60 protein-coding genes (2 of these 60 cut by a window edge) are annotated in these 55,639 nt (G+C 61.3%); 21 read left to right on the top strand and 39 right to left on the bottom strand.

Going from position 1 to position 55,639, the window contains the following annotated elements:
* The 12 genes from fliF to ABID16_RS11050 all read right to left on the bottom strand — a co-directional run.
* On the bottom strand, positions 1-219 hold the start of the coding sequence (gene fliF, locus ABID16_RS11105) for a flagellar basal-body MS-ring/collar protein FliF (RefSeq protein ID WP_354556390.1). It extends 1,503 nt beyond the left edge of the window; the window shows 219 of its 1,722 coding nt (coding positions 1-219); the start codon lies at positions 217-219; the stop codon falls past the left edge of the window.
* A 181-nt stretch (positions 220-400) separates the two neighbouring features.
* Positions 401-793 (bottom strand): chemotaxis protein CheT, encoded by a 393-nt coding sequence (gene cheT / locus ABID16_RS11100; protein ID WP_435532403.1) that lies wholly within the window; start codon positions 791-793, stop codon positions 401-403.
* 20 nt (positions 794-813) lie between these two features.
* Positions 814-1,374: a chemoreceptor glutamine deamidase CheD gene (cheD, locus tag ABID16_RS11095; protein WP_354556388.1), complete on the bottom strand. Its 561-nt coding sequence runs from the start codon at positions 1,372-1,374 to the stop codon at positions 814-816.
* Positions 1,371-1,760 (bottom strand): response regulator, encoded by a 390-nt coding sequence (locus ABID16_RS11090; RefSeq protein ID WP_109855767.1) that lies wholly within the window; start codon positions 1,758-1,760, stop codon positions 1,371-1,373. The genes cheD and ABID16_RS11090 overlap by 4 nt, the downstream gene beginning before the upstream one ends.
* Positions 1,760-2,818, bottom strand: coding sequence for a protein-glutamate O-methylesterase CheB (gene cheB, locus ABID16_RS11085; RefSeq protein ID WP_354556387.1), 1,059 nt, complete (start codon positions 2,816-2,818; stop codon positions 1,760-1,762). The genes ABID16_RS11090 and cheB overlap by 1 nt, the downstream gene beginning before the upstream one ends.
* Complete coding sequence (locus ABID16_RS11080) at positions 2,815-3,723, bottom strand: protein-glutamate O-methyltransferase (RefSeq protein WP_354556386.1); 909 nt, start codon at positions 3,721-3,723, stop codon at positions 2,815-2,817. The genes cheB and ABID16_RS11080 overlap by 4 nt, the downstream gene beginning before the upstream one ends.
* Positions 3,720-4,187, bottom strand: a complete 468-nt coding sequence (locus tag ABID16_RS11075; protein WP_354556385.1) for a chemotaxis protein CheW — start codon at positions 4,185-4,187, stop codon at positions 3,720-3,722. The genes ABID16_RS11080 and ABID16_RS11075 overlap by 4 nt, the downstream gene beginning before the upstream one ends.
* A 29-nt stretch (positions 4,188-4,216) precedes the next feature.
* Positions 4,217-6,526 (bottom strand): chemotaxis protein CheA, encoded by a 2,310-nt coding sequence (locus ABID16_RS11070; protein WP_354556384.1) that lies wholly within the window; start codon positions 6,524-6,526, stop codon positions 4,217-4,219.
* 21 nt (positions 6,527-6,547) lie between these two features.
* Complete coding sequence (gene cheY1, locus ABID16_RS11065) at positions 6,548-6,913, bottom strand: chemotaxis response regulator CheY1 (protein WP_354556383.1); 366 nt, start codon at positions 6,911-6,913, stop codon at positions 6,548-6,550.
* Positions 6,914-6,926: 13 nt separating this feature from the next.
* Entirely contained in the window at positions 6,927-7,214 is a 288-nt protein-coding gene (locus tag ABID16_RS11060) for an STAS domain-containing protein (RefSeq protein WP_354556382.1), read from the bottom strand.
* 72 nt (positions 7,215-7,286) lie between these two features.
* A complete protein-coding gene (locus ABID16_RS11055) occupies positions 7,287-8,900 on the bottom strand; it encodes a methyl-accepting chemotaxis protein (protein WP_354556381.1) in 1,614 nt (537 codons plus the stop codon).
* 418 nt (positions 8,901-9,318) lie between these two features.
* A complete protein-coding gene (locus ABID16_RS11050; protein WP_354556380.1) occupies positions 9,319-10,014 on the bottom strand; it encodes a FecR domain-containing protein in 696 nt (231 codons plus the stop codon).
* Between the two features lie 205 nt (positions 10,015-10,219).
* Between ABID16_RS11050 and spdA the strand changes: the two genes are divergently transcribed.
* A complete protein-coding gene (gene spdA / locus ABID16_RS11045) occupies positions 10,220-11,032 on the top strand; it encodes a 2', 3'cyclic nucleotide phosphodiesterase SpdA (protein WP_354556379.1) in 813 nt (270 codons plus the stop codon).
* An 88-nt stretch (positions 11,033-11,120) separates the two neighbouring features.
* A complete protein-coding gene (locus ABID16_RS11040) occupies positions 11,121-11,831 on the top strand; it encodes a sulfate transporter family protein (protein WP_354556378.1) in 711 nt (236 codons plus the stop codon).
* On the opposite strand, the gene nth is transcribed toward ABID16_RS11040, so the two are convergent.
* Positions 11,824-12,609 carry an endonuclease III gene (nth, locus tag ABID16_RS11035; protein WP_354556377.1) on the bottom strand — a complete coding sequence of 262 codons (786 nt, stop codon included), beginning with the start codon at positions 12,607-12,609 and terminating at the stop codon, positions 11,824-11,826. The genes ABID16_RS11040 and nth overlap by 8 nt on opposite strands.
* Between nth and ABID16_RS11030 the strand changes: the two genes are divergently transcribed.
* On the top strand, positions 12,608-13,120 hold the full coding sequence (locus tag ABID16_RS11030) for a DUF2244 domain-containing protein (protein ID WP_354556376.1): 513 nt from the start codon (positions 12,608-12,610) through the stop codon (positions 13,118-13,120). The two genes, nth and ABID16_RS11030, sit on opposite strands and share 2 nt — an antisense overlap.
* On the opposite strand, the gene ABID16_RS11025 is transcribed toward ABID16_RS11030, so the two are convergent.
* Both ABID16_RS11025 and ABID16_RS11020 read right to left on the bottom strand, forming a co-directional pair.
* On the bottom strand, positions 13,083-14,816 hold the full coding sequence (locus tag ABID16_RS11025; RefSeq protein WP_354556375.1) for a saccharopine dehydrogenase family protein: 1,734 nt from the start codon (positions 14,814-14,816) through the stop codon (positions 13,083-13,085). The genes ABID16_RS11030 and ABID16_RS11025 overlap by 38 nt on opposite strands.
* Positions 14,817-14,870: 54 nt before the next feature.
* Positions 14,871-15,293 (bottom strand): thiol-disulfide oxidoreductase DCC family protein, encoded by a 423-nt coding sequence (locus tag ABID16_RS11020; protein WP_354556374.1) that lies wholly within the window; start codon positions 15,291-15,293, stop codon positions 14,871-14,873.
* A 227-nt stretch (positions 15,294-15,520) separates the two neighbouring features.
* Between ABID16_RS11020 and ABID16_RS11015 the strand changes: the two genes are divergently transcribed.
* On the top strand, positions 15,521-16,402 hold the full coding sequence (locus ABID16_RS11015; protein ID WP_354556373.1) for a methylated-DNA--[protein]-cysteine S-methyltransferase: 882 nt from the start codon (positions 15,521-15,523) through the stop codon (positions 16,400-16,402).
* 65 nt (positions 16,403-16,467) lie between these two features.
* Here the strand turns inward: ABID16_RS11015 and ABID16_RS11010 are convergent, their stop codons facing one another.
* Positions 16,468-17,115: a TetR/AcrR family transcriptional regulator C-terminal domain-containing protein gene (locus ABID16_RS11010; protein ID WP_354556372.1), complete on the bottom strand. Its 648-nt coding sequence runs from the start codon at positions 17,113-17,115 to the stop codon at positions 16,468-16,470.
* Positions 17,116-17,197: 82 nt separating this feature from the next.
* Here ABID16_RS11010 and tet(30) point away from each other — a divergent pair, with 82 nt between their 5' ends.
* Positions 17,198-18,373, top strand: a complete 1,176-nt coding sequence (gene tet(30), locus ABID16_RS11005) for a tetracycline efflux MFS transporter Tet(30) (protein ID WP_354556371.1) — start codon at positions 17,198-17,200, stop codon at positions 18,371-18,373.
* Positions 18,374-18,497: 124 nt separating this feature from the next.
* Here the strand turns inward: tet(30) and ABID16_RS11000 are convergent, their stop codons facing one another.
* The 5 genes from ABID16_RS11000 to mepA form a co-directional block, all read right to left on the bottom strand.
* Positions 18,498-19,133, bottom strand: a complete 636-nt coding sequence (locus tag ABID16_RS11000) for a 2,3-bisphosphoglycerate-dependent phosphoglycerate mutase (RefSeq protein ID WP_230827940.1) — start codon at positions 19,131-19,133, stop codon at positions 18,498-18,500.
* A 52-nt stretch (positions 19,134-19,185) separates the two neighbouring features.
* Positions 19,186-19,995 (bottom strand): 4-hydroxy-tetrahydrodipicolinate reductase, encoded by an 810-nt coding sequence (gene dapB, locus ABID16_RS10995; RefSeq protein WP_354556526.1) that lies wholly within the window; start codon positions 19,993-19,995, stop codon positions 19,186-19,188.
* 92 nt (positions 19,996-20,087) lie between these two features.
* Positions 20,088-21,116, bottom strand: coding sequence for a glucokinase (locus ABID16_RS10990; protein WP_354556370.1), 1,029 nt, complete (start codon positions 21,114-21,116; stop codon positions 20,088-20,090).
* 33 nt (positions 21,117-21,149) lie between these two features.
* The gene (locus ABID16_RS10985; RefSeq protein WP_354556369.1) at positions 21,150-21,524 is read right to left on the bottom strand and encodes a methylglyoxal synthase; all 375 of its coding nucleotides are present in this window, start codon (positions 21,522-21,524) and stop codon (positions 21,150-21,152) included.
* Between the two features lie 88 nt (positions 21,525-21,612).
* Entirely contained in the window at positions 21,613-22,755 is a 1,143-nt protein-coding gene (gene mepA, locus ABID16_RS10980) for a penicillin-insensitive murein endopeptidase (RefSeq protein WP_435532402.1), read from the bottom strand.
* A gap of 195 nt (positions 22,756-22,950) precedes the next feature.
* Between mepA and ABID16_RS10975 the strand changes: the two genes are divergently transcribed.
* The 7 genes from ABID16_RS10975 (at position 22,951) to ABID16_RS10945 (ending at position 30,560) form a co-directional block, all read left to right on the top strand.
* The gene (locus ABID16_RS10975) at positions 22,951-24,801 is read left to right on the top strand and encodes an extracellular solute-binding protein (protein ID WP_354556368.1); all 1,851 of its coding nucleotides are present in this window, start codon (positions 22,951-22,953) and stop codon (positions 24,799-24,801) included.
* Between the two features lie 103 nt (positions 24,802-24,904).
* Positions 24,905-25,999, top strand: coding sequence for a microcin C ABC transporter permease YejB (locus tag ABID16_RS10970; protein ID WP_354556367.1), 1,095 nt, complete (start codon positions 24,905-24,907; stop codon positions 25,997-25,999).
* Positions 25,999-27,141, top strand: a complete 1,143-nt coding sequence (locus ABID16_RS10965; protein WP_354556366.1) for an ABC transporter permease — start codon at positions 25,999-26,001, stop codon at positions 27,139-27,141. The genes ABID16_RS10970 and ABID16_RS10965 overlap by 1 nt, the downstream gene beginning before the upstream one ends.
* Positions 27,142-27,206: 65 nt before the next feature.
* Positions 27,207-27,473 (top strand): hypothetical protein, encoded by a 267-nt coding sequence (locus ABID16_RS10960; protein ID WP_354556365.1) that lies wholly within the window; start codon positions 27,207-27,209, stop codon positions 27,471-27,473.
* A complete protein-coding gene (locus ABID16_RS10955) occupies positions 27,473-27,970 on the top strand; it encodes a type II toxin-antitoxin system VapC family toxin (protein WP_354556364.1) in 498 nt (165 codons plus the stop codon). The genes ABID16_RS10960 and ABID16_RS10955 overlap by 1 nt, the downstream gene beginning before the upstream one ends.
* Positions 27,967-29,595, top strand: a complete 1,629-nt coding sequence (locus tag ABID16_RS10950) for an ABC transporter ATP-binding protein (RefSeq protein WP_354556363.1) — start codon at positions 27,967-27,969, stop codon at positions 29,593-29,595. The genes ABID16_RS10955 and ABID16_RS10950 overlap by 4 nt, the downstream gene beginning before the upstream one ends.
* A gap of 8 nt (positions 29,596-29,603) precedes the next feature.
* Positions 29,604-30,560 (top strand): 2-hydroxyacid dehydrogenase, encoded by a 957-nt coding sequence (locus ABID16_RS10945; protein WP_354556362.1) that lies wholly within the window; start codon positions 29,604-29,606, stop codon positions 30,558-30,560.
* A gap of 7 nt (positions 30,561-30,567) precedes the next feature.
* Here the strand turns inward: ABID16_RS10945 and ABID16_RS10940 are convergent, their stop codons facing one another.
* Entirely contained in the window at positions 30,568-31,437 is an 870-nt protein-coding gene (locus tag ABID16_RS10940) for a C40 family peptidase (protein WP_354556361.1), read from the bottom strand.
* A gap of 14 nt (positions 31,438-31,451) precedes the next feature.
* Positions 31,452-31,802, bottom strand: a complete 351-nt coding sequence (locus ABID16_RS10935; protein WP_354556360.1) for a MarR family transcriptional regulator — start codon at positions 31,800-31,802, stop codon at positions 31,452-31,454.
* Positions 31,803-32,012: 210 nt separating this feature from the next.
* On the opposite strand from ABID16_RS10935, the gene ABID16_RS10930 reads away from it, so the two are divergent.
* Positions 32,013-32,627, top strand: a complete 615-nt coding sequence (locus tag ABID16_RS10930) for a cytochrome b (protein WP_354556359.1) — start codon at positions 32,013-32,015, stop codon at positions 32,625-32,627.
* Here ABID16_RS10930 and ABID16_RS10925 read toward each other — a convergent pair whose 3' ends face one another.
* Positions 32,628-34,019, bottom strand: coding sequence for a leucyl aminopeptidase family protein (locus tag ABID16_RS10925; RefSeq protein WP_354556358.1), 1,392 nt, complete (start codon positions 34,017-34,019; stop codon positions 32,628-32,630).
* A 309-nt stretch (positions 34,020-34,328) separates the two neighbouring features.
* Here ABID16_RS10925 and ABID16_RS10920 point away from each other — a divergent pair, with 309 nt between their 5' ends.
* The gene (locus ABID16_RS10920; protein ID WP_354556357.1) at positions 34,329-35,141 is read left to right on the top strand and encodes a tetratricopeptide repeat protein; all 813 of its coding nucleotides are present in this window, start codon (positions 34,329-34,331) and stop codon (positions 35,139-35,141) included.
* 135 nt (positions 35,142-35,276) lie between these two features.
* Here the strand turns inward: ABID16_RS10920 and ABID16_RS10915 are convergent, their stop codons facing one another.
* From ABID16_RS10915 to ABID16_RS10875, 9 genes are all read right to left on the bottom strand, one after another.
* Positions 35,277-36,290, bottom strand: coding sequence for a type II secretion system F family protein (locus ABID16_RS10915; RefSeq protein ID WP_354556356.1), 1,014 nt, complete (start codon positions 36,288-36,290; stop codon positions 35,277-35,279).
* Positions 36,291-36,385: 95 nt separating this feature from the next.
* Positions 36,386-37,441: a type II secretion system F family protein gene (locus tag ABID16_RS10910; protein ID WP_354556355.1), complete on the bottom strand. Its 1,056-nt coding sequence runs from the start codon at positions 37,439-37,441 to the stop codon at positions 36,386-36,388.
* Positions 37,442-37,498: 57 nt separating this feature from the next.
* On the bottom strand, positions 37,499-39,028 hold the full coding sequence (locus ABID16_RS10905) for a TadA family conjugal transfer-associated ATPase (protein WP_354556354.1): 1,530 nt from the start codon (positions 39,026-39,028) through the stop codon (positions 37,499-37,501).
* Positions 39,029-39,047: 19 nt separating this feature from the next.
* Complete coding sequence (locus tag ABID16_RS10900; RefSeq protein ID WP_354556353.1) at positions 39,048-40,349, bottom strand: CpaE/TadZ family protein; 1,302 nt, start codon at positions 40,347-40,349, stop codon at positions 39,048-39,050.
* 34 nt (positions 40,350-40,383) lie between these two features.
* Positions 40,384-41,130 (bottom strand): CpaD family pilus assembly protein, encoded by a 747-nt coding sequence (locus tag ABID16_RS10895; protein ID WP_354556352.1) that lies wholly within the window; start codon positions 41,128-41,130, stop codon positions 40,384-40,386.
* 11 nt (positions 41,131-41,141) lie between these two features.
* Positions 41,142-42,755, bottom strand: a complete 1,614-nt coding sequence (locus ABID16_RS10890; protein WP_354556351.1) for a type II and III secretion system protein family protein — start codon at positions 42,753-42,755, stop codon at positions 41,142-41,144.
* Between the two features lie 19 nt (positions 42,756-42,774).
* The gene (cpaB, locus tag ABID16_RS10885) at positions 42,775-43,572 is read right to left on the bottom strand and encodes a Flp pilus assembly protein CpaB (protein ID WP_354556350.1); all 798 of its coding nucleotides are present in this window, start codon (positions 43,570-43,572) and stop codon (positions 42,775-42,777) included.
* Between the two features lie 216 nt (positions 43,573-43,788).
* Positions 43,789-44,301, bottom strand: a complete 513-nt coding sequence (locus tag ABID16_RS10880) for an A24 family peptidase (protein WP_354556349.1) — start codon at positions 44,299-44,301, stop codon at positions 43,789-43,791.
* A 265-nt stretch (positions 44,302-44,566) separates the two neighbouring features.
* Complete coding sequence (locus ABID16_RS10875; RefSeq protein WP_354556348.1) at positions 44,567-44,740, bottom strand: Flp family type IVb pilin; 174 nt, start codon at positions 44,738-44,740, stop codon at positions 44,567-44,569.
* 467 nt (positions 44,741-45,207) lie between these two features.
* Between ABID16_RS10875 and ABID16_RS10870 the strand changes: the two genes are divergently transcribed.
* The 7 genes from ABID16_RS10870 to ABID16_RS10840 all read left to right on the top strand — a co-directional run bounded on the left by ABID16_RS10870 (position 45,208) and on the right by ABID16_RS10840 (position 50,793).
* Positions 45,208-45,642 (top strand): pilus assembly protein N-terminal domain-containing protein, encoded by a 435-nt coding sequence (locus ABID16_RS10870; RefSeq protein ID WP_435532401.1) that lies wholly within the window; start codon positions 45,208-45,210, stop codon positions 45,640-45,642.
* A 109-nt stretch (positions 45,643-45,751) separates the two neighbouring features.
* Positions 45,752-46,363 (top strand): TadE/TadG family type IV pilus assembly protein, encoded by a 612-nt coding sequence (locus tag ABID16_RS10865; protein ID WP_354556347.1) that lies wholly within the window; start codon positions 45,752-45,754, stop codon positions 46,361-46,363.
* Positions 46,360-46,953, top strand: a complete 594-nt coding sequence (locus ABID16_RS10860) for a TadE/TadG family type IV pilus assembly protein (RefSeq protein ID WP_354556346.1) — start codon at positions 46,360-46,362, stop codon at positions 46,951-46,953. The genes ABID16_RS10865 and ABID16_RS10860 overlap by 4 nt, the downstream gene beginning before the upstream one ends.
* Before the next feature lie 220 nt (positions 46,954-47,173).
* Positions 47,174-48,394, top strand: a complete 1,221-nt coding sequence (locus ABID16_RS10855; RefSeq protein ID WP_354556345.1) for a phosphopentomutase — start codon at positions 47,174-47,176, stop codon at positions 48,392-48,394.
* Positions 48,391-49,359: an adenosine deaminase gene (locus ABID16_RS10850; protein ID WP_354556344.1), complete on the top strand. Its 969-nt coding sequence runs from the start codon at positions 48,391-48,393 to the stop codon at positions 49,357-49,359. Before ABID16_RS10855 ends, ABID16_RS10850 begins: the two co-directional genes overlap by 4 nt.
* Positions 49,360-49,450: 91 nt before the next feature.
* Positions 49,451-50,080, top strand: a complete 630-nt coding sequence (gene upp / locus ABID16_RS10845; RefSeq protein WP_354556343.1) for a uracil phosphoribosyltransferase — start codon at positions 49,451-49,453, stop codon at positions 50,078-50,080.
* A 182-nt stretch (positions 50,081-50,262) separates the two neighbouring features.
* Positions 50,263-50,793: a TIGR02281 family clan AA aspartic protease gene (locus ABID16_RS10840; RefSeq protein ID WP_354556342.1), complete on the top strand. Its 531-nt coding sequence runs from the start codon at positions 50,263-50,265 to the stop codon at positions 50,791-50,793.
* A 51-nt stretch (positions 50,794-50,844) separates the two neighbouring features.
* On the opposite strand, the gene deoA is transcribed toward ABID16_RS10840, so the two are convergent.
* The 6 genes in view from deoA to ABID16_RS10810 are tightly spaced (at most 11 nt apart) and all read right to left on the bottom strand, a layout consistent with a single transcriptional unit that may run on beyond the window.
* Positions 50,845-52,152: a thymidine phosphorylase gene (gene deoA / locus ABID16_RS10835; protein WP_354556341.1), complete on the bottom strand. Its 1,308-nt coding sequence runs from the start codon at positions 52,150-52,152 to the stop codon at positions 50,845-50,847.
* Positions 52,153-52,163: 11 nt separating this feature from the next.
* Positions 52,164-52,937, bottom strand: a complete 774-nt coding sequence (deoC, locus tag ABID16_RS10830) for a deoxyribose-phosphate aldolase (RefSeq protein ID WP_354556340.1) — start codon at positions 52,935-52,937, stop codon at positions 52,164-52,166.
* Position 52,938: 1 nt separating this feature from the next.
* Positions 52,939-53,736 (bottom strand): purine-nucleoside phosphorylase, encoded by a 798-nt coding sequence (locus tag ABID16_RS10825; protein WP_354556339.1) that lies wholly within the window; start codon positions 53,734-53,736, stop codon positions 52,939-52,941.
* Positions 53,733-54,125: a cytidine deaminase gene (locus ABID16_RS10820; RefSeq protein ID WP_354556338.1), complete on the bottom strand. Its 393-nt coding sequence runs from the start codon at positions 54,123-54,125 to the stop codon at positions 53,733-53,735. Before ABID16_RS10820 ends, ABID16_RS10825 begins: the two co-directional genes overlap by 4 nt.
* Before the next feature lies 1 nt (position 54,126).
* The gene (locus ABID16_RS10815; RefSeq protein ID WP_354556337.1) at positions 54,127-55,095 is read right to left on the bottom strand and encodes an ABC transporter permease; all 969 of its coding nucleotides are present in this window, start codon (positions 55,093-55,095) and stop codon (positions 54,127-54,129) included.
* A gap of 3 nt (positions 55,096-55,098) precedes the next feature.
* A protein-coding gene (locus ABID16_RS10810; RefSeq protein WP_354556336.1) for an ABC transporter permease crosses the window boundary here: on the bottom strand, positions 55,099-55,639 show its 3' portion. The gene runs 587 nt beyond the window's last position; the window shows 541 of its 1,128 coding nt (coding positions 588-1,128); the start codon falls outside the window, past its right edge; it ends in the stop codon at positions 55,099-55,101.

Below are 55,639 nucleotides of genomic sequence, written 5' to 3'. Positions count from 1 at the left end.
GGCGATGCCGGCGCCGGCGAGTGCGAGACTGATATGGGTCACGTCGCTGGAGTCGAGGCCGACGTAGAGCGTCTCCATCGACGGCTTGTTGAGGTAATAGGTCGCGCCAAGGATGAGTGCGATTGTGAGAACGCCGACACCGGCGAGCGCTGCAAGCCTGCCAGGGCCCAGCCCCGCAAGGTTCTTGCCGATCGCCAAAAGCTGATTCAACAGATTCATTCTGTTCCGCACCGTCATCATGGACTACCGGCGGAAAATATTCGGCCCGCGGAGCGGACTTGAGTTTCCCTGCAAGGGCGCGAAAAAGGATTCGCACCGCAGCATTCTGCCGTGGTTCAAGATTAGGAATCGAAACTTGCGCGAACTTGTCGGGTGGCCGAGGGCATCCCCAAGACTAGGGTCAGAAGAATTCGAAGTCGCCGGATGCCTTGTTGATCGGCTGGGAATGACCGTGGCGCGCGGTTGCGTGGCTGAGCGCCTTCTGCATGTCTGCCAGCTTGACGAGACTGAGCGCAACCGTCGTATCGACAAGCCAGTTTTCGGGGATTCCAGACGTGATCGTGTCGATGAATTCGGCCAGACCACGGGTTTTCTGCACGGCAAGATCGATGCCCTGAAGAACCTTGATCCGGTCGGCCTCATTCAGCACGCCCGGATGTTCGGTGTTCGAAATCGTCGGCTCGATGCGTTCGATCAGATAGGCGACATCATGGAGTTCCGATACGATCCGCATCAGAACCTCCGGAAGGGCTTCGTCCACTTGCATCTGAGACATTTCCTTATCGAGACGCATCCGCCCCCCCAACATTAAACTTAGAAGAATTCGACCGATGTATCGACTGCCGGCTTCGGCGCCGGTGCAACCGGGCGAATTTCCATGGCTACGGTGCGCTGTGTTTCGACCCCCGTCAGCGCGTGCTGGCGCGCCCTGCCCGATACCGGCCAGAACTCCAGCTTGCGTCCGTGTTCGCCGCCCGTCGACGAACCGACAACACTGATACCTTCATCCCGGAGGAAGCGCGCCGCGAATTCGGCGTTCTGCGCCCCCACGTTGGAGAAGCTTGCGATGGTTTTTGCCCCGCCAAAAATCTTCGCTTCCATGCGATCCTTGCGTGCACCCTGCTTCAACAGCCCGTTGATCAGAAGCTCCATGAGGTGCACGCCATAGCGTGTGGCGTCGCCGCCTGCCGCCAGCGCTTCCGTGCTGCCCGGCAGAAGAAAATGATTCATACCCCCGACGCCCGCGGAAGGGTCGCGAATGCAGGCGGCCACACACGACCCGAGGATCGTCGTGATGACGACGTTCGGGTCATTGGAGACCTTGAATTCACCCTGGATGATGTTGATCCGGCGCGGCGGGAGCTCAAGATTCATTTCAGCGATCCAAATACGGCCTCAATGGCGGCCTTCATCTTTTCAATGGTGAACGGTTTGGCGAGGACGTTGTTCGCGCCAAGCTGCGCCGCCTTCTGCACGAGAGCGCGGTCGCCCTGTGCGGTCAGCATGATGAACGCCGCCTTCTTTGTTGCCGGATTGGTCCGCACGGCCTGGAGGAAGCCGAGGCCATCCATTTTCGGCATGTTGAAGTCGGAGATCACCAGGTGATGCGGAGCCGTGGACATGATCTTGTAGCCCTGCTCACCATCACCGGCGACAGTAATTTGCTTGAAGCCAAGCTGTGTGAGCGCATCGCTCAGCAGCAGACGGCTCGTCACCTGATCATCAACGATCAATACTTTGATCTTCTCAGCTATAGACATTATTCGCTTCCTTCTTTCCGGGCTGCTGTCATTTTCAGGATTTCTTCGCCGATATGCCCGAGCGGCAGTTGACGTTCGACCGCCCCTAATTCGTGGGCAACTCTTGGCATTCCGTAAACGACGCAGGATTTTTCGTCCTGGCCGATCGTTCTTGCCCCGGCATAGCGCATTTTGAGCAGGCCGGCCGCACCGTCGCGACCCATGCCCGTCAAAATCACACCTACGGCATTGCGCCCGGCCAGCTCGGCCACGGAGTCGAACAGGACATCGACGGAGGGACGATGACCATTGACGGGCGCTGTTTCCAGCAGCCGGCAAGCCGGCGCGCTGGCATTGACGACCTGCAGATGCCGCTCTCCGCCGGGTGCAAGATAGATCTTGCCGATCTCGAGGCGGGCGCCGTCACGGGCCTCCTCGACAACGGGGGCGCAGAGACGGTTCAGCCGGTCGGCAAAACTCTTGGTAAAAGTTGGCGGCATATGCTGCGTGATGACCGTCGGCGGGCAATTCACGGGGAAGCCCTGCAGAACGTTGATCAGCGCTTCGACGCCACCCGTGGACGAGCCGATCGCCACGATCTTGCGGCCGACGCGATAGGCATTTTCGCTGTTGATATTGGCGGGCTGCTGGCGCGCCTGGGCAGCAACCGGCCCGCCATGGCGAAATTTCGAACGCGCGGCAGCCTTCACCTTTTCAGCGAGGTCGTGGAACGGGCGCGGCTCGCCCGGCGCGGGCTTTCCAATACAGTCGAAGGCACCGATTTCGAGAGCAGCCAACGTCGCATCCGCGCCGCGATGGGTCAGCGACGAGACCATGATGACCGGCATGGGCCGCAGCGTCATGATCTTTTCGAGGAAATCGAGCCCGTTCATGTTGGGCATTTCGATATCCAGCGTCACGACATCCGGATTGAGCCGCTTGATCGCTTCGCGCGCTTCCATGGCATCGCCAGCCTGGCCGACGACATCGACATCGGGATCGGAACTCAGGATGGCCGAGATCAGCCCGCGCATGGTGGGGGAGTCGTCGACGACGAGGACGCGTGCGGGGGCGCTCATGCGGACCTCCTTGGCGCCGTGCCATGCAGCTTGTAGGTCGTGATTCCGATGTTGTCGAAGCGGTTCTTCGCGTCGCCGGTCACGCGCTCCGAATGGCCGATATAGAGATGACCGCCGGGCGGAAGCTGCTCCGCAAAGCGCGACCAGATGCGCATCTGGGTCGGCTCGTCGAAGTAGATCACGACATTGCGGCAGAAGATGACGTCGAACTTGCCCTTGAACGGCCATTCGGTCATCAGGTTCAGTTCGTTGAAGGTGATGAGCCGCTTGACGCGATCATCGATCTTCCATTTCTGGCGGGCGCCACTTTCGACCTGCTTGAACCATTGACGACGCATGTCGGCGCTCACGGTTTCCAGCGCATTCTGGTCGTAGGCGCCTTCGCGGGCGATCGCCAGGATCTTGGGGTCGATGTCGGTTGCGAGGATCTTGATGTCATAGTCCGCCGCGTTCGGCATCATCGACAGGATCGTCAGCGCAATCGAATAGGGCTCCTGGCCGTCCGAGCAGGCGGCCGACCAGATGCGCACGCGTCCACCAGACTTGGCGCGGGCGAAGAGATCGGGGAGCACCTCGTCGCGCAGGTGTTCGAAATGATGGTTTTCGCGGAAGAAGCGCGTGAAATTCGTCGTCAGATACGAGAGCATCTCGCGCCGTTCACCAGCGCCTTCCGGCGAGGCGACGAGATTGCAATATTCCCGGAAGCTGCGCAGGCCGAGCTTGCGGATATGTTTCGACAGCCGCGAATAGACAAGCGAGGCCTTTGTCTCGTTCAGGAAAATGCCGGCGTCGGCGTAGATCATCGCCGCAATATCGGCGAGATCCCGCCGTGTCAGCGGAAACTCACCGTTGGCGAGGAACTCGTCGCCCGGCAGTTTCGGATCTATCGCAAGGGGACTCGTCATGCAGCTTCACTTTCGTTGCCCTGAACAAGCCCATCGAGCTCGAGCAGGCATATCATGCGGCCTTCAACGGCTATGATCCCGCGTGCGAAGGCACGCACGAATTCCGCGGAGACCTCGGGTATCGGCTGTATTTTATCCTCGGAGACACCGAGGATGTCGGAGACGGCATCGACCAGCAAACCCACGACCTTGTCTCTGATCTGCACGACGATGATGACATGGCGGGGATTGGGTTCCGCCGGCTTCATGCCGAGGCGAAGCGAGAGATCGACAATCGGCAGCACAGCGCCCCGAAGGTTGATCACCCCCATCATGTAGTGCGGCGAATGCGGCATGGGCGTTGCTTTCGTCCAGCCGCGGATTTCGCGCACGATCATGATGTCCACGCAAAATTCCTGATCGCCAATGCGGAAAGCGATCAGCTCCCGGGCACCCTTGGTCAGATTTTTTGCAGCAATCGTCATGTCAGAAACCGTCTCTCACATACTCGAACTCAACTCGCGGCCGCCAAGGCGCCGTCACCGCCCAGCGCCTGTCCGCGCGAGGCTGCGACCACCGCATCCACATCCAGGATGAGCGCCACGCGGCCATCGCCCAGGATGGTTGCGGCAGCGATGCCCGGAACATGGGTGTAGTTGGCTTCAAGGCTCTTGATGACAACCTGACGCTGACCCTGGATCGCATCGACCATGAGCGCGCGCTGGCCGCCGCTTTCCGATTCCACCAGAAGCGCAACGCCGTCGGTCGGGTTTGCCTGTGCCGAGCGGAAGTTGAGGATACGGCCGACATCGACGAGCGGGCAGAAGCTGTCACGGATCGAGATAAGCCGCTGACTTGAACCGAAGGAGTGGATGGCGGAAGCCTCCGGCTGCAGCGTCTCGACGATGGCGGTCAGCGGAACCACCAGGGTCTGGCCGGCGACCGTGACTACCATGCCGTCGAGGACGGCGAGCGTCAGCGGCAGGCTCATGGTGAAGGTCGAACCCTGACCGGGGCGCGAGGAGATGTTGATGCGGCCGCCGAGCGCCTGGATCGAGCGCTTGACCACGTCCATGCCCACGCCGCGACCCGACACGTCGGTGATCTTGTCGGCAGTCGAGAAGCCCGGATGGAAGATCAGGTTGTCGATCTCCTCGTCCGAAAGGTTTGTTTCAGACGTGATGAGATCGTTGTCGATCGCCTTCTGGCGGACCTTCTCGCGGTTGATGCCGGCGCCGTCGTCGGACAGCTCGATGACGATGCGGCCCGAACGATGCTTGGCCGAGAGCTTGACCGTGCCTTCCGGGTTCTTGCCGAGTGCTGCGCGCTTTTCCGGCATTTCCAGACCGTGGTCGACGGCATTGCGGATCATGTGTGTCAAAGGCTCGGCGAGCTTGTCGATGACGGTCTTGTCCACTTCGGTATTTTCGCCCTCGGTGACGAGGCGGACCGACTTGCCGACCATGTCGGCGACTTCGCGGACAATACGCGACATGCGCTGGAAGACTGGCTTCACAGGCTGCGCGCGGATGGCCATCACGCTGTCCTGGATCTCACGGGTGAGCTGCTGCAGCTCTTCGAGACCCGTGTTGATCGTGCCGGCGCCGGAGGTCTCGTTGGCAATCACGCTCTGTGAAAGCATGGCCTGATTGATGACAAGCTCGCCGACGAGGTTGATCAGGCGGTCGACGCGGTCGAGATCGACGCGGATTGTCGGGTTGGCACCGCCCGAGCCAGAAGATTCGGCATTGCCTGCGGCCGGAGCGGCGGCGGCAGCAGCAGGCTTGGCGGCCGCGACATGCGCGACAGGCGCGGCCTGCTGGGTGGCCATGCTGACCACAGATGTGGCGATCTTCGCGGCCTCGATGGCTGCGGCAACCTCTTCATGGTGGTCGTCGACGTGGTCGTGTTCCTCTTCGGCATCGTCCAGAGCGGACAGGTCGAAGGGCACCGGCTGCATCGGCAGCTCTTCCTCGTCGCTGCCTTCGTCCGCGACTTCATGGACCTTGACTTCAAGGTCGCAATCCCATTCGGCGAATTCGAAGACGGAACGGACACCTTCTTCGCCCTTTTCGGTCCGGATGGAGATCTTCCAGAAGAAATAGGCACCTTCCGGGTCCATCTGGTCGAGCGGCGGCAGGGCTTCCATGTCGCAGTAGATGCTCATCTCACCGATGCGCGAGAGATCGCGCAGCAGGAGGGCTGCTTCATTGCCCTTGGAATAAAGCTCGGGACGCGGTTTGAAGACCACATCGCAGACCGGGACTTCCATTGCGGGCGCTTCGGCCTCTTCTCCGCCGAAATCGTCGAAGGAGAAGGGGATCGGCTGGAAGCCGCTTTCGTCGGTCGCAACCGCAGCAGCCGGCTTTGCGGGCGCAGGTGCAGATTTGGGCGCAGGCGGCGCGACGGGCACTGCAACTTCGGCGGTCGGGGCTGGCACCTGACCATTTGCCAAAGCTTCGAGTTCCTTCACGAGAACGCTGGTCCGGGAGGGATCCACCGTTCCGCCGTCGCGGGATGCTGCCGTCAAGTCGGCAAGCACATCGGCCGACTTCAGCATCGTCTTGAGCACTTCCGGCCCGGGATCGAGCTTGTTGGATCGAACGCAATCGAGCGTGGTCTCAAAGACATGCGCGAAGGCCACAAGGTCATCGAGACCAAATGCACCGGCGCCGCCCTTGATCGAGTGAACGGCGCGGAAAACAGCGTTGACTGTTTCCGGATCACGATCGCCGTCATTCATCTTAAGAAGACCAGATTCCAGTTCGGCGAGCTGTTCCTCGCACTCCTGGAAAAAGATCTCTTTGATTTCGTTCATATCCATTGGAGTATCCCGGGTAGGCGGTCAGGCCGTTACGCGCTCAATTGCATCAATCAGCTTGGTCGGGTCGAACGGTTTTACGATCCAGCCGGTGGCACCGGCCTGGCGTGCGCGGTTCTTCTTTTCCGCGTCGCTTTCGGTCGTCAGAACGAGGATCGGGATCGCCCGGAACTTGTCGTTCTTGCGCACACCTTCGATGAAGCCGAAGCCATCGAGGCGCGGCATGTTGATGTCCGTCACGATCACGTCCGGATTGCAGTCTTCAAGGACTTCGAGCCCTTCGATGCCGTCCTCTGCCTGGATCGTTTCAAATCCGGCATTGTTCAGCGTCACGAGAAGCATGTTCCGGATCGTTCTGGAATCATCGACCGTAAGAACTTTCTTTTTCATTTCAAGTACTCTCCTATGCCAGCAGGGGCTCGATATTGATGCCAATCAATTGCATCGTCTTACTGAAAGTGTCAGAGACTTTCGAGAATTTGAAAGTCAGCTTGTCTTCGTCCCAGTTCTTCTTTGCGGCCATGATGACCTGGACGCATTGCGCACCGACGCGCTCCACGCCGGACGCGTCGATCATCAGGTCGCTGCCGCGCAGCGCCATGAGCTTGCCATGCAGCGCCGTAGCCTCGTTGAGGTCGAGGACCGGGGCGAGGTTCAGACTTTTCGCGCCGGCCGGTTTCTTGCTAGCCATTCGGTTGTCCTTCGTTGCGCAACAAAATGTTGGTTGCCTGAGCCCGGAAAACGGGCCTCATCAGGGTGTCGTTCATCGCCCACCTCCCAGACCTGCAAGGTAGGAAGGCTGCGGCAGAAAAGCCCGATCGTCCTCGCGCTCACCCAGATCGATCATTGGGGCGCGTTTCGGCTGAGCACTCGAGCGATGTTCCGGTTCACGCGATGCGACGCGGAACGAGCGGATGGTGTCGCCGAGCTCGAGGATGACGGTGTGCAGATCGTCGGATTTGGCGCGCGAACTCAGCGCAATCTCCGCACCGCGCGAGGCCTCGCGCCGGATTTCGGAAAACGCGGCCATGGACTGATCAAGACCGCGGGCATGAGCGCCGGAATCGCGGGCAATCCCCGTCACCGCAGCGCTGATATCCTGGACCTGGCGCACGATGTCGCCGATCGCCGATTGGGTGCGGCCAACCATCTGAACGCCGGAGTCGACCTGTGACTTGGTTTCGCTGACCAGCGTCTTGATCTGGCGCGCGGCATCGGCCGAGCGTTGGGCAAGAGCACGGACTTCCTGCGCCACGACCGCGAACCCTCTGCCGGAATCCCCGGCACGCGCGGCCTCGATGCCGGCATTCAGTGCCAGGAGGTTGGTCTGAAAGGCGATGTCGTCGATGACACCGATGATTTCGCCGATCTTTTCCGCCGAGGCTTCGATGTCGGCCATGGCTGCGATGGCCTCGCCGACGATCTCGCCGCTGCGTTCCACTGCGGCGCGGGTCTCGCCGACATGGCGTTCGGCAGCCACGGAGCGTTCGGCATTGCGGCTGACGCCATCCGTCAAATCCTTGAGGCCGGTCACGCCGAGGTCGATGCGCTGGGCGCAATCAGCGGCGACTTCGGCGGCCTGCTTCGACAGCGCCGCGATATTGAGCGTCAGTTCGTCGCCCTCGCGGTTCCGCGCATTCGTGGCGTCGATCTCCTCGCGCAGACGGTCCAGCGCTTCGTTGAAGCGCTGCGTCAGGTCGGCGTAGTTTTCCGGAACATCGGCGCTCAGGCGCACCGTCAGGTCCTTGTTGGCGAGTGCCTCGACGGTGTCGGCGAAGAGGGCGACTGTCGACGTCTCGATCTCTTCGCGCTGCTCTTTCAGCGCCTGCTTGTGCCCGAGGCGCAATTCGTTGAAGCGTAGCGAGACGGCGATTTCCAGATCGACCATGACGAGACGGACGATGGACTTGACCAGTGCCTGTGCTTCTGCGGCGCTGGCATGCTTGCGGCCGAACCAGGTTTTCGGCCAGCGGGCGGCCAAAGCGCCGGCAATCAGATGTTCCAGAACGACCGAATGGCCGGCAATGTGCCAGCGTGGGTCGAGCCCCATGCGGCCTTCGGCATCGGAGAGAACCTTGACGCGTTCCGCATAGAGACTGTCGAAGCGGGCGTCGGAAAGGACGGCCCAATGCGACGACATCAGGCTGTGGAGCCGGTCGAGCTGGCGGTCGCTTTCGAATTGTGCGGAAGCCTCGGGCGAAGACTGGTAGCGCTCGAAGAGCGCCTTGAGACCCTTTTCGATCTCGGGGAGGAGATTGTCGCGGTTCTTGCGGAGAAAATCGGTCTGCTCGGCCTCAAGACCGGCAAAGCGCAGGCGCTCGAACAGGCTGCCTGCCTGCTGTCGCTGCGACCGATCGTTTTGAGCCCCGTTTTCCAAATCAAATCCCACTGAACACCAGGCTAGGCGATGGACGCTCGCAGTCCTTGCAAGACCTGTCCCGCCCACCAACCGATCGCGTCTTGAAGTGCCACGCGGCCTGCTGTCTGCGGGGCAAATTGCCCATCAACCCCAATCACATGCCGGACCAACCCCCGGCGCAGCGGAAAAGCATCATGCCCTGGAATTCCCATCCGCCTCGTCCTTCCAAGGCAGCGCTCCCGCATACCCCAAGAAATTCCAGGCTATCAGCCGCCGAGTTTTTCCTCGTTCGACCCAAACAGTTGTCCCACTCCGGCCCGTCTTAATCTTTATGGTTAATTCCTTGCCTGAAGGTTAATTTGCCCCCCCGGACTCTGAAATTGGCTGCCGGATGCAGTCCGTCTCGCTAGAACTAGTAGAGGGAAATTAACGGAGGTTAACGCAGGCCGACGCTGGCATAGGCGTCCTTGACCCTTGCCTGGGCCCAGCGCGAGGGCAAGGTCGGGACCGCCAGACGAGCCATGGCGGCAGCATCCCTGGCGTTGTCCCCCAGCGAACGGAAGCCGTCTTTTGCCGGCGGGATATCGAGGCCTTCGCCGGCTGTCACACGCCGTGAGACACCTGCGTTCGAGACATCGACGCGACCGTGTTCGACATAAACCGAGAATATACCCTTGAGCGGTCCGGCGAAGAACTTCGTTCCGCGCACGCCGATCATGCCGAATGTCGTCTTCACGCTGAGATCGATCTTGGGCAGCCCTTCCGGCCGGTCGAACAGCATCTGGCCGGACATGAGCTGCAATTCGCCGCCCTGGCCTGCCAGATAGCGGTCGATGAGGAGCTGGGTTTCGGGGCCCAGAAGGATATCGGTGTCGGCGCCGAGCTTCAGCCGCGCGAAGCTCTCCCGGCCCGTGGCAAGGAGATCGCTTTCCATCAGGCTTGCGCCGACTGCGAGCGCTTCGGCGCGCGCCGGGTTGTTGCGGGTGAGTTCGCCATCGATCGAGAGGACCTTGCCAAGTGCCACGTCGCCTGCGGCCGGACCGACCACGCCGATCACCACGCCGCCGGCAATCCCGCCGACGAAGGCGCGTCGCGACAGGCTTCCTCTCTCCGCCTGAAATTCAACCGGCATGGTGATCTTCCCTTCATCTCCCCGGCTCCCAGAATAGAGAAGCCGGCTGTTGCTGCAAGTCTGGCAGGGTCACATCCTCACTGCTGTTTCTCTGGTAACAGAAGACCCTTGCACGGCTTGACGAAGCGGCCGATGACGGCGACAGTCGGGACCGATCCCCGCAGGCTGGCGCCCCCAGCCGCAAAATCGCGAACGAGTGCATTTCATGACCAAACTGATTGTCTTTACCGACCTCCACATGGTGCCGGAGGGCAATACCATTATCGGGCTCGACCCCTTCAAGCGGCTGGAAACCGGCATCGAACACGTCAATACCTATCATCCGGACGCCGATGGCGTGATCGTGACCGGCGACCTCGTGCACCATGGAGACGTCGTCTCCTACCAGCGCCTGAAGGCGCTTCTAGACCGCCTGACGCCACCGCTTTACCTCGCCGTCGGCAATCACGACAGCCGCGAGAATTTCCTGTCCGTCTTCACCGAAACCGTCACGGATGAGAACGGCTTCGTGCAGCGCGCGCTCGACTTCGCCGATTGCCGTGCGCTGATCCTCGATTCCCTCTTCGCCCCGCCCTACGACTATCCAATGACGCATGCGGGTTTTCTCTGCGCCAAGCGCATGCGCTGGCTGGAGACCGAGCTGAAGTCGGCCAAGGACGCAGGCAAGCCGGTGCTGATCTTCCTGCATCATCCGCCGCACAAGACCGGCTTCACCGGCATGGATCTCATCAAGCTGATCAACGAGAGCGACTTCTACGATCTCGTGGAGACCTATGGCAACGTGCGCCACATCTTCGCCGGCCATGTCCACCGCACCATCAACGGCTCGCATCGCGGGATTCCCTATTCGATCTTCAAGAGCCCGGTGCACCAGCAGCCCATGCCCTTCGACATGCCGGATGCCTCGCTTTCGGTCGATGAACCGGCAGCCTACGGCATCGTCGTGACGACCGAGCACGGCCTGCAGGTGCATAACGAGGACTACGAGATCGCCAAGCGCGATCCGGCGCACGCTTGATTGCGGGTCTTATTGCACCGCAGCACTTGGCGAAGCCGGGTCCGATCCCTACATTTTTCCTGCCGGATTTCTCGGCAGGGAGACAGATATGGTGATGGACGCTGCGAGGCTGGCGCTCGCAAATCTCTTTGCGAAGGAGACGCGCGGCGTGTTCTGGAAGGTGCTGGGGCTGACGCTGCTGGCGCTCGCCGTTTTGTGGATCGTCATCCGCAACATCTTTATCTGGCTGGCTTTGCCGTGGATTGATCAGTTCCTGCCCGGCATTCCGGATTGGGCGGGATGGCTCGGCTTGGTCTTCGGCATTCTCGCCAGTATCGGCCTGGCATTGGGGTTGGCTCTGCTGATCTCACCCATCACGGCCGTGATCGCCGGCTTCTTTCTCGATGACGTCGCCGAGGTGGTCGAGAAACGCGATTATCCCAACGATGCACCCGGCGTTGCCATGCCGCTCGGGGAATCGCTGGTCTCCGCCGTGCGCTTCCTCGGCATCGTGATCGTCGGCAATATTTTCGCTCTCTTCCTGCTTCTGTTGCCGGGCGTAAACCTGATCGCCTTCTTCCTCGTCAACGGCTATCTACTGGGGCGAGAGTTCTTCGAGTTTGCGGCCATGCGCTTCCGATCGCCGCAGGCGGCGCGCGACTTTCGCTCTAAGCACTGGCAGACCGTGCTGCTGGGCGGCTTTGCCATCGCGCTGTTTCTCGCCATCCCGTTCCTCAACCTGTTGACGCCGCTTTTCGCGGCCGGGCTGATGGTGCATCTGCACAAGATGCTTTCGGCGCGGGATCCGGATTTCAGATAGCGGGTTCATCCGAGAACTGTGGCGGGAGTTCCTTCAGTTCCGCCGGCACCGCATTGGTCTTTTCCGCCGACTTGCAGATATCGGCGATCACGCAGGCCTGACATTCGGGCTTGCGGGCCTTGCAGGTGTAGCGCCCATGCAGGATCAGCCAGTGATGGGCGTGGAAGAGATAGTCGTCCGGGATGACCTTGAGCAGGTTTTCCTCAACCTCGTCCGGCGTCTTGCCGGGCGCGAGGCCCAATCGATTGGCGATGCGGAAGACATGGGTGTCGACCGCCATGGTCGGAATGCCGAAAGCCATAGACATGACGACATTGGCCGTCTTGCGGCCGACGCCGGGAAGCGTCACCAGCTCTTCGCGCGTCTTCGGCACCTCGCCGCCGAAATCGTCGATGAGCTTCTGCGACAGCGCAATGACGTTCTTCGCCTTGTTCCGGAATAGCCCGATCGTCTTGATGTAATCGCGGACCTTTTCCTCGCCGAGTTCGAGCATCTTCTGCGGCGTATCGGCCACCGCAAAGAGCGTCCGCGTCGCCTTGTTGACGCCTGCGTCCGTCGCCTGAGCAGAAAGCGCGACGGCAACGACCAGCGTGAACGGGTTCACATGCTCCAGCTCGCCTTTCGGCTCGGGCCGCTGAACGGAAAAGCGGCGGAAGATTTCGCGCAGTTCGTCCTCAGTATAAGCTGTCTTCACCCGCTTGGCGCGACCCTTTGTCCGGCTTGACGTTTGCGAATTTTTCTTTCCGTTTTTCATGCTTCCCCTATAATCACGCGCCATGAGCGATGGCAACGGCACGATGGGTCTCAACGAGCATCTGAGCGAGCGCCCGGTTTACGAAACCGAGCTTGTCCCGCATCGCTCGCTTGGGCGAAAAGGCTTCCGCATTCTCTTCGCCATCACCGGCATCTTGAGCCTCGTGCATGTGATCTTCTTCCTGACGGTGGGCGCCTGGCCGATCATGCTCTTCTTCGGCCTCGATTTCGTCCTGCTCTACGGCGCGTTCTGGCTGAACTACCGCGCTGCGCGGGCCCGCGAACAAATCCGCCTCTCCCGCCTCGACCTGACCATCCGCAAGATCGCGCCGAACGGGCTCGTGCGCGAGGCGCGCTACAATCCGTTCTGGACGAAGCTCAAGATCGCCCGCCACCCGGAAATCGGCATCACCTCGATGCGCGTTGCCGGACAGGGCCGCGAGACGCCGCTCGGCGACTTTCTGTATCCCGAGGCGCGCGAGCAATTGGCCAGCGACCTCACCCGAGCACTGGCGACGGTGAAGCAGCGGATTTAGAGCCGCCCACGACGACCGCAGGATGCGGCTTTTCCTGATGATCAGCCGGCATCAGCGTTCCGCGATAGGCCACGATTGTGCCGATCAGCGGCGCTGAAATTTCGACGTCGAAACAGAAACGGCCTTCGCTCTCCGTTTCAAAGCTCTTACCCGAAGGCAAAAGGAAAGCTGGCAAGGGCAGACCCGCCATGGACCATCGCCGGGGAACGAAATGAAGGCGGTCACCCTCCTTGACCAAGGCGAGCGCCACGGAGATCAAACCGAATCGCTCGATGAGCAGATATTGCTCCTTGCCGGTGCCCAGAGATTGGATGGACGAAAAGCGCCTGCCGCCAAAGCTGCGCGTCCAGTGCTCTATGCCCTTGGTGGCGACAGAGGACACGCTCACCGGAACCCGATCCGTCGCCTCGGGGAAACCGTAGATCGCTGCCAGGGCGCGGGCGAGCAACCCGCTGCCTCGACGCACAGAGGCAACACCCTCCCATGTCTGATCACGGTCTACATCGTGGATTTCCCTGAGGCGAGGCGGCAGCGCATCAAACGCAGATCCGAGCAATTGGCGATAGATTGGCACATCGGGCATCTCGTGTCGGATACCCATAAAGATGGTCCGGGTCTGAAACAGGCGTTCATAATCTTCGAGCTCCAGCGCCCGTGTCGCCGGGCGTGCTCCAACCTCCGGCAGCTTGCCGGCAAGCAGTCGGCGAATGAGCGCTTCGATGGCCATGGATGGGATAAACGGCCCATCGTCACCTTCGGCCAGAAGGTGCCAGCTCATTTGCCTCGGTTGACCTTCTGCCAGGCCTGTGGCGCTGACATACATTCCGCCGCGATGCTCGCCAAAGCGCAAGCGGTTCAGCACCGCATAAAAGAATGGCGACAGCGGTTCGAGCGACGGAAGCGACCATCGCGCGCGGGCCTTCGCCAGAAGATTGAGCATGCGGTGAAGGAATTCCGGAACGGGCCCAGCCCCCATCCAGATGTCCGTCATGGTCGGATGCTCGGGCGGCAGAACCTGCAGATCCGGCACATCGACCAGCGAGAAATGAATGTTGCGAAGCGGCATCCGGCCCGGAACGGCAACCGTGAAACGCCTGCTTTCCGCAAGGCCGATACCATGGCCCGGCTTGCCGTTTCGCCTGAGCTTCACCGGCGCACCGGCATAGCCGACCACCGCGCGCATGACGTTGAGACCTATTCCCGCATAGGGCGACGGCGCAATGCCGCCTTCGACGGTGCGAATGTCCATCGACTGCGCCATATGCCGCAACACCGCAGCCGTCAGCACGGGAAAACTGCTGACACCTGAAAGGACAAAGACGCCAGCTGCTCTCGCCGCATCATCGAACTGGTCGACGCCAAAAACAAAATCGGCCGCATCGGCAAAATCGAGATAGTTCACGCCCGCAGCGATGCAAGCCTCGATGACGCCATATCGATCCTCTCCGTAATCCTGGAACGGCCCCGAGGCATCGACGAGCAGATCGGGAGCATGGGCGCGCAAGACAGCGGCAATGTCGCGGCGATCGGCCGCCAGTGGAGACACCCGCGCCGACCCGCGATAGGCGGCGCAGAAGGCTTCAGCGCGCGGCAGGCTGCGCCCGCAGATCAAGAGTTCAAGCTGCGGCAGATCGGACAACAGCTGGGCCAGCCGCCCGCCAAAAACGCCATAACCACCCAAAATCGCGATCTTCATGATCGAACCGCTCCTTCATGGCCGGCAAGAGCGTAAACACTCTCGCCGCGCCGCTCACAATATCCGGTCCCGATAGGCTGGCGGCGCGATCCAGCATTCCGCGCGCTTGCCAAACAGACGATAGCGATTGCGCGCCACCCACCGATAGACGGGGTCGCGCAGGACCGCCGGCACGAGGCGAAATACGGCGAAGAGACGCCAGGGATAGCCGAGCCCCTCGTAAATGCTCAGAACCGCGTCGCTGTCCTGCCGGACCCTGTCGCCATCGACAACCAGGATGCTGACGGGATCGCTCGGGTCCATGCCATGCGCACGATAGAGCGCGTTGCCCACCTCACCTTGCATGGAGGCAAGCCGGAAATGCCCTGTTCTGTCGTGCTTGAGGACGAACTGGGCATTGGCCGAGCACAGGATACATTCCGCATCGAAGAGGATGATCGGGCCATCGGGCCGGGATTGAGACAAGTCTGCTGCCATCTGTTTTCCCAAGGCGGCGATCACCAGCACCAGAGGCTGGCTTCGATCAAGAAAGACACTGCCCAAAATTGCCCGCGTCTTCAACACAACTTACAGGACCTTACACCGGAACTCGATATGAAATGCCTGACAAAAAGCCGCAGAGCGCTTTTTCACCGCGCGCCGACGCAAGAAACGGGTGGAGGACCACCGCTGGCAGCGGTATCGATAGGGCAAGGAGACACGCTATGACCTTTGCTTCATTCGACACCGCCCTTGCCCGCGACATCACGCCGGAAGACACCGATTACGACACGGTGTGCCGCGTGATCGAGTTGCTGACGGAAGACTATCAGGCGCAGCCGTCGCTGGAGACGATTGCCGGCGAACTCGGCCAGTCGCCGACGCAATTGCAGAAGACCTTCACCCGCTGGGCGGGCTTGTCACCCAAGGCCTTTCTGCAGGCCGTGACGCTGGATCACGCCAAGCGGCTGCTCGGCCGCGAGGGTCTGCCGCTGCTCGACACATCGCTGGAAGTCGGCCTTTCCGGCCCGAGCCGGCTGCACGATCTCTTCGTCACGCATGAGGCGATGTCGCCGGGCGAATGGAAATCCAAGGGCGCGGGGCTCGAAATCCGCTACGGCTTCCACCCTTCCCCGTTCGGGATTGCGCTGGTCATGGTCACGCCGCGCGGCCTTTCCGGCCTTGCCTTTTCCGATGAAGGTGGCGAGCGCGCCGCCTTTGAAGACATGGCCCGACGCTGGCCGAATGCGCGCTACATTGAAGACAGCGCCGCAACCGCGCCCTTTGCCGCGCGCATCTTCGACGCCCGCCGCTGGCGGCAGGAAGAGCCGCTACGCGTCGTCCTCATCGGCACGGATTTCCAGATCCGCGTCTGGGAACAGCTCCTCAAGATCCCCATGGGCCGCGCCGTCACCTATTCGTCGATCGCTGGCCATATCGGCCAGCCGACCGCAAGCCGTGCGGTCGGGGCGGCGGTGGGGGCGAACCCGATCTCGTTCGTGGTGCCGTGTCATCGGGCGCTCGGCAAATCCGGGGCGCTGACGGGCTATCACTGGGGGCTCACGCGCAAGCGGGCGATGCTCGGCTGGGAGGCGGGGAAGGCTTGAGCGGGCTGTGGCGACCGCTCAGTCGCACAAAACCGGTCATCAATCGCGTTTGACGGGTTGTCGGGTCATCCAAACTGTTTCGCCCGCAATTTGTCTTCCATGCCGGCGACCAGGTAGCTCAACCCGCTTTCGAACACCGCCTCCGTGTTGACCGTTCCGACCTCATGGTAGGCCGCAAGAGCTTTTGCGAGCACGGGAAATGGCGCCAGTTCTTTCACGAAGTCGACCTTGGGCGCGTCCCGGTCGATGTTGTGCCGCTCGCGCTCTCCCTGTTCTTCCAGGACGTAGCCGACCACGTAACGGGTGACACAAATCGCGATCCCCATCGCCTCCTCAGCGGAAAATCCCGTATCGACATAGAGCTGCAACACCTTTTCCGCATCGGCAAATTCAGCAACGGACGGCCGTGTGCCTGCCGTCAAGCGCGCGCCATCTCGCACGCTGAGGAGCGTCTTGCGGATGCTACGGGCATTGGCCAGCGTGAACGCTACCCAGTCCTGACCGGGTTTTGGCAAGCGTTCGCTGTGATAGCGCAGCAGCATCTCGGAGTTGATGGCGTCGAGCAATTCCGACTTGTTGCGAAAGTGCCAATAGAGGGCTGGTTGCTGCACGCCAAGGCGCTCGGCAAGCTTGCGGGTCGACAACTTGTCGATACCAACCTCGTTGAGCAGCTGCAGCGCCTCGCTGACGATACGATCACGTCCAATAGCCATAAACACCTCTTGACTTATCAGCGATAAGGGAGCTTATCAGCGATAAAGTTATCGCTGATAAATTCTATCGGGACGCTCTGCTGTGAACAAGGCTCTGATTGTTATTCTCTCCACTATTGCTCTCGACGCCGTTGGCGCCGGACTGATCTTTCCCATCTTGCCGGCACTGCTCGCGGAAGTGACCGGCGGCAGCGACATTGGTCTGCTCTACGGTACCCTGCTCGCGGTATACGCCATCATGCAATTTGTATTCTCGCCAATCCTGGGTGCGCTCAGCGACCGGTTTGGGCGACGCCCGGTTCTACTGATTTCGTTGGCCGGCGCGCTGCTGGATTATCTTGTCATGGCTCTTTCTCCTCTTGGCCGGGTATTGGTGGCGGGGCGCGCCGTCGCGGGCATAACCAGCGCGAACATGGCGGTCGCAAACGCCTACATCACCGACATTACCCCAGCCGAGCAGCGGGCGCGCCGGTTTGGCATGGTTGGCGCGGTCATGAGTCTGGGCTTTATCATAGGACCCGCAGTCGGTGGCCTCTTGGGTACGTGGTGGCTGCGCGCGCCGTTTCTGGGGGCGGCCTTATTCAACGGGCTCAACCTACTTCTCGCACTGTTCGTTTTGCCAGAAAGCCGCAAAGCCAGCCCCGGGGTCCTTACGCTTAAGGAGTTCAATCCGCTGGCGCCACTTGTATGGCTCTGGAACTTCAAGCCACTCCTTCCGCTCGTCATCATCTTTGTTGTTTTCGGTCTGGTGGCGGCCATACCTGGAACAATCTGGGTGCTGTATGGCGCCGAACGCTTCGGCTGGGACACGGTACAGACCGGCTTGTCCCTATCGCTTTTCGGCGTGAGCGGCGCCCTCGTTCAAGCTTTTCTCGTGGGACCCTTGTCGCGCCGCTTCGGCGATGTGGGTACGTTGATGATCGGCGTTGCCTGCGACATGCTGGCCTATGTGCTAATGGCATTCGCCAGCCTCGGTTGGATGGGATATGCGTTGGCCCCTCTTTTTGCGTTGGGCGGTGTTGCGATGCCAGCGCTCCAATCGCTGGTGACCAGCCGCGTGAGCGACGATCAGCAGGGACAGTTACAGGGCGTTCTGGCGAGCCTGATGAGCCTTGCGGGTATCGTGGGGCCGGTGATGACCACGATCGCGTTCTTCACGACCAAGAGTATATGGATCGGCACAATCTGGCTGGTCGGGGCAGCCCTTTATCTGCTCGCCTCGCCGCTTCTCGCAACAGCAAAAACAAGAGGCTCTTAAATTGTCTGTATGCGGCGAAACGGGCCGACAGTTATCGACCCCGACTAGTTACACCCTCTAACGCGAAGCCCGCTCTTGGATAAAGAGCCAGGGCGGGCCTAGCAACAATTCAAGTCCCTTGGCCTCAATGCGCCCCGGACATATCGCCGAGCACTTCCTTCGAAGCCACCGTCGAGTCTGCGTTCAGCTTGTAGACCATCGGGACGCCGGTCGCGAGGTTGACGCCGAGGATCTTGGTGCTATCGAGGCGGTCGAGGACCATGAGGAGCGAGCGGAGCGAGTTGCCGTGGGCGGCGACGAGGACTTTTTCGCCGCGCAGAACGCGGGGGAGGATTTCGGTCATGTAATAGGGCCAGACGCGGGCGCCGGTGTCTTTCAGGCTTTCGCCGCCCGGCGGGGGCACGTCATAGGAGCGGCGCCAGATATGGACCTGCTCTTCGCCCCACTTGGCGCGGGCGTCGTCCTTGTTGAGGCCGGAGAGATCGCCGTAGTCGCGTTCGTTGAGCGCCTGATCCTTGATGACTTCAAGGTTCGGCTGGCCGACGCCGTCGAGGATGATCTTGCAGGTCTTCTGCGCGCGGGTGAGGTCCGAGGTGAAGGCGATGTCGAACTTGATGCCGTAATCGGCGAGCGCCTTGGCGCCAGCGGTGGCTTCCTGAACGCCGAGTTCGGTCAGGTCCGGGTCGCGCCAGCCGGTGAACAGGTTCTTCAGGTTCCATTCGCTCTGGCCGTGACGGACCAGTACAAGCGTTCCACTCATCGTCGTCTTCCTCACAAAAGATCGGCCCGCGAAAGCGAGCCGTTTTCAAAAATCAGTCTGCGGACAGCCCGAGCACGTCGAGCGTCGAATAAAGGCCGGGCTTCTTGTCGCGCGCCCAGAGCGCCGACTTCAGCGCGCCGGAGGCGAAGAGCGAGCGGTCGGTGGCGCGGTGCGACAGCGTGATCATCTCGCTTTCGCTGGCAAACATCACCGAATGGTCGCCGATCACGCCGCCGCCGCGCAGCGTGGCAAAGCCGATCGTGCCCTCTTCGCGCGGTCCGGTGACGCCGTCGCGCACCTTAACGGCCTTGTCCTTGAGGTCCACGCCCCTGCCCTTGGCAGCCTCGCGGCCGAGCAGATAGGCGGTGCCCGAGGGCGCATCAACCTTGTGCTTGTGGTGCATTTCCAGCACTTCGATATCCCAGCCGGCGGCGTCCAGCGCCTTCGCGGCCTGACGCACGAGAACGCCGAGCAGGTTGACGCCGAGGCTCATATTGCCGGACTTGACGATGCGGGCATGGCGGGCGGCGGCGGCGATCTTCTTTTCGTCCTCTTCCGAGAGACCCGTCGTCCCGATGACATGGACGATGCGCGCCTGCGCGGTCAGTTCGGCAAAATCCACGGTTGCGGCAGGCGAGGTGAAATCGATGACACCGTCGGCGGCGACGAAGGCCATGAGCGGATCATCGGTCACGGGAATGCCGAGCGTGCCGAGACCGGCAATCTCGCCGATATCCTTACCGAGCGCGAAGGAGCCGGGACGCTCGATGGCGCCGGACAGCGTGACGCCCGGCATGGCGTGAATGGCTTTGACCAGCGTCTGTCCCATGCGGCCAGCCGCACCGACAACCACCAGCCGCATATCCATTCCGTCATCCATGATAGGTCCGTCCCTTGATCGTTTCCTGTTCTATAACCAGCGAGGCTGGGGTTGACCAGCCGTTGAAAGGCGGTTCAGCCGCGCCAGCGACGGCCGTCCGATGCGAGGCCGAAACGGGCCGGCGTGCGTGCGTAATCGGCAAGGCCGGAAAGGGCGGCCTGCGGATGCGTGACGACATAGGTCGGGATCTGGCGCATCACGGCGCTGTGCGGGGCCTTGTCCTCGAAGCCTGCGCGGAAGGCCGGGCCTTTGAGCGCCGGGATGATCTTCTGCGAAATGCCGCCGGCGAGAAACACGCCGCCCTTGGCCATGAAAATCAGCGCAATATCGCCGGCGACTCGGCCGAGATAGGTGGAGAAAAGCGTCAGCGTTTCCGCTGCTGCCGGGTCAGGCGTCGCCGAGAGGGCTGCCGTCGAAACATCGGCGGGGGTTTTCAGCACCGGCTTGATGCCGTCCACCTTGCAGACCGCATGGTAGATATTGACGAGGCCGCGACCGCAGAGGAGTTGCTCAGCCGATATGCGGCCTTCAATCGGCTCGTAATGCGGGAAGAGCTGGTAATCGCGGTCGCTGCGCGGACCAACGTCGATATGGCCGCCCTCGCCCGGAACCGGGATCCAGGCATGCTGCGCATAAACGAGGCCGGCAACGCCGAGACCGGTGCCCGGGCCGAGAACCGCGCGCGATGCGGAGGCGAGATTTGCGCCGCCCCCGATCTGCTCGCGATCCGTTTCGTTCAGCGAGGCAATCGCCAGCGCCTGCGCCTCGAAATCGTTGATGACGAGAACGTCGCTGAAGCCGAGATCAGCAATCATCTCCTTCGGCTTCACCACCCAGGGGCAGTTGGTCAGCGGGATTTCATCACCCTGAATGGGACCGGCAATGGCGAGGATCGCGGAGCGTGGCTGGACTGAGGTCTTGTCGAGGACGCTCGCCTGGATCGCCGCGTTCATCGTCTCAAAATCCGCCGTGTGCACATTCGGGAAGAACTTCGGCTGATCATAGGCATCGACCAGCAGCGCAAAACGGGCATTGGTGCCGCCGATATCGCCAATCAGGATCGGGAACGGCAGGGAGGCGTCGTGGTCGTTCGGTCTGGCCATGGCTTAAAGTCTCATCACATCCCGGTATGCGGGTCAGATTTTATCGATCAGCAGTTCGGCGGTCGCGCGGTTCAGCGCCATCGGAACGTCATAGACGGTCGCAAGGCGCGTCAACGCCTTGACATCTACATCATGCGGCAAGGGCGTCAAAGGATCGGTGAAGAAAATCAGCATGGAAATCTCGCCCGTGGCGATCAACGCGCCGATCTGCTGGTCGCCGCCAAGCGGACCGCTTTTCAACCGCGTGAGGTTGAGATCGGGGCAGACTTCCAGAATACGGCCGCCGGTCGTGCCTGTCGCGACCAGCTTGTGACGCTGCAGGATTTCGACATGGCGGGCGGCGAAGTCCGCCATCTCGGCCTTTTTCTGATCATGCGCAATCAGCGCAATCGCCCGGTCGTCCGCCATGAAAACTCCTGCAGGATGCGGATTTAAATCGGTTTAGGCATTACAGGAAGGTGCGGCGCTTGAAAAGGCCCACCGCCTTTGGAAAGCGTCAATGGCCAGGTCGCTGACGCGGGAGCGGAACCTTGTCCGGCAACGAAACCCACGTGGCTGCGGCGGGGCTCTGCGGCGCGGGGTCGGCGGCGGTCGCAACCGCTGCAGGATCAGCGGGCATGGCGGCCGTTGCAGCGGAGGGCTGCGGCGTCAGCTTTTCCTGATAGGCGGCAAGTGTCGTGATCGGCGTACCGACACTGGAATCGGCAGAGGCCAGCGGCGCATAGGGCAGGCCCATATTGTCATCGCCGCGCTTCGAGGAAGAAGCCAGCACGGACTGGCAGGCGGGCGGCAGATCGCCCACCGTCATCACGCGTGGCTTTGGCGGCGGCTTCATCGGCGAGGTCGGCTTTCTCGCCGGCCGGGGCGCGAACCATGCGGCCAGATCCTTGCCACAGCCATCTCCCGGCTGGATTTCCGGCTGCGCCTTGCAGTTGGCAACGCCCGGCGGGCAATAGAGGCGGACGTGGAAATGGGAGTCGTGGCCACCGATGGGGCGGACCTTGCCCATGAACGACCTGTCGCCCGTCCAGGTTTCGCAGAGCTTCTTCTTGATCGCCGGATTGACGAAAACGCGCTGCACCTGCGGATAGCTCGCCGCGCGCATGATGAGCCGGGCCTGGCCTTCGCTCCAGTTGCGATTGTCGATGGTGAGATATTCGCCTTTCTTCAACATCGAGACGGCGGAGAGCTGTTCGCGCTGCTGGCCCGTGAGGCGCTGGCGCGGCATGGGCGACAGCCAGATATCGGCGTCGAGCCCGATCTGATGCGAGGCGTGGCCATTCACCATCGGCCCGCCGCGCGGTTGCGAGATGTCACCGATGAGAAGCCCCGGCCAGCCGTCCCTGGCGGCGGCATCCCGCGAAAACTGCTGGATGAAGGAGATCATCTGCGGCTGGCCCCAGCGGCGGTTGCGCTCCAGCCGCATGACCTGCCAGTTCGGCCCGTCATAGGGCAATTGCACTGCACCGGCCTGGCAGCCCTTGGCGTAGAAGCCGATAGGCTGAGACTCCTGCGAGGAACCGAGTGTCATCGCGCCGAATGTCGCCTTGGCCGGGCGGTTGTCGCTGGCGAGCGCCGCGTCGGGTGCGATCGTGGCGAGCGTGGCGGCAAGGAGGGCGACGGATCGGAATAGCTTCATGCACGAGGTCCTGCGGCGAGTTTCAAAGTGGCGTGGCCGCGACCCTGAAATTGATTTGCGGCAATTCTACCGGCAACGAAGCTTAAGGTGAATCCCTTGCGCCAAACGGTCCCCGGAGACGAATGGCGGCAGGCCTATATTTTGACCCGATTTGCTCTATGTTTGGCGAACATGACGATTCAGGGAGAAATGTGAATGCTCAATGGGGGCTTGAAGCTTGCAATCGTGGGGCTTGCCGGCCTGCTGGCCATCGCGGCGTTTTCGCCTCCTCCCGTGCAGGCGCAAGAGAAAGTCTGGCGCAATGCGCTCACCCTGTTCGGCACACCGAAATACGGGCCCGACTTCAAGCATTTCGACTATGTGAACGTGGATGCGCCGAAGGGCGGCGAGTTGCGTCTTTCCAACGAAGGCACGTTCGACAGTTTCAACCCGTTGATCGACAAGGGCGCGCCCGCCGATGGCATGGAGCGGATCTACGAAACGCTGCTGACACCCTCGATGGACGAGATCATCACGTCTTACGGCCTGCTCGCCGAGGCGGTATCCTACCCGGACGATTACTCCTCCGTCAGCTTCAGGCTGCGCCCGCAAGCGAAATGGGCGGATGGCGAGCCGGTGACGCCGGAAGACGTCGTATTCAGCTTCGACAGCGCCAAGGCCAACAGCGTCCGCCTCGCCAACTATTATCGCCACGTCAAATCCGCGGAAAAGACCGGCGAGCGTGAAGTCACCTTCACCTTCGACCAGAAGGGCAATCGGGAGCTTCCTGAAATCGTCGGCGAGCTTTCCATCCTTGCCAAGCACTGGTGGCAGGGCAAGGATGCGAATGGCAATCAGCGCGACATTTCCAGGAGCACGCTGGAGCTGCCGATGGGTTCCGGTCCCTACAAGGTGGCCTCCATGCAGCCGGGCTCGACCATTCGCTACGAACTTCGCAAGGATTACTGGGGCGCGGCGCTGCCCGCCAATATCGGGGCGCATAATTTCGGCACGGTCACCTATGTCTATTTCAACGACCCGGAAGCCGAGTTCCAAGCATTCAAGGCCGGCGATATCGACTTCTATCAGGAAAAGAGTTCCAGCCGCTGGGCCACACGCTATGACTTCGACGCGGTGAAAGACGGCCGCATTGTTCGTGAGGCGCTGCCGAACCGGTTCCGCGCCACCGGCATCATGCAGGCGCTCGTGCCCAACATGCGCCGCGACATGTTCAAGGATGCACGCATCCGCGAAGCGCTGAACTATGCCTTCGATTTCGAGGACATGAACAAGAACCTCGCCTATGGCGGGCTTAAGCGCGTCGACAGCTTCTTCTGGGGCACGGAGCTGGCTTCATCGGGTCTGCCGCAGGGCAAGGAACTGGAAATCCTCAACGGCCTGAAGGACAAGGTTCCGGCTGACGTCTTCACCAAGCCCTACGCCAACCCCGTCAACGGCGAGCCACTGAAGGTGCGCGACAACCTCAAGACCGCGATCGCGCTCTTCAAGGCGGCTGGCTACGAGCTCAAGGGCAACCGAATGCTCAATGCCAAAACCGGCCAGCCATTCAGCTTCGAAATCATGTTGAGCAGCCCGTCGCTGGTGCGCTCCATCCAGCCCTTCGTCAACAGCCTTGGCAAGATCGGCATTGCGGCGACGCTGCGCACGGTCGATACATCGCAATATATCAATCGCATCCGCAACTTCGACTATGACATGATCTGGAATGTCTGGGGCGAGTCCATGAACCCCGGCAACGAGCAGCGCGGTTATTGGGGCTCAGAATCCGCCAACACGCCCGGCTCGCAGAACTATGCCGGTATCACTGATCCGGCGGTCGACCAACTCATCGACATGATCACATCCGCCAAGGATCGCGAGGAACAGGTGGCGGCTGTCCATGCGATGGATCGCGTTCTGCTCGCCAACCACTATGTGGTGCCGCTCTTCTATTCGGGCGAGGAGAAGTTTGCCTACTGGAAGAAACTCACACATGCGAAGGATCTGCCGACCTATAGCAGCGGCTTCCCCAGCATCTGGTGGTCGACCGAAGCCGTCAAGAAATAGGTACTTGCGTTTCGGCCTTTCAGGGATTCCAACTGCAAGGGTTGCGATTCGATCGCAGCTGACTGCCTGAACGACTTCATGACGCACGGAGATCGCCGATAGAATGGGCGCCTATATCCTACGCCGCCTCCTCCTCATCATCCCGACCATTGTCGGTATCATGGCAATTTCCTTTGCCGTCGTGCAGTTCGCCCCCGGCGGCCCGGTCGAGCAGGCGATTGCCGATCTGACGGGTCAGGGCAAGGGTGCGGAAGACCGGCTCTCGGGCGGCGGCGATCTTGGCGGCCAGAACATGGCGGGCGCCGATCTCGATTCCAAATATCGCGGCGCGCAGGGGCTCGATCCGGACCTCGTCAAGCGGCTCGAAAAGCAGTTCGGCTTCGACAAGCCGCCGTTGGAACGCTTCGGCAAGATGATGTGGGACTATATCCGCTTCGATTTCGGTGAGAGCTTCTTTTCCAATGAGAAGGTGCTGAACCTGATCAAGGATCGACTGCCCGTCTCGGCTTCGCTGGGCGTCTGGATCCTGATCTTTTCCTATCTCATCTCGATCCCGCTCGGCATCAAGAAGGCGATCTCGGATGGCTCGGCCTTTGACGTCTGGACCTCCGGCGTGATCATCATCGGCTATGCCGTGCCGAGCTTCCTCTTCGGTATTCTTCTGATCGTGCTCTTCGCCGGCGGGTCGTTCTACGACTGGTTCCCGTTGCGCGGTCTCGTCTCCGACAATTTTGCCGACCTCACCTGGTATCAGAAGATCGGCGACTATTTCTGGCATCTGACCTTGCCGCTCATCTCGCTGGCGCTTTCTGCCTTCGCGACGACAACGCTGCTGACGAAAAACTCGTTCATCGACGAGATCCGCAAGCAATATGTGGTGACGGCGCGGGCCAAGGGGCTGACCGATAGGCAGGTGCTCTACCGCCATGTCTTCCGCAACGCGATGCTGATCATCATCGCCGGCTTTCCCGGCGCCTTCATCTCGGCCTTTTTCACCGGCTCGCTGCTGATCGAGAATATCTTCTCGCTCGACGGCCTGGGGCGGCTCGGCTATTTCGCCGTCGTGAAGCGCGACTACCCGATCGTGTTTGCCACGCTCTTCATCTTCTCGCTGATCGGCCTCGTTGTCGGGCTCATCTCCGACCTGCTCTATACATGGGTTGATCCGCGCATCGACTTCGAAAAGAGAGATGTCTGATGGTCGACACACCCGCCACGATTTCAATTGTCGCCGCGCCTCCGAAGCGAGCGTTTCTCTCGCCCGCCAACACGCGCCGCTGGCAGAATTTCAAGGCCAACCGGCGCGGCTACTGGTCGTTCTGGATCTTCATGGTGATCTTCGTCTTGAGCCTGGGGGCCGAGCTGATCGCCAATGACAAGCCGCTGATCGTCTCCTACAAGGGCGAGCTCCTGTTTCCCGTTCTAGTGAACTATCCGGAAGAGAAGTTCGGCGGTTTTCTCGCAACGACCGATTACAAGTCGCCCGATATTTCCAGTGAGATCAATGCGAATGGCTGGATGGTCTGGCCGCCGATCCGCTATTCCTACAATTCGGTCAATTCCTTTGTGCCCCATTCAGCTCCCACGGCCCCCTTCTGGCTGATGGACAAACAGGAGCGCTGCTCGGCCTATCCGCAAGGTGTCAACGATCCCGGCTGTATTATCGGCAACATGAACTGGCTCGGCACCGACGATCAGGCCCGCGACGTGCTCTCGCGGCTGATCTATGGGTTCCGCATTTCGGTGCTCTTCGGGCTGGCACTGACAATCGCCTCGGCCATCATCGGAGTGACGGCGGGTGCAGTACAGGGCTATTTCGGTGGCTGGACGGACCTGCTGATGCAGCGCTTCATCGAAATTTGGTCGTCCATGCCGGTGCTCTACATTCTGCTGATCATCGCGGCGATCCTGCCGCCGGGCTTTTTCGTGCTGCTCGGCATCATGCTGCTCTTCTCCTGGACCGCCTTTGTCGGCGTGGTGCGGGCGGAATTCCTGCGCGCGCGCAATTTCGAATATGTCCGCGCCGCCCGCGCGCTCGGCGTCGGCAACGGCACGATCATGTTCCGCCATCTGCTGCCGAACGCGATGGTGGCGACGCTGACCTTTCTGCCCTTCATCCTCTCCGGCTCGATCTCGACGCTGACCTCGCTCGACTTCCTCGGCTTCGGCATGCCGCCCGGCTCGCCCTCGCTGGGTGAAATGATCGCGCAGGGCAAGAACAACCTGCAAGCCCCCTGGCTCGGCATCATGGCGTTCATCACCATGTCGCTGATGCTGTCGCTCCTGATCTTCATCGGCGAGGCCGTGCGCGACGCGTTCGATCCGCGCAAGGCGGTGTGAGGATGGTGGGTGCAACAGGCGGGATTGTGGGTTAAGATGCGCCGATACCCTTGGAGAACGGCCCGATGAACAAGATTGTGCGCGAGCATTATCCCGTTGAAAAGCTTCCCGCAGATTTGCGCGAAGGGCTCGAGGGCTCGCCAACCGTCCGCATCATTCTTGAAGCCCAAGAATCTGGCGCCCTTGCCTCCAGGATGTCCCCGAGCAAGCCATTTACGCTCGAAGAGTCGCTTGATGCTGTGCGGAATTTCCGCGCTAAAGGTACACATGGCGTAACCATGGAAGAAGCCGTCGCTCGTGTCCGCGCCTTGCGTGACGAATGGGACGATTGATGCCGAGCGGCAAGCGGATTTATCTCGACACAAATGTCTTCATCATCGCGCTGGAAGGCAAGGACGCCGCGCAGCGAAACCGTCTTGCGGAACTACTTGCGTTAGCCGTCGATACCGCCGGAGAGCAGCGCTTTTTCACGAGCCAGATCACGATCTCAGAGGTTCTGGTGAGCCCTTACAGACATGGGCAGGACGATCTGGCTGAACATTACAAGCGCTTTCTTTTTGATAGCCCTTGGCTTTCAACGGCTCCCATTAGCACGGACATTCTTCAGAGCGCGGCTATTCTGCGCGCGGGACATAAGAGCTTGAAATTGCCCGATGCCATCCATTTGGCGACAGCGCTAGAATACCAATGCTCCGACTTCGTCTCAGCCGACACGGGAATCAAGGACATCCAGACCACGCTCCCGGGACAACGCACGCCGTCGAGCCTTACGGTCAGGCGGCTGGACGAAGCATCTCTTCAAAGCCTCATCAAGAGCCTCACCCCATGACTGATCCCCTCCTCTCCGTCCGCAATCTGCAAGTCGCCTTTCATCAGGGCGGGGTGACGTCGCTTGCCGTCAAGGGCGTGTCCTTCGACATCCATCCCGGCGAGGTCGTGGCGCTGGTCGGCGAATCCGGCTCGGGCAAGTCGGTTACGGCGAATTCGGTCTTGAAGCTTCTGCCTTATCCGGCCGCGAGCCATCCGTCCGGCGAGATCGTCTTCAAGGGCCGCGATCTCTTGAAGGCGAGCGATGCGGATCTGCGCGCCGTGCGCGGCAACGACATCACCATGATCTTCCAGGAGCCGATGACCTCGCTCAATCCGCTGCATTCGATCGAGCGGCAGATCGGCGAAATCCTCGAGCTGCATCAGGGGATGCGCGGCGACAAGGCGCGTGCGCGGACGCTGGAGCTTCTGAACCAGGTGGGCATTCGCGAGCCGGAGAAGCGGCTGAAAGCCTTTCCGCATGAATTGTCCGGCGGCCAGCGCCAGCGCGTGATGATCGCGATGGCGCTCGCCAACCGGCCGGATATCCTGATTGCAGACGAGCCGACGACGGCTCTCGACGTCACCGTACAGGCGCAGATCCTCGAACTTCTGGCCAAGCTGAAGCGCGATCATGGCATGGCCATGCTGTTCATCACGCATGATCTCGGCATCGTCCGGCGCTTTGCCGACAAGGTCTGCGTCATGCGCCATGGCGAGATTGTCGAGGCCGGGCCGACGGCGACGATCTTTGCCGATCCGCAGCACGACTATACGAAGCACTTGCTCGCCGCCGAACCGAAGGGCCGGCCGCCGCAGGCGGATCTCAGCCAGCCTGTCGTGATGGAAGCGGAGGACGTTCGGGTCTGGTTCCCGATCAAGACCGGTTTCCTTCGCCGCGTGACGGATCATGTCAAAGCAGTCGATGGGATCAACGTGACGCTGCGCGCCGGCCAGACGCTCGGCGTTGTCGGCGAGTCCGGGTCCGGCAAGACGACGCTGGGGCTGGCGCTGACGCGGCTCATCTCCTCCAAGGGGCGGATCAGTTTCGTGGGGCAGGATATCGCCGCCTATTCGTTCAAGGCGATGAAGCCGCTACGCAATCGCATGCAGGTGGTCTTCCAGGATCCCTATGGCTCGCTTTCGCCGCGCATGAACATCGCGGATATCGTGGCGGAAGGCCTCGCCATCCACGAACCGGGACTTTCTTTCGAGGAGCGCGACCGGCGCGTGGCGGAAGTTCTGGAAGAAGTTGGGCTGGATGCGTCGACCCGCTGGCGCTATCCGCACGAATTTTCCGGCGGCCAGCGGCAGCGCATTGCCATTGCCCGCGCCATGATCCTGAAGCCACGCTTTGTCATGCTGGACGAGCCGACCTCGGCGCTCGACATGAGCGTGCAGGCGCAAGTGGTCGAGCTGTTGCGCAAGCTGCAGAAGGACCACAACCTCGCCTATCTCTTCATCAGCCACGATCTCAAGGTCGTGCGGGCGCTTGCCAATGACATCATCGTCATGCGCGCCGGCAAGGTGGTGGAACAGGGCACGGCCGAGCAGGTCATCGGCGCGCCGGCAGAGGACTACACGAAGGCGCTGATGGCCGCCGCCTTCGATCTGAAAGCGATCCGCACCGAGGCGGTCGGACAGTGAATGCCCGTATGAAAAGCCCCATCATCGTCGATCTGAAATTCCCGCCGGATGCGGTCGCCAGGGCACTTTCCGGCGCCTTTCCCGGCCGCGAGGTTATCAACATGGCCGATCCGGCGAATGCCGGGCGGGACCTTTCCGGCATCGACTATGCGCTGGTCTGGAAGCAGGACCCGACGCTTTTCGAGCGGGCCACGGACGTCAAAGCGATCTTTTCCGGCGGTGCGGGCGTGGATCATATCCTGCGCGTCGGGGGACTGCCCGAGAATGTTCCGTTGGTGCGCTTCGTCGATCGCAGCCTGACGGACCGGATGAGCGAATGGATCGTGCTGCAATGCCTTCTGCACCTTCGCCAGATGCCGGCCTATCTGAGGGCACAGGCGCATCGTCATTGGGAGGAACTGGCGCAGCCGGAAGCGCGCGATGTGACCGTCGGCGTCATGGGTCTCGGCGTGCTGGGGCAGGATGCCGCGCGCAAGCTGAAGGTCATGGGCTTTCACGTCGTCGGCTGGTCGCGCAGCGCAAAGGCGATCGAGGGCATGCAGACCTTCGACGGTGACGGGCTCGACGACTTCATCAGCCAGACCGACATTCTTGTCGGCCTTCTGCCGCTGACGGCGGAAACGCGCGGGATTTACGACAGGAGTCTGTTTGCAAAGCTTCGACAGGGTGGCGCGCTTGGCAAACCGGTCTTCATCAATGCCGGGCGCGGCGGCAGCCAGGTCGAGGCGGATATTCTGTCCGCACTCCATGACGGCACACTCCGCGGGGCCTCGCTCGATGTGTTCGAGACCGAGCCGCTTTCACAGGAAAGCCCGCTCTGGGCCGAACCGAATGTCATCGTGACGCCCCATGCAGCAGCAGCCTCCGATGTCGCCGCGCTGATGCGTCATGTCGAGGCGCAGATCGCGCGGCACGAGTCCGGCCTTGCGCTGGAGCATGTTGTGGACCGTACCCTGGGGTACTAGTGACCTTTCAAGGGCGCCGGCAGACAGTCGGCTTGCCGTAGAGATAGCCGATCCGCTCCACCGCCGCCTTCAGGCCTTCGCGCGCAACGCTCATCGTGTGGCCGTTGGCGTGGATCATCGTCTCTTCGTCTTCCATGATGGCGACATGGCCTTTCCAGAAGACAAGATCACCGCGACGGAGTTCGTCGAAACCTATTTCCGCGCCCAAGCCTGCCGCCTGCATATCGCTATCGCGCGGCGCGGGTTTCCCCGCCATCAGCATCGAGAGCTGCACGAGACCGGAACAATCGATGCCGAAGGCCGATTTGCCGCCCCAGAGATAGGGTGTCTCCAGAAGCCGGGCGGCGATGGCGACGTAATCGTCGCCCGCTGCCGGGCCCACGGGCACGCAATGCGCGGCAATCACCGAACCGCCGCCGGCGAGCAGGAGGTAGCGGGTGCCGCGCGTTTCAGCCTCGCCGATGACCGTGATGCGACTTCCAAGCGAGAGCGCGAGAGCGCGTGGCCGCTTCATGTCCGGTTCCGGATAGACGAAGGTTCGCGGCTGGATGATCCAATGGGTGGATTGCTGAGCCGGCGAAACAAGGTCTCCCTCAGCCATATAGCCGACGTAGCCGTCAGTCTCAGCTTGCACCCAGGCCCAGCCGTCGCGACGTTCGAAAATACGCAGGGTCTCGCCGAAAAGCAGCTGGGTATCGATGCCGGCGCTCATGTCGGGCTTGGGTCGGAGATCGGCGACCGGAGCTGTGACTGCCCCCGCCTCCCCTTCAACGACGCGTTCGGCCGCGACCCGTCCCGCCAGCCGCGCGTCGGCCAGATCGGGGCGGTAAGCGTTGAGCCGCCGGTCGAGGGTCTTTTCGGGCTTCTTGTCTGGCACCTTGAATTTTCCAGTCAGTAAGGCAACTGTCGGGCTTCGGCGATGACGACATCGCCGAGTTTTTCCAGATAGAGCGCGCCGGCGACCGTGCGCTTGATGATGACATTGCGCCGGTCCCTGTCGTCGCGGACACGATCTACGAGGCCCATCGCGCCCATCGTGTCGAGCGCCCGTGTGATGACCGGCTTGGTGACGTTCAGCGTCGCGGCGAGGCCTCGCACCGTGTGGGGCGGCGGCACCAGATAGATCTGCAAAAGGATCGCCATCTGACGAAGGGTCAGGTCATGCGCTTCCGACCGCACCTGCGAAAGCGACACGGTGTGCCAGAGCCCCAAGGCCTGCGAGGGTGTCAATTCAAGCGACAAGAACGGCTCCGTGAACGTTTCGGGTCCGTATCATTGTGGAGGGAAAGCGTTTGTTTTGCAAGGGAGCACAGTCTGTCTCCAAAGAACACCCCTCGCCCGCCACAAGTTTTCCGCAATGCAGCACCAGAGATCGCAGCTGGGAGGGGAGCCCTGCTTCCGTCGGGTCGAATTACAAACCCGCTGGAAAGCTTCATGAATTCAGGAGTTTCCATGTCCCTTGAGACAAATGCTTCCATCTGGGATCGCCCGCAGGGCTATGGTCTCGTCAGTCGCAGCCTGCACTGGCTGATGGCAGCCCTCTTCGCCGTGCAGTTCTTCTCCGCGATCCTTCGCTTCATAGACCGGGACATGGCGCTGTCCAAGACCGTCTGGGGCGTTCATTATACGCTCGGCTTCGTTCTGCTCGCGCTGGTCGCGCTGCGTGCCGTCTGGGGCGTGCTGAACCTGCGCACCCGCCCGCCGCACGGTCATGGGTTGATCGGCCTTGCCTCGCTCGGCGGCCATCTCGCGCTTTACGCACTGATGATCTTCGTTCCCGCAATCGGCCTTCTGCGCGTCTATGGCGGCGGAAGGGGATTTTCCGTGTTCGGATTCCAGCTTTTCCAGCCTGGTCCGCGCGACGAGGCCCTGATGGCGCCGGGCCATCTTCTGCATGGTCCTGCGGGCTGGGCGCTTCTGGCGCTTGTGGCCGGGCACATCTTGATGGTCTTCGTGCACAAATATGCGTGGCGGGAAGACATTCTTGGTCGGATGACACGCGGCCGCCAGGACGACGGGCAATTGAGCGCACCGACCGCGACGGTCCGCGCGCTCGAGCAGGGCTGATTACTTCACCCGCTTGCGGATGTGATGATAGATCGCCCGGATACCTTGAGCCTCGCCGCCCAGCGGCGCATGCGGGCGATCTTTCGGCGACCATCCAAAAATGTCGAAATGCACCCAGCTCTCCGTCTGCGTCACAAAACGCTTGAGGAACAGCGCTGCGGTGATCGCACCGGCCATGCCGCCGGACGGCGCATTGGTGAGATCGGCAATCTTGGTCTTCAGATCAGCCTCATAGCCGGCGTAGAGCGGCAGACGCCAGAGCGGGTCATCGGTTTCGAGCGCTGAATCGGCCAGGTCATGCGCCAGGTCTTCGTCGTCGGTGAAGAAAGGCGGCAGGTCGGGACCAAGCGCTACGCGGGCGGCACCCGTCAGTGTCGCCATGTCGACCAGCAGGTCGGGCTTGTCCTCGTCGGCGTATGCAAGCGTATCGGCGAGGATCAGCCGGCCTTCCGCATCCGTATTGTCGATCTGCACCGTCAGACCCTTGCGGCTGCGGTAGATATCGCCGGGGCGGAAGGCGTTGCCGGCGATGGAGTTTTCGACCACCGGAACGAGGACGCGCAGATCGACCTTGAGATGTGCATCCATGATCATCAGCGCGAGGCCGAGCACATTGGCCGCCCCGCCCATGTCCTTCTTCATCAGGAGCATCGATGACGACGGCTTGATGTCGAGGCCGCCGGTGTCGAACGTGACACCCTTGCCGACCAGCGTGACCTTCGGTGCGCCCTTCTCGCCCCAGCGCATTTCAAGGAGGCGCGGGGCTTCGGCCGCCGCACGGCCAACGGCGTGGATCAGCGGGAAGTTCTTCTTCAGCAGATCCTCGCCCGCGATGACGGAGACCTTTGCCTCGTAATGCTCCGCGAGCTCCCTGAACACCTTCTCCAGCGCGTTCGGCCCCATGTCGTTCGTCGGCGTATTGATGAGGTCGCGGGCGAGAAATACGCCTGCAATCTGACGCTTGATGTCGGTGGCGTTGGCGTCCTTGGGAATGAGCAGGGTCGCCCCATGCGGCTTCGGATTGAGATAGGTCTCGAAGCGATAGCTGCCCAGGCCGAAGCCAAGCGCGATGCGGCTTGCGGTGAGAGGCGCGGTTTCCACATGCCACTCACCTTCAGGCAGCGAGCGCGCCAGATGTCCCGTTACGAAGGGATTGACCGCCGGGTTCTTGCCGAGGCCGAAAAGCGCCCCGCCGAGGGCACCATCCGCCGAAGGAACGAGAAGAACAGAGCCATTGTCAGCCTTGAAGCCGGACTTGCGCGCCCATTCCAGCGCCGTCGCCTCGATGGCGCCGATCTCGATATGCGCCGGCGTCACCGCGAAGACGGGCAGCGTCTTGCCCAGCTTGCTGTTGTAGGGGCTGTGACGCTTGATGAACTGAAAGGGGGCCATCTTTTTCTGTCTCGCTTTCGAATGCACAGCGCTATCCGGCGACCGCGGCCCGCCGGATGCTTCTGCTAAATCTGTCTCACAATCCCCGGCGGTCCCGCGCCGCCCCTCTTTTCGGAATTGCCCCACCCATGCGTACCTTGTCCTGGTCGGCGCTGCCATCCGCAACATTCGGCAGTCGCGTTTCAGCCGGGAATCAGGTCCGTTAACGCTCTGTTAGGGTTAACAGACTATTGCTGGTGTCAAGGTTGCGCCGCAGTTTTCAGTATGCCCGTCGGCCGGCGCACAAGACCAGACTCTCGGGGCATCGCCATGACCACATCCACCATTTTCCGGGTCCGCAGCAGCAGGTTGCTGGCGGGAGCCTGCCTGTTTGCGGCGGCTCTGTCGCTGCAATCCTGCACGACGTCAAGTTCGACGGACAACATCAAGACCGGCTCGATCCCGACCGGGCTCTCCAAGCCCGTGACCGAGATGAACGCGACGGAGCTGAGTGCCGCCGCCAACCGGATCGGCGACGCCTATGCGAAGAACCCGAATGACAAGAATGCCGGCCTGAACTATGCCAATCTGCTGCGTATGACCGGCAAGAACGATCAGGCGCTGGCCGTCATGCAACAGGTCGTCATCCGCCATCCGAACGACACCGAAGCTCTGGCAGCCTATGGGAAGGCGCAGGCCGCCGCCGGCCAGCTTGACGCAGCGCTGGAAACCATCTCGCGCGCCGAACGGCCGGACCTGCCGGACTGGCGTCTGAAATCGGCGCAGGGCGCCATCCTCGACCAGCTCGGCCGCTCCACCGAGGCGCGCATGCGTTATCGCGAGGCGCTGGACCTGAAGCCGAACGACCCTTCCGTCCTGTCGAACCTTGGCATGTCCTATGTTCTGACCAAGGATCTGAAATCCGCCGAAACCTATCTCCGTCAGGCCGCAGCCCAGCCGGGTGCCGACAGTTCGGTGCGCCAGAACCTGGCACTGGTGGTCGGCCTGCAGGGCCGCTATCCCGAAGCCGAGAAGATTGCCCGTCAGGAACTCTCGCCCACCCAGGCGGACGCCAATGTGAAATACCTGCGCTCGATGATGAGCCAGCAGCCGACATGGGCTGCACTGAAGAGCCAGGGCTGACACACGGAACAAGGGCGGGGTCACCCCGCCCACCGCTTCTCCCAAGACTGAAAAGGCGCCCCGGAAACCGGAGCGCCTTTTTTCTGTTGGTCTGTCGAGCGTTCCCGGCACGCGCAGCGCGCGCCACACCCTTTATCAATGCGTCGTCTGTTCCTGCGGGGTGCCGCTCATCTGGTCGCTGACGCGGATGCCGGCCGGGCCAAGGATGACGGCAATGAGAACCGGGAGGAAGAAGAGGATCATCGGCACTGTCAGCTTTGGAGGCAGGGCAGCAGCCTTCTTTTCCGCTTCGTTCATGCGTGTGTCGCGGCTTTCCTGCGCCAGCGTGCGCAGCGCCTGGGCGACCGGCGTACCATATCGTTCTGCCTGGATGAGCGCCTGGGTGGTCGCTTTCACCGCATCGAGCTGCGTGCGGTTGGCGAGGTTTTCGTAGGCGCTGCGGCGATCCTGCAGATAGGAAAGCTCGGCGGTCGTCAGCACGATTTCCTCGGCCAGTTCCGGCGACTGCGTACCGACTTCATCGGCAACGCGGCGCATCGAGGCTTCCACCGAGACACCGGATTCCACGCAGATCAGCAAGAGATCGAGCGTATCGGGCCATGCGCGACGAATGGAGGCCTGCCGCTTGCCCATCTTGTTGCTGATAAAGATGATCGGCGCATAGAAACCGACATAGGCAATGACGAGGTTGGCCAGAAGCCGCATCGTGAGCGGCTGATCACTGAGATTGTCGAGAAGAAAAATCCAGAAAGCACCTGCAACGCCGAAAACGAAGGGCAGAATGAGGCGCGCGAAGAGATAGGTGTTCAGTGCGTTCTGAGAGCGATAGCCGGCAGCGCGCAGCTTGTTGATCGTCGCGTCATCGACAAGCGCCTTGCGCAGGTTGAGACGTTCGACGATGTTGCGGACATTCTTGTTGTCCTTGCCGCGCAGGCTCGCCTTCGACTGCAGGGCCGCGTTCATTCTGGCGCGCTCGCGGGCGCGCAGCTGCTCGCGCTCGGTGGCTACCGACTTCATGCGCTTCTGCAGGTCGCCACGCTCGAAATAGGGCTCGGCCACCGCGTAAAGCGTGCCGAAGACCGCAAGAGCGATCAGCACAGCGAAAATGAAGCCCGGTTTGGTGACTGTCGAGGCGAGATCGTAAAGCATTCTGATCGTCCTTGTGGCGGATCCTGCGCCCGTCGGTTCAAGCTGTTCCGGCAAGAGGCGGACGGAATTTCACCCGCGACTTTCCCGGTAGAGAGTTAGATATCGAAATTGATCATCTTGCGCATGACGAAGACCCCGATCGACATCCAGATGCCGGAGCCCAGCAGGATGAGATGTCCGCGTGGGTCGGAGAAGAGCGGCTTGATGTAATCCGGCGAGGTGATCGACACGAGCAAGGCGACGATGAAGGGCAGAGCGCCGATGATGGCGGCAGACGCCTTGGCTTCCATGGACAGCGCCTGCACCTTGCCGAGCATCTTCTTGCGCTCGCGCAGGACGCGGCTGAGGTTGCCCAGGGCTTCGGACAAGTTGCCGCCGGCCTGGGCCTGAATGCCGATCACGATGCCGAAGAACTTGACTTCCTGAAGCGGAATGGTCGCAGTCATGCGCGCGCAGGCGTCCGCAATGGACATCCCCATCTGCTGTGCCTCAACGACCCGCCGGAATTCGCTCTTGACCGGATCCTGGCCCTCCATGGCGATCAGGCGGATGGCGTCATTCAACGGCAGACCTGATTTGATCGAGCGGACCATGATGTCGAGCGAGTTCGGAAATTCGCCGAGAAACTTCTTCATGCGACGCTTGTACAGAAAGCCGAGCATAAATCGCGGCATGCCGACGCCCATGACGAAGGCGGTGGCGATGACACCGAGCTGGGCGGTGGAAACCGGCAGGATATCGAACGCCGGCGCATGAGACATGTCGGCCGTCAGGATCAGCCCGACCACCAGTGTTCCGAGCGCCATGGCGGCGCTGAACATGTAGAACTGCGATTCTGTTATCGCCAGTCCGGCCTGAAGAAGGCGAACCTTGAGTGTCGGTGCATCTACCTTCTTGTTCTGCTCCTGCTTCTTTTCCAGTTCGGTCAGCGAATCCTGAATGGACTTTCGCCGCTTTGTCGCTTCCGCCATGCGGTCGCGCGCAGCCTTCACCTTGACGGTGTCGGTTTCAGCCGCCTTGACCTTCTTGTAGCGGTTGGCCGTCTTCTGCTGGGCTTCGATTTCCGAGAAGAGAACACCGTAAGCCACGGCCGCCGCCGCAATGGCAGCGAGACCGACGATCGCCAAAACCATGGGATCAAAACCGAACATGAAGCGTGCTCCCGGTTGTTACTCTTCACTCATTGTGCGTCAGGAACCGCCCGTTCGTCAGGCGGCGCCAGCCTTGTCTTCCATGGCATCGAGAGCGGCTGCAAGGCGGTTCTCTTCACCGTAATAGCGGGCACGGTCCCAGAAATTCGGGCGGCCGATGCCGGTGGAACGATGCTTGCCGATGATGCGGCCATTGGCATCTTCACCCTCGATATCGTAGCGGACGAGGTCCTGCGTCACGATCACATCGCCTTCCATGCCGACCACTTCGGTGATGTGGGTGATGCGGCGCGAGCCGTCGCGCAGACGCGCGGCCTGGATGATGACGTCGACCGAACCGGCGACGATTTCGCGCACCGTCTTGGCCGGCAGCGTGAAACCGCCCATGGCGATCATGGATTCGATACGGTTGAGGCATTCACGCGGTGTGTTGGCGTGGATCGTGCCCATCGAGCCGTCGTGACCGGTGTTCATCGCCTGCAGAAGGTCAAAGACTTCCGGTCCGCGCACTTCGCCGACGATGATGCGTTCGGGACGCATACGCAGGCAGTTCTTGACGAGATCGCGCATGGTGATCTCGCCCTCGCCTTCGATGTTCGGCGGGCGGGTTTCCAGGCGCACGACATGCGGCTGCTGCAGCTGAAGTTCGGCGGAGTCTTCGCAGGTGATGATGCGCTCATGCGTATCGATGTAACGCGTGAGGCAGTTCAGGAGCGTCGTCTTGCCCGAGCCCGTACCACCGGAAACGACGATGTTGCAGCGGACGCGGCCGATGATCTGCAGCACCTGCGCACCTTCCGGCGTGATCGAGCCGAAGCGGACGAGCTGATCGAGCGTCAGCTTGTCCTTCTTGAACTTACGAATGGTGAGAGCCGGGCCATCGATAGCCAGTGGCGGCGCAATGACGTTAACGCGAGAACCATCAGGAAGACGGGCGTCGCAGATCGGGCTCGATTCATCGACGCGGCGGCCGACCTGGCTCACGATGCGCTGGCAGACAGACAGAAGCTGGCCGTTGTCTCGGAAGCGAATATCGCTCTCCTGTACCTTGCCATCGACTTCGATGAAGGTCTGGCCGGCACCATTGACCATGATGTCGGCGATGTCATCGCGGGCAAGGAGCGGCTCGAGCGGACCGAAGCCGAGAACGTCGTTGCAGATGTCCTCGAGCAGTTCCTCCTGCTCGGAGATCGACATCGCGAAGTTCTTGATCGTGATGATATCGTTGACGATATCGCGAATTTCCTCGCGCGCGCTTTCATTGTCCAGCTTGGCGAGCTGCGACAGGTCGATCGTATCGATCAGCGCCGAGAAGACCTGGCTCTTCGTGTCGTAATATTCAGAGTTTCTGGTCGTGCGGCGGCGGGCCGGCGGCTCCGGTGCGAGCGGCGGCGCTGCTGCCGCGACCCGCTGCGGGGCGGGCTCGGACGCCCTCGTCACCGGCTCCGGAGCAGGGGCCGGGGCCGCAACCATGACCTGCGGCTCCGACGCAGGGCTGGCAGGCGCGTAGGGTTTCGGCGCGGGAGGGGCGGACCCTCCCGAGAAGCCGGATTTTCCGAAGCCGTCATTTCCCTTTTTGCCGAACATCAATCAGATCCAGTCTTTTTCATGCTTTGCTTTTTGCGCGGTTGAGCAGTGCGAGCATCTTGGCGAGGCTGCCGCCCTTCTGGCGCTTGACGGTGGTACGGCCCGTGACCACATGGGCGATCTGCGAGAAAGTCTCGGCAACCGGCGCCTTGGGGTCGATCTCGGCAATCATGCGGCCGCTGTTGGCGGCGTTGCCGAAGAGCTGAACCTCGAAGGGAATGACAGCGATCGGCTGGACACCCAGAGGATCGACGAAATCCGCCGGCGAAATTTCCGAACGCTTCGGCATGCCCGCCTGGTTGATGATCAGGTGGGGCGACTTGTCGTTCGGACGAAGTTTCTTCAGCGCGTCGAACATGTTCTTCGCGTTGCGCAGATTGGCCAGATCCGGCACGGCCGTGATCACAACCTCGTCGACGCCGGAGAGAAGCATGCGCGTCCAGTCATTCCAGGCATGCGGGACATCCAGAACCGTGACCGGAGCCGAACGGGCGAGAACCTCGACGACCGGCTGGAAGGCATCGCGCCCGAAGTCGTAGGCGCGGTCGAGCATAGAGGGGGCCGCCAGCAATGACAGGTTGTCGGTGCATTTTGCCAGAAGGCGATCGAGAAAGATCTCGTCCAGCCGCTCCGGCGAATAGACCGCTTCCGACATGCCCATGGCCGGGTCCTGGTCGAAGTTGATGTTGGCCGTACCGAAGGCCAGGTCGAGATCGGCCAGGATGGTTTCCGTGGCAAACAGGCTCGAAATGCCGAATGCCGCATTGTGTGCGATCGTCGAGGAGCCAACGCCGCCCTTCGCGCCGATGAAGGCGATGCTGCGGCCCAGCGGTTCAGCTTCGGGATCCACGAAGATCGAGGAGATGGAGGAAAGCATGTCGGGCAGCGCGACCGGATAGACCAGATATTCGGAAATCCCGTTGCGCATGAGCTCGCGGTAAAGTCCGATATCGTTCTGGCGGCCGATGACGATCACCCGGGTCGAAGGATCGCAGACTTCCGCCAGCGGTCCAAGCTCCTCGAACAGGCGTTCGGCGCCAAGCCCGGTTTCCAGGATGATCAGGTTCGGCGTCGCGGCGGTTGCAAACATGCTTGCCGCCGCAGCGATGCTGCCGTGGTTGATCTTGAAGGTCACCTTGGCCATGCGGCGATCGCGGCTGCAGCGATCCATCAGGCGAAGCACATCCTCGCTTTCGCAGAAGGCATGGATCGAGATGCGCGGCAGCGGCCTGATCTGGTCGATTTCGACACTTTCGACAGCGTGTTCTTCAAACTGCTGATCGATCGCGACGGGTTCGATTCCGTATTCAACTGTACTCATGGGTCCTGTCTCTCCGGTAACCGATCACGTCAGATCATTGGCTCGGGATGCTGATGCTCGTGTCCTTGCCAAGGTCAGAGCCGGTCGTGCGATAAGTGTCGATGACGTTTGCGCGGCGTTGGGCATCGATGGGGGTCGAGGCGCGCGGGTCGAACAGGTCTTTCGGGTTGGCGACCTGTGCGGCCAGATTGTTCTGGTTTGCACAGCCGAAATTGTACCAGTTCTTGTTGCCGAAGGAGTTTTCCATCAGGTCTTCCGGCCACTGTCCGCACTGGTCGGTCATGGCGGTCAGCGCAACGAAGCTGAGCTTGATCGGTGCGGAGACGCCCGGCTCGGCCCGATAGCTTGTCACGATGATCCGGCGCGGTTCGACGCCCTCGAACGAGAGCTGCTTTCGCACTTGCGGCACGACTGCGCGGGCGGCCGGCGCATTGATCGAACCGGACGGAACCGCGATCTGCAGCACGCCCGACGAATTGTTCTTGTAGTTCTGGCCGAAGCCGCGGACGGTATCTTCGATGCCGCGGCTCAGCTTCACGTCACCCGTAGCGACCGGGATATCGATCGAGTGCTCGGCTTCCGCCATCTTGATGGAATGGCGAACGCGATAATCGTTCTCGATGGAAGACGTCTTGAGGTCGCCATCCGGGCGAAGATTGCCGCAGCCGGCAAGCGCAACCGTCGAGGCGGCAAGCGCGACGAATGTCAGTGTTCTCAGCGCAGGCATCACCGGAGCTTCCCTTTTGATCTTGTTGAGGCTTTCATCGTTCAACTGGTCCATCGTCCCGCTCCTCACTTGTAGATGAACCCGACATTGCCGTGGTAGCGCTGGCCGCTGGCCGGATCGACCTTCTTGCCGTAAACCTTGTTGACGCTGTTCAGGAAGAAGGTTGCCGCATCGTTTTCCGGGATGAAGTTGTCATCCGGACGGGCAAGCTTGTCCGGAGCGACCGCTCGAACGAGATAAGGCGTTGCGATAATGACCAGTTCGGTCTCGTTACGCTGGAAGTCCTTCGAGCGGAACATCGTACCCAGGATCGGGATCTTGGCGAGCGCCGGATTGCCGCTGAAGGCCTGGCGGACGTCATCGCTGACGAGGCCGGCGATCATGATCGAGCCGCCGGAGGGCAGTTCAACAGTCGTGGAAGCCTGACGCCGGCGAATGCCGACATGCGTGACGCCCGAATTGCTGGTCCCGGTTTTGTTATCAAGGGTGCCCAGGCTGCTCGACGAGCCTTCGTAGGTTGGCTCGGAAACTTCCGTTTCCAGCTTGAGGCTGATGCGGCCGGCAGACATGACCACCGGCAGGAAGTTCAGCGAAATGCCATACTGGCTGGTTTCCGCGGTTCTGCTCACAGTGCCGGGTGTGTTGATGATTGCCCCGTTCGGTGCAATCGACTGCGAGGCCGACGAGACCGTTTGATCCTTCATGACGTCGAACGAGCCGCCGACATAGAATTTTGCAACTTCACCGGAGATTGCGGTCAGACTGGGTTCGGCAAGGGTGCGCATGACGCCAGCCTGCTCCATCGCATTGACATACGACGCCAGGCTCACGGCGCCGAGCGTGCCGCTCATGCGGCCCATCGCGCTTCCGAGGCTGGACAGACCGCCTGCGACACCGCCCAGATTCGACGGATTGATGAAGTTGAAGGTCCCGAACGATCCGCCTATCGAAGAATTGAGGCCCAGCTGCTTGACGACCTGGCGGCTGACTTCGGCAACGGTGACCTTGAGCGTGACTTGGTCTTCGCCCTGAATGGTGAGCAGGTTGACGATCTGCGACTGCTGACGGTCTTCGGCGAAGATCGCCACGCTCGATGTGGTGCCCGATCCGGTCGCGGTCTGGTTTCGGGTCGTGGCTTCACCGCCCTTGACGAAGATTTCGGCAAGCTTGGAGGCCTGGGCCGCATCCTGCGGCGTGCGCACGGTTCCGGTCAGCACGATGTTGTCCGAAATGATTTCGACCTTGATATCGGAATCCGGCAGGAAGCGGCGCAGGTTGGTTTCAAGCTGCGAGATATCGCGCTCGACCTGGATATCCAGACTGACGAGTTCCTTGCCGTCGGCGCCGAAAACGAAGACGTTGGTCTGGCCAACGGCCTTGCCGAAGAGATAGAGGCGGCGCGACGTGCGGGTAACTGCATCGGCCAGCGACGGATCGGCAACCAGAATGTCGTGCGCGTCGGCGGGAAGCTCGACGACCATCGCCTTGTTGAGGCCCAGCTTGAGGGTCTTTTTCACACCCGGCCCCGCCTGGGCAATCGTCACCATGGATTCACTGGCGGCAAAGGCAGCCGTGCCTTGTTCGCCCACCAGCGGAAGCGGGAGGGTCCCGGTCAGCGCCAGCGTGAAGCACAGCCCGCCAATCGTGGTTTTGCGGATGTCTTGCGTCAAAATTTTCACAGTATGCTCCCGCTCGTTCTTACTGGCTGGTCGAAATGTTGCCGGATTTGATGACCTGGATGCCCGGCGAACCATCGCCATTGCCCAGGAGATGTTCGGACGCCGATGTGTCGGGTTCGCTCGAGTCGGCGACGGAGCGAAGTGCGAGTGTCAGGCGGTCGGCAATCTGCTGGGCGACCGCAATCACCCGTGCCTGGTCCGGCGTCAGTTCGAGCGTCGCCGTGGAGCCCACGGCCGTCTGCTTGCCGTCCGGTCCCTGCTGAAGCTGCTGGTCGATGGCGAGCACGCGGATGTTGCTCAGGATCGTTTCGGTCTGGAACGCCGTCTGCTGCGTTCCCTTCTTCACCATGATCACGTCAACGCGGTCGTTCGGCAGGATGAAGCCGCCGGCGCTGGTCGAGACGCTGATCTCGGTTGCAATCGCCCGTTTGCCCGCCGGCAGGATGGAGGACATCGTGCGGTTGCTGGCGTCGACAATCTTCTCGAGCCGCACCGGCTCATTGGCAAAGATCGGCAGCCTGACAATGGCGCCGTTGAGGTCGGCCATGGCCGACTCCCGATTCTTCTTGGTGATGAAGCCCGGCGCAACAGCCGATTCGGGCCAGGCCATCCAGCTCATGCTGTCCGCCGTGAGGCGGGAGCCGGTGGAGAGGTTGGATTTCGCCACCAGCACATCGACGGTCGCTTCCTTGACCATGCGCGGCTGCGCCGCTTGAATCTCGACGACCTGCTGGCCACCCATGTTGAGTGCCAGATAACCGGCAAGACCGGCCGCCGCTGCGGCAACAGACAAAATAATCAGACGTGCTGGTTTCATGATCAATTCCTGGAGAATCCAACGAAGTGTCCTCAATTGATCAGGAATTGGTGTAATTATGGTTAATGAACTTCTTAGTGCCACGGTTAATGAAGCGTTAAGCTTTCAATCCGGCGTTGCGGAGACTTTTCCGCTTTTTCAGGCAGAGTCAGGCAGGGGTGCGCAGGCCTTCCGGCAGAACCCCTCTTGTGGATGAAATGACGAGGCTGCTCCGGCTCAGATGGCGCGGTGGAGCACCATCTCCATCAGGGGCGACGAGGGATAGGCGATGAAACCGCCAATGCCGATCGCGATGCCGTATGGGATCTTCTTTTCCTGGAGGAGTGGCCGGGGAATGGGCAGGCCTATGGCCGTGATGACATTTCGCTGGCTGCGAATCAGCAGGATAAGGATGGTCAATGCACCACCGACGACGGCCACGTTGCCCATGTAGACGATCAGACTGTCGTTGAAGCCAAACCACACCGCGCTGGCTGTCAGCACCTTGGCATCACCACCGCCCATCGTGTTGAGCGCAAAGAGAACAAAGACCACGGCAAAAACGGCGAGACCCGCCAGGAGATGCCAGCCGATTTCCACGAGACCGAGACCTGCCAGCGGCGCAACAATGATGAAGGATGCCAGGAGGATTACCGACACACGGTTCGGGATCGTCATCGTGAACAGGTCTGAGAAGGCAGCAACGGCCATGCAGAGAGGGAAGATGACAAGGATGGCTGCTGCGATCATGAGCGGGCGTGTTCCTGATGAGCCGGATCAGCAAAGGCGCGAGCGCGCATCGCTGAAGGCCGGAGCCTTGCTTGACCGCTGACCGACCTCAAGGTCGAGAGCGCTCCAAGGCATTGCGTTCATTCACGTTCAAGCTGACAGACGCAATGCGTCAGACCGGCTTCAAATCACTTTGCAGCAAACCGCTTAAAAATATACAAACCTGCCTTCGTCGCCGAAGGCAGGTTTGGAATGGAACCAACAGGTAACAGCAGTCGGGCCACTGTTACTGGTTGTTGGTCACGTTGCCAGCGATCGTCGCGAACTTGTTGTTCAGCGCGCCGCCGAGCGACTTTGCACCGGTGATGATTGCGACGCCGATGAGGGCAGCGATCAGACCGTATTCAATGGCAGTTGCACCAGATTCGTCCTTCATAAGACGGGTAAGAAGCTTGGTCATTAGGGGTCTCCTGAGTCACATCTTTTAAAAATTTCGGCAGTACCGCCAACCGTTCCCGTTGATCGGATGCGTTGAGACTATCCGGGCTTCCTTGAAATCGGCTTAAGAGTTATGCTTAACGATAGCTTAACGGAAATTTGCCGGTATTCTGGTAAACATTCCGCGAAACAACCGTGTAGAATTTTCAATATTGTTCGCACAGGATTGCTCAATCCGCCTTACATTGCTCGCAGGTATATTGGGTGGAGCGAGTTACTTACTGCTCGAGCGAGCAAGTGTGATCCATTCTTGAACCCGCATCCAGAAATGCGCTCTGCGACGTCTCGTGCCGGCACGTCTGTGCCAACATCCGGCCGCGGTCCTGAAAGATTGACGAGCATGCTTAACGCGAATTTTACGTTTGCAGAACAGAGTGTTCCAAAATCCATCGGGACATAGCCATGCCTGTTTTGAATTCCGCCTTTAAGATGAAATTGTTTGCCGCGGGGATCGTTTCCCTTGTCATGGCGTCCGGTGCCGCAATGGCCGCAGACAAGAATGATGACCTCATTCGCGTCTTCATGAACCACGCGCGCGTACTGAAGCTCGATCGCGCCGTCGCCAAAGTTATCATCGGGAACTCGGACGTCGCAGACGCGACGGTGGCCGATTCGAAGACGATCGTGCTCACCGGCCGAAGCTTCGGCACGACCAATCTCGTTCTGCTCGATTCCACCGGAAATGCGATCCTCGACGAGCGCGTACTCGTGTCCATCGATGAAGGAAACACGGTCCGCGTCTTCCGCCAGACGGACCGGAGCGTCTATTCCTGCACACCGAACTGCGAAAAGAATTCCGTGCCCACCGGCAGCAATGCCGGCGCGGCCGCGGCGGCTACTCCGTCGGCCTCCATGGCACAATAAGAGCGGCCAGCTGCGCAAAACTGCTGGCCGGAGGAATTCGGCCGGCAATGGGCGATGTTCGAGAGGATCACACGCGACGCGGTTGGTCGGCGATTAGGAGAAATGGGCGTTGGCCAAGACGAGAAAGGCAGACCGGGTAACGCGACTGCGCAGACTGTTAAGGTCGAGCGAAGGCGCAACGGCGATCGAATTTGCCATTCTCGCCATCCCGTTCATGATGATCGTCTTCGCGACGTTCGAAACCTTCATCGCATTTACCGGAGAGCAGCTGGTTTCCAACGCCGTCGATACGATGGCGCGGCGGGTGCGCACAGGGCAGATCACATTCGGCCTGGGCCGCACGACCGATATGAAAGAGGTGGATTTCCGCACGGAGTTCTGCAAGCAGATCTCGGTGATGATCACCTGCTCCAATACAGAGGCAGCGGTAGCGGACAAGCTCTGGATCGATCTTGAACAGGTGACGAACTTCGCAGACATCCCGACAGCCGTTCCCCTCAAATTGACGAATGGCGGGAAGAACAAGGATCTCGACACCTCCCAGATCAAATACACACCCGGCGGTGCAGGCAAGATCAACATGCTTCGGGCCTATTACCGCTGGCCGATCACGACGGATCTGGTCCGTCCCTATATTTCGAACATCCAGTCGGAAGGTGCGACGAAGGGGCAATTCCTGATCGTGGCAACCAGCGCCTTCCAGAACGAGAATTACCCGTGAGCGCCCTGGTTGTCATAGCAAGACTGAAGAAGCTGGCGCGGTCTGCCGCGACGTCGCGCTTTCTCCGGGCGAAGGACGGCGTGGGCGCGGTCGAGTTCGCGCTGATCGTGCCGATCCTGCTCATCATCTACCTGATGTCCTTCGAGATCACGGTGGCGATCAGCATCACGCGCAAGACCACGCATGCCTCATCGGATATTGCCGACCTGGTGACACAGAAATCGACAGTGGACCGGGCCTTTCTGTCGACCATGCCCAATGTCGCCAAAGCGACCATCGCACCCTATTCTTCAAACGGGCTGACGCTCAAAATCAGTGGCATCAACATCGATGCCACTTCGGTCGCACGCATTGCCTGGTCCTGGCAGTCGACCGGTGGGGTGCCATACGCCGTTGGCTCTACAGCGACCATCCCCACCGACCTGGCGATCCCGAATTCTTTCGTCGTCCGCTCCGAACTCAGCCTGCCCTATTCGCTGCTGCTTTATCTTCCGGGCATGAGCGGCACCCAGAGGCAGAGCTTCACCATCAAGAAAGATTTCTATTATCGCCAGCGTGTCGGCAGTAATATCACCTGTTCCGATTGCTGAGGCCGGCCGGGCGTCGGCCGGCGTGGAAGGCCGGCAACTCTTTCGATGTTGGTATAGCAGAGCTGCAGCCCGCCTTCGCGCAGCCTGCTTTAACATCGGATTACGGCGCTTTTCACCATTTCCAGTGCAAAGAAGGTCCGCCTTCAACGCAGCGGTCTTTATTTATCTGCAATTCCGCGCGAAAACCGCTGTCTGAATTATCTCCAGACGTTTGGTGACCATGGCTCGCGCATTTCTCTTCGTTCTCGATTCCTTTGGCGTCGGCGGCGCGCCGGACGCAGAGATTTATGGCGACCTGGGCGCGAATACGCTGGGTCATATTGCGGAATTCTGTGCGCAGGGCTGCGCCGACCGCCAGGGATTGCGCGAAGGTCCGCTTGACCTGCCCAATCTGTCTGTCTTCGGACTCCTCCATGCAGCGAAAGCCGCCACCGGCCGGTTTCCAGCGGGAATGCCTTTGCCCGAGAAGACCTATGGAATCAGAGGTGCCGCCAGCGAGGTGTCGCGCGGCAAGGACACGCCCTCCGGCCATTGGGAGATCGCCGGCACGCCGGTCATGTTCGACTGGGGGTATTTTCCCGCCGAGGGCGACGCCTTTCCGGAAAAGCTGGTGAACCGGATCTGCAAGGCGGCGGAACTGCCGGGCATTCTCGGAAATTGTCATGCATCCGGGACGGACATCATCAAGCGGTTGGGCGAGGAGCATATCCGAACCGGGAAGCCAATCTGCTACACATCCTCTGACTCCGTCTTCCAGATTGCCGCGCACGAGGCCCATTTCGGCCTCGACCGGCTGCTCAGCCTCTGCGAGACCGTGCGCAAACTCGTGGACGACTACAATATCGGCCGGGTCATTGCCCGCCCCTTCGTGGGCGAGACAGCTGAAACCTTCGAGCGGACCGGCAACCGGCGCGACTATTCCGTTTTGCCGCCGGAGCCGACGCTCCTCGACCGATTGAAGAACGGGGGCCGCAAGGTTCACGCGATCGGCAAAATCGCCGACATCTTCGCGCATCAAGGGGTTTCCCAGCTCTGGAAGGCGAGTGGCAATACCGCGCTCTTTGACGCCACGCTGGAGGCGATGGACGAGGCGGGCGACGGCGATCTGGTGTTCACCAATTTCGTCGATTTCGACATGCTCTACGGCCATCGCCGCGATGTTGCCGGCTATGCGGCCGCACTCGAAGAGTTCGACCGCCGGCTTCCCGAGATCAACCGCAAGCTCCAACGCGGCGACATGGTGATCATCACTGCCGACCATGGCTGCGACCCCACCTGGCGCGGCTCGGATCATACGCGCGAGCGTGTGCCGGTGCTGGCCTATGGTCCGGGCATCAAGGCGCGCGACGTGGGCGTGCTGCCGACCTATGCCGATATCGGTGAAACGATCGCAACACATCTCGGCATCGAACCCGGCCGCCACGGACGGAGCTTCCTGTGACTGCAAAGCTGAAGAAGGCCGAGCTGCACCTGCATCTGGAAGCCGGCGCGCCGATTTCGCTGGTGCTCTCGCAGGCCGCGAAATACGGGGCCGACATGTCGCCCTTCATCCGTGATGGCGCCTATGTCTGGCATGACTTCACCACCTTCATTCACTGCTATGACGCGGCCGCCGCCCTCTTCAAGACGGAGGAGGATTTCGCGCTGCTCGCCGAAACCTATCTCACCGAAATCTCCGACGCGGGTGCCGTCTATGGCGAACTCTTCGTTTCGCCGGACCACGGCGTGTCCGCCGGTCTTTCGGCCCAGGCCTATATTGCCGGCATTTCGGAAGGGATGAAGCGCGCGAAGGCGAAATGCGGCATCGAAAGCCGCATGGTGGTCATCGGCGTGCGGCATCTCGGTGCAGAACGCGTGGAAGCGGCGGCGAAATTTGCCGCCGGGCGGCCCGATCCGCTGATCACCGGCTTCAACATGGCCGGCGAAGAGCGCTTCGGCAAGGTCGCCGACTTCACCCGCGCCTTCGACATCGCCCGTGACGCCGGACTTGGCATCACGATCCATGCCGGCGAGCTGGCGGGCGCGCAAAGCGTGCGTGACGCAGTAGACCTCGTTCGCCCTGCCCGCATCGGCCATGGCGTGCGCGCCATCGAAGACATGGATCTCGTTCGCCGGATCGCCGATCTCGGCATCGTGCTCGAGGTTTGCCCGGGCTCGAACATTGCGCTCAAGGTTTTCCCCGATTTCGAGAGCCATCCGCTGCGGACCTTCTTCGGCATGGGCGTGAAGGTGACGCTGAACTCCGACGATCCACCCTATTTCGACACATCGCTGGCGAAGGAATACGAGATTGCGAAGACGCGCATGGGGTTTTCCGATGCGGAGCTGAACGCGATGACCCGCACCGCCCTCGAAGCCGCCTTTGTCGATGAGGCAACGCGGGCGCGACTTCTTGCAATGATTTGAGGATTACGACCGTTCGCGTAGACGCGCGCCTTGCGGGAGGCCCGCATTCCGCTAAGACTATCTTTGAATAAGAGCAGACTGGAAGGCAAAGATGAACGGCGTCACGGTTATTTCCCATCCCCTCGTGCAGCACAAGCTGACGATCATGCGCAAGAAGGAAACCTCGACGGCCAGCTTCCGCCGGCTGCTTCGGGAAATCTCGACTTTGCTCTGCTACGAAGTCACCCGCGATCTGGAACTCACCACCGAGCGGATCGAAACGCCGCTGATGGAGATGGACGCACCGCTGCTCGAGGGCAAGAAGCTTGTCTTCGCCTCGATCCTGCGGGCCGGCAACGGTCTGCTTGAAGGCATGCTGGAACTGGTTCCGGCCGCCCGCGTCTCGCATATCGGCGTCTATCGCGACCATGAGACGCTCCAGCCAGTCGAATATTACTTCAAGGCGCCGGGCGATCTCGATGCGCGCCTCGTCATCGTGGTCGACCCGATGCTCGCCACAGGCAATTCCTCGATTGCCGCCGTCGACAAGCTGAAGGAACGCGGCGCGACCAATATCCGCTTCCTCTGCCTGCTGGCTGCGCCCGAAGGTATCAAGAATTTCACGGAAGCGCATCCGGATGTACCGGTCTTCACCGCCGCCATCGACGACCATCTGAATGAGCTTGGATATATTGTTCCCGGTCTCGGCGATGCCGGCGACCGCATGTATGGCACGAAGTAAGCCGTCACCGAAAAGCCTATTTTTCGCCGCATTTCACGCGGTGTTAACCAGCCAATTCAAAATGGCCCGCCCGCACCTCGTACGGGCGGGCCATTTTTTGAATTTCATAACTTCTGTCAGGAATAGTGTTCCCATTGCGAAGGCGGACAAGGAAGCTGCCGCGCAAAACAGGGATAAGAAGAATGAACCGCTTTCTGTTTGTAGCAGTTGCGGCAGCGCTGTCTGCCGTCTATTTCGGGCAAGCTCACAAGACACTCGAGAACACTGCCGCCACCGCGCAGGCACCGGGCGTCGACATGCAGGCAACGACCGCAGCCACCACACCGGTCTCCATCTCCGCCCCTGGCGAAGAGGCGATCAAGGCTGGTGCCGGCGGACATTTCAACGCCAGCTTCCGGGTCAACGGCCGCGACGTTGACGGGCTGGTCGATACGGGCGCCACCTTCGTCGCCATCAATGAGCAGACCGCCAAGCGCATCGGCATCAGCGGCTCCGACCTCGACTACCGATACGCCGTCACGACGGCAAACGGCACGACGCAAGCCGCCCATGTCACCCTCGACCGTCTCGAAATCGGGTCGGTGCGTGTGCGCAATGTCGATGCCTATGTGCTGAAGGACAAGTCACTTTCCGGAATGCTGGTCGGCATGAGCTTCATGAGCAAGCTCAAGTCCTACAAGGTGCAGGACGGCGTGCTTTATCTGAAGAACTGAGCGCGGGCACAAATGCGGTCGCCGGGTAATTGCCCGGCGCAATCATCAGGATCAAATCTTTTCAACGACAGCCGGGCGCGGCATATGCCTGCCTTCGACGATCCTGTAGCTCCCCAGAAGCACCTCGCGTGCCCTTGCGGCCGATGCTTCGTCGCGGGCGTGGATACGGGCGATGATATCGCCATTCTCGACCTTCGTCCCCAACGGCAGGAAATCCGTGAACCCTACGGAATGATCGACCGTATCGCTGGGCACGATACGCCCCCCACCGAGGCCGATCACGGCCATGCCGATCTCGCGGGCGGCGCACAACGTCAGCACACCGGCCTGCGGCGCTTCGACGACCAGCTCGACTTCTGCCTTTGGCATATGTGCCCATGGCCGCTCGACGAAATCCGCCGGGCCGCCAAGGCTTGCAATCATGCGGCCAAACGTTTCCAGCGCCCTGCCCGAGCTTATCGACTCTTGTGACTTCAACAGTCCTTCGTCCGAACTAGAAACCACGCCAGCAGACAGCAGCATTTCTGCCGCCAGCGCCAGCGTGACCGTCTCGCTGCGCGTCCCGCGCTTACGTCCTTTCAGGAAATCCAGCGCGTGGATGACTTCCAGCGCATTGCCGGCGCAATCGGCGAGCGGCTCGTTCATGTCGGTGATCAGCGCCGTGGTCTTGACGCCCGCGCCATTCGCCACCTCGACCAGCGAGCGGGCTAGTGTTCGGGCCTCCACAAGGTCGGTCATGAAGGCGCCGCTGCCAACCTTGACGTCCAGCACCAGCGTCTCGAGCCCGGCAGCGAGTTTCTTGGAGAGGATCGAGGCCGTGATGAGCGGCACGCTGTCCACTGTCGCGGTCACGTCGCGAATGGCGTAAAGGCGCTTGTCGGCGGGAGCGAGGTCACCCGTCTGCCCGATGATGGCGCAGCCGGCCTCGCGCACGGTTTTGCGAAACAGCGCCTCGTCCGGCATGATGTTGTAGCCGGCGATGGATTCCAGCTTGTCGAGCGTGCCGCCTGTATGACCGAGCCCACGGCCCGAGATCATCGGCACGGCGAGGCCGAGCGATGCGACAATGGGGGCCAGCATCAACGAAACGTTGTCGCCGACGCCGCCGGTCGAATGCTTGTCGGCAATGGGACGACCAATGTCCGACCAGTCAAGCACATCGCCGCTGTCGCGCATGGCCAGCGTCAGCGCCACGGTCTCTTCCCGGCGCATGCCCTTGAACCAGACCGCCATGGCAAAGGCCGCGACCTGGCCTTCGGAGATCTCGCCCTTCGTGAAGCCGTCGACGAAGCGGGCGATCTCCTCAGCCGTCAGCGTCTCGCCATTGCGTTTGCGGAGAATGGTTTCCTGCGGCAGCACCGGCCCGCACCTTAATAGGCTGCGGTGTTGGGCTTGGCGGGCGTATCGCCGAGCGTGGCGAGAATATCGCCCAGCAAGCCGGATGCGCCGAAGCGGAAAGTTTGCGGGCCTGCCCAGCCCGGACCCATGATTTCATCGGCCAGCCCGAGATAGATGGCGGCATCTGCCACGGTGCGAACACCGCCGGCGGGCTTGAAACCGGCGGGCTTGCCGGACGCCTTGATCTCTTCCAGCATGATGCGCGCGGCTTCCGGCGTCGCATTGACGCGGACCTTGCCGGTCGAGGTCTTGATGAAATCCGCGCCTTCCTTCAGCGCGATGGCCGAGGCCTCGCGAATGAGGGTTTCGTCTTCCAGATTGCCGGTTTCAAGAATGGTCTTCAGCTTGACCGGGGCCTTGCAGCGCTCGCGGATCGCGGCGATCATCAACCGGGCGGATGCCTTCTGGCCGATCATGAACTCCTTGTAGGGGATGACGAGGTCGATCTCGTCGGCGCCATCGGCAATGGCCTGCTCGGTCTCGGCAATCACCGTTTCCAGCGGCAATTCGCCGGAAGGGAAGTTGACGACGGTGGCGATCTTGATCGGGCTGCCCGAACCCAGAATGCCGCGCGCCTGCGCGACGAAGCGCGGCCAGATGCAGATCGCGGCCGTGTTGCCAAACCTAGTCTGAGCGTCGGCGCAGAGCTTTTCGATAGCGGCCGGGGTGCAATCGTCGTTGAGATTGGTGAGGTCGAGGCAGGCGAGCGCTTTCGCTGCCACGGCCTTGAGGTCGGTCGATGTCATGTCAGTGTTCTCCAGCGATCATGTCTTTCAGGATCGTGGCCAGCCGGGCTCCGCCGACCGGGGCCATATCCTTGGTTTCATGATGCGACAGTTCGTTGCCGGTCATGCCGGCAGCGTAGTTGGTGATGACGGAGGCGGCGGCCACCTTCATGCCGAGGAAGCGGGCGAGGATGGCTTCAGGCACGGTCGACATGCCGACCGCATCCGCGCCCATCACGCGGGCCATGCGGATTTCCGCCGGCGTCTCGAAGCTCGGGCCGGAGAACCACATGTAGACGCCGTTCTTGAGCAGCACGCCGGTCTTCATCGCTGCGCGCTCCATGTCGGCCGCCATATCGGCGTCATAGGCATTGGTGAGCCCGACGAAACGGGCGTCCGTTTCCTCGCCGATCAGTGGGTTGCGGCCGGTAAAGTTGATGTGGTCGGAAATGCGCATGACCGAACCCGGCGGCATGTCCTCACGCAGCGAGCCTGCCGAATTGGTCAGGATGAGATGCGTGACGCCGATGCCATGCAGCACTTCGAGCGGCCGGCGCATGGCTGCGGCATCGCCCTTTTCGTAATAATGGACGCGGCCTGAGAGCATGATCACCGGCACGCCGTTCAGCCTGCCCGCGACCAGTTCACCGGCATGGCCGGAGACAGCGCTGACTGGAAAGGCCTCGAGCTCGGAATAGGGAATGCGGGTGACGACATCAACCGCTTCGACCAGACTTCCGAGGCCGGAGCCCAGGACAATGCCATGGCGCGGCAGCAGGCCGTCGAGCTTCGAGACCAGAAGATCGATCGTCGCCCTCATCCGATCACCCCGGTTTCGAAACTATGCGGCAGAAGCTCGTTCATCGTCATCGTCTTCTTCACGCCCGCCTCGTCGCAGAGATAGATGCGCGTATTCACGCTCGCAAATTCCTTGATGCGCTGACGGCAGCCGCCGCAGGGCGGGCAGAGAGCCAGCTTCTCGGCGATAACGGCGATCTCGACGATTTGTTTCGCCCCACCCATGACCATGTGGCTGATGGCGGTCGTTTCGGCGCACCAGCCTTCCGGGAAAGCGAGGTTCTCGATATTCGCGCCGGCATAAATCTTGCCGTCCTCGGCGCGTATGGCCGCACCGACGGGGAATTTCGAATAGGGCGCGTGGCAGAGCGCCATCGCCTTCTTCGCGGCTTCGTAAAGGTCTGCAGACATCTCAGCGCTCCTTCACATAGGGCACGCCCGAGGCCTTGGGCGGCGAAGCCTTGCCGATGAAGCCTGCGAGCAGGATCACGGTCAGGACATAGGGCAGCGCCTGGATGGCCTGATCCGGAATGCTGCTCATGATCGGCAGATCGGCATTCTGGCTGTAGATGGACAGTGCATCGAGAAAGCCGAATAGGAGGCAGGTGATGAGGATGTTCTTCGGCTTCCAGTTGGCGAAGACGAGAGCGGCGAGCGCGATGAAGCCGCGGCCGGCAGACATGTTCTTCACGAACCCATTGGCCAGCGCCATGGAGAGATAGGCCCCTGCCAGACCGCAAAGCATGCCGCCGCAGATGACGGCGAGATAGCGCATGCGCACCACCGAGATGCCGGCCGTGTCGACCGCACCGGGATTTTCGCCGACGGCGCGAAGTCTGAGGCCGAAGCGGGTCCGATAAAGCACCCACCAGGTAATCGGGACCATGGCGAAGGCGAAATAGGTTAGAAGATAGTGCCCGGACAAGAGGTCTGAATAGATCGGACCCAGCACCGGCACGTCACGGACGGCATCCGCGCCGGGGAGTTTGTAGGTCGAAAGCCGCGCGTCGGCCGAAAGTGCCGGCGTGCGACCCCCTTGGGCAAACCAGGCCTGGCCGAGAATGACCGTTGCGCCAGCGGCTATGAAGTTGATCGCGGTGCCGGAGACGATCTGGTCGCCGCGCTGGCTGATCGAGGCATAGCCGTGGACCAGCGAGAAGGCGACGGAGACCAGCATGGCGGCGCCGATGCCAGTGATGGCCGAGCCGGTGACGGCGGCGGTTGCAGCGCCCGCAAAGGCGGCCGCCAGCATCTTGCCCTCGAGGCCGATATCGACCACGCCGGAGCGTTCTGCATAGAGGCCAGCGAGCGCTGTCAGGATCAACGGCACCGAGACGCGAATGGTGGACTGAAGGAGGACGACGATTGTGTTGGTATCCATGGTTCAGACCCCTGCTGCCGCTTCGCTGCGCGATTTGCCGGCCCGCGCGAAGAAGGCTGTGATGGCGGGACGGAACATATGCTCGAGCGCGCCGGCAAACAGGATGACGAGCCCCTGAATGACGACGATCATGTCGCGGGTGATTTCCGGCATGTCGAAAGAAAGCTCGGCGCCGCCCTGGTAGAGCATGCCGAAGAGAATGGCGGCGAGCACGATGCCGAGCGGATGAGACCGGCCCATCAGCGCCACCGCAATCCCGACAAAGCCGGCACCGGTGACGAAATCCTGCTGGATGCGATACTGGTCACCCATGATCGGGTTCAGCGCCATCAGCCCGGCGAGTGCGCCGGAAATCAGCATGGCAATGATCACGATGCGCTTGCTCTTCATGCCGGCAAAGCGCGCCGCATGCGGCTGGAAGCCCATGGTGCGCATTTCATAGCCCAGCCGCGTGCGCCAGATCAGCACCCAGACGACGAAGGCCGCAACCAGCGCTACGAGGAAGGAGAAATTGAAGGGCGCGCCGCCGATATCGAGCCCGAAA

The sequence above is a fragment of the Limnomicrobium aquaticum genome (assembly GCF_040545545.1).
GTDB classification, from domain to species: Bacteria; Pseudomonadota; Alphaproteobacteria; order Rhizobiales; family Rhizobiaceae; genus Ensifer_A; species Ensifer_A aquaticum.
Note: the sequence above shows the minus strand (reverse complement) of the source record. Positions and strands in the feature narration are given on the sequence as shown.

Bases quoted from the DNA above. Each gene is read 5' to 3' on its own strand.
- ABID16_RS10875 (WP_354556348.1), bottom strand. From the start codon at position 44,740: ATGACCAAGCTTCTTACCCGTCTTATGAAGGACGAATCTGGTGCAACT.
- ABID16_RS10840 (WP_354556342.1), top strand. From the start codon at position 50,263: ATGAACCGCTTTCTGTTTGTAGCAGTTGCGGCAGCGCTGTCTGCCGTC.
- ABID16_RS11020 (WP_354556374.1), bottom strand. From the start codon at position 15,293: ATGGCAGCAGACTTGTCTCAATCCCGGCCCGATGGCCCGATCATCCTC.
- ABID16_RS10915 (WP_354556356.1), bottom strand. From the start codon at position 36,290: ATGCTTTACGATCTCGCCTCGACAGTCACCAAACCGGGCTTCATTTTC.
- ABID16_RS11000 (WP_230827940.1), bottom strand. From the start codon at position 19,133: ATGAGTGGAACGCTTGTACTGGTCCGTCACGGCCAGAGCGAATGGAAC.
- deoC (WP_354556340.1), bottom strand. From the start codon at position 52,937: ATGACATCGACCGACCTCAAGGCCGTGGCAGCGAAAGCGCTCGCCTGC.
- ABID16_RS11060 (WP_354556382.1), bottom strand. From the start codon at position 7,214: ATGGCTAGCAAGAAACCGGCCGGCGCGAAAAGTCTGAACCTCGCCCCG.
- upp (WP_354556343.1), top strand. From the start codon at position 49,451: ATGAACGGCGTCACGGTTATTTCCCATCCCCTCGTGCAGCACAAGCTG.
- ABID16_RS10965 (WP_354556366.1), top strand. From the start codon at position 25,999: ATGGTCGACACACCCGCCACGATTTCAATTGTCGCCGCGCCTCCGAAG.
- ABID16_RS10945 (WP_354556362.1), top strand. From the start codon at position 29,604: ATGAAAAGCCCCATCATCGTCGATCTGAAATTCCCGCCGGATGCGGTC.
- ABID16_RS10900 (WP_354556353.1), bottom strand. From the start codon at position 40,349: ATGAGTACAGTTGAATACGGAATCGAACCCGTCGCGATCGATCAGCAG.
- ABID16_RS11080 (WP_354556386.1), bottom strand. From the start codon at position 3,723: ATGACGAGTCCCCTTGCGATAGATCCGAAACTGCCGGGCGACGAGTTC.
- ABID16_RS10820 (WP_354556338.1), bottom strand. From the start codon at position 54,125: ATGTCTGCAGACCTTTACGAAGCCGCGAAGAAGGCGATGGCGCTCTGC.
- spdA (WP_354556379.1), top strand. From the start codon at position 10,220: ATGACCAAACTGATTGTCTTTACCGACCTCCACATGGTGCCGGAGGGC.
- ABID16_RS10870 (WP_435532401.1), top strand. From the start codon at position 45,208: ATGAAATTGTTTGCCGCGGGGATCGTTTCCCTTGTCATGGCGTCCGGT.
- ABID16_RS10920 (WP_354556357.1), top strand. From the start codon at position 34,329: ATGACCACATCCACCATTTTCCGGGTCCGCAGCAGCAGGTTGCTGGCG.
- ABID16_RS10985 (WP_354556369.1), bottom strand. From the start codon at position 21,524: ATGGCGGACGACCGGGCGATTGCGCTGATTGCGCATGATCAGAAAAAG.
- nth (WP_354556377.1), bottom strand. From the start codon at position 12,609: ATGGCGCGTGATTATAGGGGAAGCATGAAAAACGGAAAGAAAAATTCG.
- ABID16_RS10960 (WP_354556365.1), top strand. From the start codon at position 27,207: ATGAACAAGATTGTGCGCGAGCATTATCCCGTTGAAAAGCTTCCCGCA.
- ABID16_RS10955 (WP_354556364.1), top strand. From the start codon at position 27,473: ATGCCGAGCGGCAAGCGGATTTATCTCGACACAAATGTCTTCATCATC.
- ABID16_RS11090 (WP_109855767.1), bottom strand. From the start codon at position 1,760: ATGTCTATAGCTGAGAAGATCAAAGTATTGATCGTTGATGATCAGGTG.
- ABID16_RS11010 (WP_354556372.1), bottom strand. From the start codon at position 17,115: ATGGCTATTGGACGTGATCGTATCGTCAGCGAGGCGCTGCAGCTGCTC.
- cheD (WP_354556388.1), bottom strand. From the start codon at position 1,374: ATGAATCTTGAGCTCCCGCCGCGCCGGATCAACATCATCCAGGGTGAA.
- cheY1 (WP_354556383.1), bottom strand. From the start codon at position 6,913: ATGAAAAAGAAAGTTCTTACGGTCGATGATTCCAGAACGATCCGGAAC.
- ABID16_RS10815 (WP_354556337.1), bottom strand. From the start codon at position 55,095: ATGGATACCAACACAATCGTCGTCCTCCTTCAGTCCACCATTCGCGTC.
- dapB (WP_354556526.1), bottom strand. From the start codon at position 19,995: ATGCGGCTGGTGGTTGTCGGTGCGGCTGGCCGCATGGGACAGACGCTG.
- ABID16_RS11025 (WP_354556375.1), bottom strand. From the start codon at position 14,816: ATGAAGATCGCGATTTTGGGTGGTTATGGCGTTTTTGGCGGGCGGCTG.
- ABID16_RS11070 (WP_354556384.1), bottom strand. From the start codon at position 6,526: ATGGATATGAACGAAATCAAAGAGATCTTTTTCCAGGAGTGCGAGGAA.
- ABID16_RS10825 (WP_354556339.1), bottom strand. From the start codon at position 53,736: ATGAGGGCGACGATCGATCTTCTGGTCTCGAAGCTCGACGGCCTGCTG.
- cpaB (WP_354556350.1), bottom strand. From the start codon at position 43,572: ATGAAACCAGCACGTCTGATTATTTTGTCTGTTGCCGCAGCGGCGGCC.
- ABID16_RS10990 (WP_354556370.1), bottom strand. From the start codon at position 21,116: ATGGCCAGACCGAACGACCACGACGCCTCCCTGCCGTTCCCGATCCTG.
- ABID16_RS11075 (WP_354556385.1), bottom strand. From the start codon at position 4,187: ATGACGATTGCTGCAAAAAATCTGACCAAGGGTGCCCGGGAGCTGATC.
- ABID16_RS10910 (WP_354556355.1), bottom strand. From the start codon at position 37,441: ATGTTCGGTTTTGATCCCATGGTTTTGGCGATCGTCGGTCTCGCTGCC.
- cheT (WP_435532403.1), bottom strand. From the start codon at position 793: ATGCGTCTCGATAAGGAAATGTCTCAGATGCAAGTGGACGAAGCCCTT.
- ABID16_RS11030 (WP_354556376.1), top strand. From the start codon at position 12,608: ATGAGCGATGGCAACGGCACGATGGGTCTCAACGAGCATCTGAGCGAG.
- ABID16_RS10905 (WP_354556354.1), bottom strand. From the start codon at position 39,028: ATGTTCGGCAAAAAGGGAAATGACGGCTTCGGAAAATCCGGCTTCTCG.
- ABID16_RS10925 (WP_354556358.1), bottom strand. From the start codon at position 34,019: ATGGCCCCCTTTCAGTTCATCAAGCGTCACAGCCCCTACAACAGCAAG.
- ABID16_RS10855 (WP_354556345.1), top strand. From the start codon at position 47,174: ATGGCTCGCGCATTTCTCTTCGTTCTCGATTCCTTTGGCGTCGGCGGC.
- ABID16_RS10895 (WP_354556352.1), bottom strand. From the start codon at position 41,130: ATGGACCAGTTGAACGATGAAAGCCTCAACAAGATCAAAAGGGAAGCT.
- ABID16_RS11040 (WP_354556378.1), top strand. From the start codon at position 11,121: ATGGTGATGGACGCTGCGAGGCTGGCGCTCGCAAATCTCTTTGCGAAG.
- ABID16_RS10930 (WP_354556359.1), top strand. From the start codon at position 32,013: ATGTCCCTTGAGACAAATGCTTCCATCTGGGATCGCCCGCAGGGCTAT.
- cheB (WP_354556387.1), bottom strand. From the start codon at position 2,818: ATGAGCGCCCCCGCACGCGTCCTCGTCGTCGACGACTCCCCCACCATG.
- ABID16_RS10975 (WP_354556368.1), top strand. From the start codon at position 22,951: ATGCTCAATGGGGGCTTGAAGCTTGCAATCGTGGGGCTTGCCGGCCTG.
- ABID16_RS10880 (WP_354556349.1), bottom strand. From the start codon at position 44,301: ATGATCGCAGCAGCCATCCTTGTCATCTTCCCTCTCTGCATGGCCGTT.
- ABID16_RS10950 (WP_354556363.1), top strand. From the start codon at position 27,967: ATGACTGATCCCCTCCTCTCCGTCCGCAATCTGCAAGTCGCCTTTCAT.
- ABID16_RS10970 (WP_354556367.1), top strand. From the start codon at position 24,905: ATGGGCGCCTATATCCTACGCCGCCTCCTCCTCATCATCCCGACCATT.
- mepA (WP_435532402.1), bottom strand. From the start codon at position 22,755: ATGAAGCTATTCCGATCCGTCGCCCTCCTTGCCGCCACGCTCGCCACG.
- ABID16_RS11050 (WP_354556380.1), bottom strand. From the start codon at position 10,014: ATGCCGGTTGAATTTCAGGCGGAGAGAGGAAGCCTGTCGCGACGCGCC.
- ABID16_RS11015 (WP_354556373.1), top strand. From the start codon at position 15,521: ATGACCTTTGCTTCATTCGACACCGCCCTTGCCCGCGACATCACGCCG.